Raw genomic sequence first — 57,671 nt, 5'->3', positions numbered from 1 at the left:
CTTCTGCAAGTAGTGAGTAATATCTGTTTTACTTATTATTCCGGAAATATGCCTTCGACTTCCTACTTTCTGTAAGCAAGTGCATTCCAACGCAGTTCGTTCTTTAACTGGCGGATGGTTGTATCTTTGTCAATGTAAACAGTTTCAATACCCATAGCATCTGCCCAGTCTCCCATCTGCTCTGCTGTCAGATCGTAAGAGAATGCAGTATGATGCGCACCACCTGCGAGGATCCATGCTTCCGCACCTGTGATCAGATTCGGCTGCGGCGTCCAGAATGCAGTTGCAACCGGAAGCTTCGGCATCGGTTTTTCTGTTTTCTTGCAGTCCACATCGTTGATGAGCAGGCGGAAACGATCGCCCAGGTCAATCAGGGAAGTCGCAATACCCGGACCAGTCTTTGCCGTAAATACCAGACGGGCAGGATCTTCTCTGTCACCCATGGAAAGTGGCTGCTCCTTGATGCTGATCGGACCATCTGCAATACTTGGGCAGACCTCCAGCATATGTGCTTCCAGTATGCCTTCTTTTCCCGGAACCAGATTATAAGTATAATCTTCCATAAAGGAAGTTCCTTTTGCATCTTTCATGCCCTGAGTCATAATCTTCATGACACGGACCATTGCGGCTGTCTTCCAGTCACCTTCTCCGCCAAATCCGTATCCTTTTTCCATCAGACGCTGGATAGCCAGTCCCGGCAGCTGTTTTAATGCACCCAGATCTCCGAAATGCGTAACGATGGCCTGATAGTTTTTCTCCTCCAGGAAACGTTCAAATCCAATCTCAATGCCAGCCTGTACTTCTACATGTTTACGGAATTCTTTCTCATCTCTTCCTTCTAACAGGATCTGATACTTGCTGTAATATTCCTCTACCAGTGTATCGATATCAGCCTGGGAAACTGCTGCAACTGCCTCTGCAATCTCATTTACCGGGTAAGCATCTACTTCCCAGCCGAATTTAATCTGTGCTTCTACTTTGTCACCCTCAGTAACGGCAACATTTCTCATATTATCTGCAATTCTCATTACACGGACATGGCTGCTTTCTACAATACCAACTGCGGTACGCATCCAGGAACCGATTTTTTTCTGAACTGCTTCATCTTCCCAATATCCTACTACGATTTTACGTTCCATACCAAGACGGCTGAAAATATGACCATACTCACGGTCACCGTGTGCAGACTGGTTCTCATTCATGAAATCCATGTCGATCGTATCATATGGAATCTCACGGTTGAACTGTGTGTGCAGGTGAAGCAGCGGTTTTCTGTACTCCTGCAGACCAAGGATCCATGATTTTGCAGGTGAGAATGTATGCATCCACGTGATGACACCGGCACAGTTTTCATCGTTATTTGCCTCGTTAAATGTCTGACGGATCAGTGCGTTTGTGATCAGAGTCGGTTTCCAGACAACTTCATATGGAAGATTTCCGGATGCATTCAGTGCATTTACGATGATTTTTGCATGCTCGGCCACATGCGCGAGACATTCATCTCCGTATAAATCCTGAGAACCGGTACAAAACCAAAACTTATAATTTTTCTGCTGAATCATAATTATATTCCTCCTTGTAAAATGCTTCTACATATTTAAATCCTGTATTTTTCATTCTGAAAATTGTAATTGTTGCATAACAGATCTGCTATATTTTTCACAAATCCTATTTTTCAACATTCCCCTGTCCATAGTAGGCATTTGCACCATGTTTGCGGTAGTAATGCTTGTCCTGCAGTTCCTGCGGCGCCGGCTGATTCTGCGGATTGATCATTTCACAGCGAGCTGCCATCTTTGCCACTTCTTCCAGAACGACTGCATTGTGCACTGCCTCATGAGCATCCTTACCCCAGGTAAACGGACCATGATTCTTGCACAATACCGCCGGAACAGCGGTGTAATCTTTGCCACGACGTTCAAATTCATCTGCGATCAGCACACCCGTATTGTATTCATATGCCTCGTCAATCTCTTTTTGGGTCAGATTGCGGACACATGGAACTTCCCCGTAAATATAATCCGCATGCGTGGTTCCATAACATGGAATATCACGCCCCGCCTGTGCCCAGCTTGTTGCCCAGGAAGAATGGGTATGTACAATACCGCCAATCTCCGGGAAACGATTGTAAAGTACCACATGAGTAGCCGTATCGGAAGAAGGATTATAGCGTCCTTCTACTTTATTACCCTGCAAGTCAACAACAACCATATCCTCCGGTGTCAGCAGATCATATTCTACTCCGCTCGGTTTGATAACAAACAGACCCGATGCACGGTCAATGCCGCTGACATTTCCCCAGGTAAATGTCACAAGGCCATAGTTAGGAAGCATCATATTTGCCTCATAAACCTGTTTCTTTAATTCCTCCAGCATGGTAAAATCCTCCTATCTTCCACTCCTGTGTCTATACAAAATGATCAAAATTTACGATCTGACTTATCGTATTTTTTATCGCAGCTGTTCTACTGCCGCACGCTCAATGGCAAGACCCTTTTTATAATCTGTCATAAACTGTTCAAATCCTTCCACATCGGCTGCATCCGGCTGTATCACACTGCCTTCCTCGCCATGGAATACTTTTGCATTCAGATATTCCGGAAGTGTCTCACCTTCCGCTTTCTGTTGCATATACGATGCAAGAATTGCAATTCCCCATGCACCGCCCTCACCGGCTGTCTCCATTACGAACACCGGTGTCTGCATTGCAGCTGCCATAATTCGCTGTCCTACCCCTTTGGTCAGGAAGAGACCACCATGGCCCAGCATCTTGTCAATCTGCACTTGCTCTTCTTTTACCAGAATATCCATACCCACTTTCAGGGCACCGAGGGAAGTCATCAGATGCACCCGCATAAAGTTTGCCAGGCTGAACTTGCTGTCCGGTCTGCGGACAAACAGCGGACGTCCCTCTTCAAACCCGGTAATACTCTCGCCCGAAAAATAATTGTATGCAAGAAGACCGCCACAGTCTGCATCGCCTTCTAACGCTTTACGGTACAGTGTTCCGTAAAGTGTATCCATATCCGGTTTCACTCCGAAAGCTTCCATGGCTTCCCCAAACAGTCCGACCCATGCATTCAGGTCAGACGTACAGTTGTTGCAATGGACCATTGCCACTGGCTTTCCGTCCGGTGTGGTCACCATATCAATCTCTTCATAATATTTAGAAAGTGCCTGTTCCAGAACAACCATAGCAAATACACTGGTACCTGCAGATACGTTTCCGGTACGGACTGCCACACTGTTGGTCGCTGTCATTCCAGTGCCTGCATCTCCTTCCGGCGGACAAAACGGAATACCTGCTTCCAGATCACCGGACGGATCCAACCATGCCGCACCTGTTTCCGTAAGAATGCCTGCCTGCTCGCCCGCTACCAGTACCTCAGGGAAGATTTCCCGCAGTTTCAATGCCACGCCCTGTTCCTGTAATAATGCATCAAATTTATCGACCATGCTCTGATCATAGTCATTCTGCGTGGAATCAATCGGGAACATACCGGATGCTTCTCCGACACCTACGACTTTTTCTCCGGTCAGCATCCAGTGGATATAACCAGCCAGCGTCGTCACATACTGGATTTCAGCCACATGTGGCTCTTTATTTAAAATTGCCTGATACAGATGTGCCACGCTCCAGCGCTGCGGGATATTAAAAGAAAGCAGTTCCGACAGTTCTTTTGCCGCATCCTCTGTCATCGTATTTCTCCATGTACGGAACGGTACCAGAAGTTCATTGTCTTTATCAAATGCCATGTATCCATGCATCATACCACTGAAACCCATGGCAGCAAGCTGTGTCAGTGTCTCGCCATATTTTTCCTTTACATCCTGTTTCAGTCCCGCATAACAGTCCTGCAATCCTTCCCGGATATCCTTCAGACTGTAGGTCCAAATCTGATTTTCAAGGCGGTTCTCCCAACCGTGACTGCCGGATGCGATTGGATTGCCCTCCGGATCTACCAGAACTGCTTTGATCCTGGTGGAGCCAAATTCCATACCAAGTACTGCCTTTCCGGATCGGATCACCTCTGCAATTTTTTCACGTTCCATCTGTTTCCCCCTCCATCACTATGTTTTCGTATCATTTTCTTATGTTCTTATCATAAAACATTTCTGTCAAAAGCAAAAGAAAATTATTATCCAATTTATAGACATTTATTATCTTGTCAGTTACAATAATAGTAATTTACAAAAACAGATCTGCCAAAACAGGTATAAATGTCCTCGGCATTCATGCCACGGGATGCGTATCATGCAACACACAACATACACTTTTGCGCATTTTGGCTAATCTACGAAAAAATGTATTCGGAGGAAAATCGTATCGATGCTTGCAAATTTTGAGAAAAGAGCTTACAACGGAACAGAACGGGTCTGGACCGGCCGCTATCGCAATCTGCACAATCTTCCACACTGGCATCTGGAGAACGAACTGATCTGTGTGGAGCAGGGGCAAGCCACCGTCTCCCATAACCATCAGGAATATCTGCTGACCGAAGGCGATGCCATCTTTCTTGGCAGTGGTGAAATCCACTATATTAAAAGTGATCCGGATAGTATCACCGCCATCACATTATTTGATGCCGCACTCACTGCAAGTCTGACCAACTGCTGCCAGCTCTGTTGTGCAAAATTATCCACTGACTATGATATTCTGCACGTGTTCTCGCAGATTCAGGAAGAACTGCAGCAACGCAGACCGTTTTTCGAACAGCAGACCTGTCTGCTGATCCTCCAGCTTATGATCAGGATCTTCCGGGAAGAGGCAACCGTACCTATGACCGCCCAGCCGGAACATTCTTCCATCTCCAATTATAAAAATCTGCTGGCAGAAATCGAAAAAGATTACTGTTACATCACTTTTTCGGATGCGGCTTCTTTCATGGGACTTTCCGAACCTTATTTTTCGAGGTTTTTCCGTAAGATTTCCGGCATGACATTTTCCAGATATCTGAACACGGTACGGCTGGAACATGCCATCGCCATGTTGCAGGATCCCACACTGAAACTGTCTGTCACTGAAGTGGCCTCCCGATGTGGCTTTGACACAATCCGTCACTTTAACCGGGTATTCCGTGACATCACAGGCATGACGCCAAGGGAACTTCCCCAGAATTATGTACCGGACTTCAAACCGATCTGCCGGATCGAGGACGCATTTAATCCCACATTGCAAAGTTCGGAACTCTTGACGCAACCGCTGGAATAAGCTAAGCTATGTTTATGCAAAAGAAATAGAAATGGAGAATTTACGATATGAAAAAATTAAAACAGATCACCGCTCTCATCGGTGTCATTGCCCTGGCCGGACTCTATGTATCCACGCTGGTACTGGCACTCATCGGCAGTGAGCAGTGCATCAATCTGCTGAAAGCAGCTGTCTATGCAACCATCGTTCTTCCGGTGCTGCTCTGGGCATATTCCTTTATCTACCGTTTAATCAGAAAAGATACGAAGTATCATATGACATCAGACGAACCCCATCCTGCTGATACAGATACAAAGAAACCAGCGGATAAATAACACAAAAAAACAATAAAAAGGGACAGGAAACAAAACAAACTTTGAGGAAACACCTCATCATCTATTTTGCTTCCTGTCTCTTTTTTGTATCCGGGAAATCCTGTTTTCTACTTTTGAGATTTCATATTCCTCTTTATTTCCTGTCCTTACTACTCAACACCATCTACGGATATATCAGAACCATCACTGCTATTTTCACTGGTGTCATCACTTTGTACATCTGTCTGATCACCCGTCGTATTTTCTGTAGTATCTGTTGCATCTTCCGTTTCATCTACGGTCAAATCATCCACACTCTTATTCAGTGTTGTATTGACATAACTGCTTCCGACGAGATACACATTGGCATCATCACTGATCTGTACATATGTTCCGCCAATGATTGCATTTGTGCTGCCGAAAGTAAGTGTTTTTTCACTTCCATCAGCAAACGTAAGAATTGCCTGCATGGATGGCTCATCCAACCCGTACTGTGCGATATCTGCCGGGCTTTCTACGGTATTGTCCGCTGTCATACTTCCAAGAGAGGACAGCATTGTTTTCATTTTATCGCTGTCTATGGATGCTGCGGTATCTGTCTCACAGCTCCAGGTATCATCATTTTTCGTAAATGCCAGCCACTCACCATCTTTTTCGTAAGCGATTCCGGTAACATCATCTGAAGAAAACTGCAATGCATAAACTTTCTCCGCCGCTTCCTTCTGTGCTGCTTTTTGGTCCTGATTCTTCTGATATCCTTTCATGCCGGCAGTGGCCGCCACAAAGGCAGCCAAAACCACCAACAAAAGGATCCATTGTTTTTTTCTCATAAAACAGTCCGTTCCTTTCCTATTATGCACGCCGTCTGCGATACCAGATTACAATGCCTGCTACGATCAATACGATTGGAAGCACCATAACCAGCAATGTTTCACTCATGATCGCAACGGACTGGTTTACAGACAGATTCGAATAGGTATACTGTTTTGCATCAATAGAAACTGCGGATTCTGCAGCGGATGTACCACTGAAAATGCCTTTGAACAGTGCAAGATTCTGTCCGGCAACGACGGAATCCGCATCCTGGGTGAATACCAGAGAAGATCCCACAATGGTAATATCTGCTCCTGTCTCATTATCAGTCACGTTCGCTGCCAATGTAAACTGACCACTCTGATCTGTTGCTTCTTTTTCAACGGAACGGATATTTGCCACGTCCGTTTTGATATAGGCACTGTCAGAAGATGTCAGCAAATCTGTCCACTCCAAGGTATCCGGATGCTCTCCGGTATTGCTCAATGCCTGTGCATAGGGCAGAAATACATACTTGTCAACTTTTGAAGTCTGTGTCGCACTCTTGACATCCGGCAGCAGATAGAACGGATACTGGTAATAATGTGTATTGTCAGAATCCATTACCATTCCGCTTGTTACACTGATATCATAAGCAGCCAGAACACTGTCAAAATTCGGTGTGTCTGCGGTTTTATTATAAGCTGTCGTAATCAGTGCTTTACCGCCTCCAGCCAGATAAGTGCTGATTTTTGCTGCATCATCTGCGGAAAAATCAGCTGTCGGTCCGTTGATAATGATTGCTTCTGCATCATCCGGAACTGCATCCTGCTGTAATAATGTCAATTCTTCCACCGAAATATTCATTTTTTCCAGAGCAGACTGGAAACTGCTGTCCAGCGAAGACTCCCCGTGACCGGTGATCACATACACCTTCGGTTGATTATCACTTGTGACATAACTGATGGCACTCGTCAGCTGACCTTCTCCATCGTAAGCAGATTTTGTCTGCGTGTAAGTAGAATAATCTACGGAATACTCATACAGATCGCTGGCGTCTATTACCTTCGATTTTTCTCCGCTGACTGCAATGATACTTCCATCTGATGGTGCGGCATCTGTATAAGAAGAGTAGAAATTCGGAGAAACCGCAGGATCTACATACTCCACTTTAATATGGGAAGATTCATCTTCATAGTTTTCCAATGTACGAACCACGGTATCATCCGCACTGTTCTCTGCTGAAAGTACATACAGTGTCACATCCTGTTTCAGATTGTTTATCAGTTTTACACTGTCATCCGTCAGTGTATACAGATTCTGTGTGGTCAGATCCACACTTTTTACTTTTTCCGGAAGCTGTCCGGCAAATACATTTACTACTACTGCGATGGCAATTCCGATCACCACAAAACTGGAATTAAATACACCACGACGGATCTTCTTTGCACTGACAGACCAGCGATGCTTCTGTACCACCTGACAGGTCAGGAACAGAAACAGCAACGTACCACTGACATAGTAAATAATTCCGGCCACATCCAGCATACCGTTACTGAAATTATTCAGTGCACTGGAAGTAGACAGACAGTTCAGCACTTTCGTCAGTGTATTTCCACTGGAGGAAATAATGCTTGTGATTCCCTCCATCATATAGCCGATAAACAGTAACGCAAAAGATAATACTGCTGCAATCACCTGACTCTCTGTCAAAGAAGAGACAAAGACACAGATGGAGATGGACAGGCAGCCGTACAGCCACAGACCGAGGATGGCAGCATAGCTCTCCGCCATCGGTATGCTGCCAAACCGAGACAGCAGCAACGGGCACAGACAGATAGCTCCGACTACGATGGAAAACACCAGTACCAGCGCCAGAAACTTACCGAGAATTACTTTCGGAACAGAAACCGGTGATGTATACAGCAACTGATCTGTTTTCGTCCTGCGGTCATCTGACATGCTGCGCATTGCCAGGATTGGAATAATGATCAGCAATACAAATGCCACATTATTCAGGGAATAGGAAAGATACGGTGTTCCGTAAATCAAATTGTTAGCTACAAAATATAAATTAAACACAAAGAAAAATGCTGCCATGAAAATCCATCCGATCACGGATGTAAAGTATGCCTTCAGCTCTCTTTTTAATATTGCGATCATGCCTCACGCACCTCCTCATTTCCAGTCAGCTCCAGGAATACATCTTCCAGTGTCTTCGTATTAACTTTTTGTTCCAACAATACCACATCATGTTCCACGCAATAACGGAATACCGTCTCGCGCAGATCACAGTTTTCTCCGGCAATAAGGGAAAGATGAAATTCTGTTGCTTCGTCGTTCCTTTCTCCGGCATCAGAATCCGAGGTTTCTGCCGCATCTGTCAGATCATTTTCCGAAGACTCCGCAGATTCCTCCGGAAGTTCCCGGACAATCCTACACTCCTGCACACCATCCAGTGTATGAAGTTCTTCCAGCTGTTCTTTCGTGCCACGCACTACCACGTCCAGCTGCTGGGCACCGCTCATACGGCTTTCCAGATGTTCCATAGAATCGCTGGCAACCAAGGCTCCTTTTGAAATAATAAACACATGATCGCACACGGCACTGATTTCCTGCAAAATATGGGAACTCAGAATTACAGTATGTTTTTCTTTCAAAGAGCGGATCAGATCGCGAATCTCAATAATCTGCTTCGGATCCAGTCCCACCGTCGGCTCATCCAAAATAATGATCTCAGGCATGCCGAGTAATGCCTGTGCTAACCCCACACGCTGACGGTATCCTTTGGACAGATTCCGGATCAGACGGTCTTTCATTTCATGCAGTTTTGTCAGATCCATCACCTGCCTGATATCTGCATTGCGGGTATGTGAATCCAGTTTTTTCAGTTCTGCCACAAATTTCAGATATTCCAGAACCTTCATATCTCCGTATACCGGTGGAATCTCCGGCAGATAACCGATACATTTTTTTGCCTCCTCCGGGTTTTTATTAATGTCATATCCGTTGATTTTTACCTCACCGGACGATGCGCCAATGTAACCGGTAATGATATTCATGGTTGTGGACTTTCCAGCCCCGTTTGGTCCGAGAAAACCGTAGATATTCCCCGGTTCCAACGTCAGACTCAGATCATTTACCGCCACATTGGCGCCATATTTTTTTGTAAGATGACTGATTTCAATCAAAACACTTCCTCCTTCCATCCAAAATCACTTATGGAGTAAGTGTACAGAAAAAATGTGTTGAATATTCGTAAAAAATGTGACTAATATGTGTTTTTCTTACGCTTCTTCTTTTTTCACTTTTTTCTTTTTCTTCCAGATAACAAAACCGATCACACCGGCTGCTGCCGCGCAGCATACAAGAATGACACCGTAGAATAACGGTTTGTTTGCGAAGAAAATAATCATTTTACTGGTAGATACCGTTACATTGTCAAATGTTTGATTATATGTATTGGTACTTCCATCTTCTTTTACCGCATGATCACTGCAGGAAACAGTTACCTGCTGTTCCAATCCTTCCGGGATTTCAAAGCTGATCCTTCCATCATGCTCTGCCAGATATGTTTCCAACTCGTCTCCTTCCAATGTAATCAGCGTTTCTTTCTGTTCGCTTTTTTTATCCGTCACTACTGCCTGGAACGTTTTTAATTTTCCGCCGTCGTCCGTCGGGACAGCCGTTACCGTCTGTTCCTGTGCCTCGTAACGTCCACCGCTCTCCAGTCCGCTGAATACAACTACCGGAGCCGTCTGATCTACCACAAAGGCCAGCTTCAGATTTTTTACGTCGCTGTAAGCAGCAGTATCTGTCTTGTCCACAGATTCAACCACCAGATGATATTCTCCTTCCTCAGCAAACAGTTCCTTCTTCACAGAGTAGGTTCTGACACTCCATGTACCATCTGCCGATGTCACGCTTGTGGTATAATCAGGCCCCTCTGTCAGCACTTTTCCGTTCATTTTTACTGCATAATGTTCAATCGGATCTGTATTGATCTCCTCGATCACAACATCCTGCGGAACCTGATAGACATAATACTGATCCAGTAAATCGGCAGTATCTTCATCTACCCGGAATGTGGAACCGTTTCTGTTTACAGAAAATGTCACCGTCTCGTATTCCTGTCCATCTTCCAGTGTCATCCGATCATATTCCTGATCCGCCATATCTTTTGCTTTACAGGACAACGTGTAGATACCATCGGCTTCCAGATTTTCTACCTGAATCTGATAAGACTGCTGATTCTCTGTCATTTCCGGAGCCGGAAGTTCTACTTCCTGTGTTGTATATTTTCCACTCTCATCACAGGTTACAGCTGTCAGAACCGGGACAATATCGCCTGCCAGCAGATTGTCTGCACTGTCGCTGACCGTCAGTGTAAATCCATACGGTTCTTCTTTATTTGCTGAATCTGCCTGCAGTCCGGATACATAAATACCCGGATGCTGTGTGTCGATGGTCAGCTGTCCGGATGTATAAGTCTCCATGCGGTTTCCGGACCGGTCTGTATAATTTACCGTGATCAGATAATCACCCTCCTCGCTCAGGCGGAAGGTTCCGGTATGGACATCTGCGCTGTTCTCTGTCCAGTTTGCATTGATACCATATCCACTCTGACCGTCTTTTTCTACTGAGATCTGAACATCTTCCGCATAGAAATTTGCCTCATGGATTTCAACCGTTGCATCGATATCGCCTGCATAATATGCAATTCCATTTACTTCCCGGACCGGATCATTATAAGTGACGGATACTGTCGGAACGAGATTATCCACGACAATACGCTCACTGTCATTCAGCCCGGACTTATTATCGGAATAGTCATAGGCTTCAAAATCCACGGTTCCGTTAAACTGATTTCTTCCCTGTAAGACATATTTTGGTATTGTAAATCTGGCTGTAAAAAGTCTGCCATTCTGTATAACTTCTGCTTTTTCGATCGCAGCCTCCAGCAACTGTGCATTGACAGCACTGACACCACTTGCATTTCGATAATTATATACAAAATGTTCGATACCGGACGTTGCATCCTCACCGGCGATCGTAACCGTCATCATCTGATTATAATAACGGAATGGTGTCACGCCTACCCGTTGTTGCTGCACACCTTCGCTGTATGAAATACTCAGATTATCCGGTACTGTCTGATCTACGGTAAACAGATCCGGTGTATAATCTGCCGCTTCATTCAATGCGAGATCATGGTAGGAGATATCAAATGTATAATTTGCATCCACCGGATACGTGATGGTTGCTGTATAAACATCGCCGTCCTTCTTCCAGTTACCACGATTGGATAAATATGCCGCATAGTCTGCCACGGCAACGTTTCTGCCGGTTACATCAACAGCCGTCACTTCTGCTGCCACATCGTCTGCCCGGAAGTTATGCTCTGTAATTTGAATCGTTGCTGTCTGTGTACGGTCAAAATACAGGCGTGATCCTTCTGTTCTTTTCACATCCTGATTGCCATAAGTCACATGGATGACAGGTGCTGTTGTGTCAATGACAATTTTTTCAGACTGATAGGAATGCATCTTATTATCGGAGCGATCCGTATCATCCATGGTCACATAATAATCGCCATCTCCGCTCAATGTCATGGTTCCTGTCCATACATCCCCATTCTGGATCCACTGATCCGGTACCCGTTTTTCTCCATTCACGGCAATAATGACATCTTCTGCATAAAAATTGGCTTCCTCGATCCGGAAGGTCACAGTCACATCTCCATCATAATATAATACAGAATCTGTTCCTTCCTGTTCATACTGATAAGACGTTTTCTGCAATCCGGTTGCAGCATCAACCACCTGTTTTGCAGGTGAATAAGATACCGTACGCTCCGGAGAGATATTATCTACGATATTGATTCTCTGCGCATCCGCTTTTATCTCGCTGGTATTACCGGCCATATCTGTTGCAGTGAAAGAAACGGCACCACGGAACTGCTCTGCATCTGTGGCTTTTAATGTAAAGCCTGCAACCGCCTGTTTTCCCCGTTTGCTGTAAGTAATCTGATCACTGGTAATTATCTCCGTCCGCTCACTCACATTTTTTGTCGTACTTGCACCATTTTCCCGTTTATAAGTCCAGGTAATATAGTCAATGCCGGACATTTCATCTTCCGAGGTCAGCGTAACCGTTACCTGATCTTTATAACTGAAATATCCAAAAGTAATTGCCTGTACGACTTTCTGCCAGGTATGAAGTTCCTCACTGTAAGTAATCTTCATTTTTTCCAGCGGTGCTTTTGTTGTATCAACGACAAATGCATCTGCATAATCCTCTTTCAATGCATGGCCTGCAAGATCCCGGCAGGCAAATGATACGTTGTAGAACGCATCCTGCTCAAAAGGAATCTTGGCATACCATACAGAAGGATCTTGCGGATCCTGTGTCCAGTCTGACCAGTTTTTCAACTCAGAATATGTATCATCAACTACATTTGCATTTCCATTTTCCACAGTTTTCGGATCGATCACAGAATCTCCGTCTTTTGCAGTGATCTTCCAGTCCGTTTCAGACGGACGGAAATTGCGGTCTGTCACCTTAATGGTGGCCACTCTGCCTGCATTGTAATAATGCTGGTTCACGACGGTATTATTATCATAGGATACTTCTACCTCCGGATTTGTGGTGTCAATCGTAATAATATTTGACTGATAAACCGCTTCTCCTTCTTTCTGTTCATACTCACCAGAAACATAATGCATCTTGTTGTCTGACCGGTCTTTATAGGAAATTCCAATCTGATAATCGCCATCTGTCAGCAGCTGAATAGCAAGAGATTCTTTATCATTTTCCTTATTTACGGTCCATTCAGAAATTTCACAGTCATTTGCTATCTTCTGTGCCTCTGCAACTGCACCATTCCAGATTTCTGTGCCATCTTTCCAAACCGTAAGAACGACATCTTCTGCCTCAAAGTTTGCTTCTGTCATATCTACGGAAGCAGTAACTGCACCATCATAGATAAATCTGGTATTTTCATCCACCTGTTCTTCCGGTACATCTGCACGTTCCTGTGACTCTTCTGTATCTTTCGTCACTTTTGCAACCAGACAACTGTCTCCCTGCGCTGTATAGGAAATGATAGCCTGCGGATTGCGATTATCTGCCACAACGGTCCTGTCATCCCAGTATTCCGTCACACGATTTGCCTGATCTACTGCTTTAAAAGACACATTTCCCCGGAATTGCGCCGGAATACGGAACACATAACTTATGGAACTGTCTTCGTTATCTACTTTTTCGACTTTGTCTGATTCCAGATCCACCTTTGTCCAGTCTTTTCCCTGCCTGGAAGTGCTGATCACATTTGACTTGTACTGATAATATAATCCCTTCAGACCGGACATAGTGTCTTTTGCTGTAAGTCTGACAGCAATTTCGTCTTTTCCATACAGCACGGAATCTTTCCATGCAGCAGGTGCCTCTTCTGTCAGGTATTCCACCTGAAGATCTGTCGGATTTCCCTGATCGATCTTCAGATCGTAAATTGTGAGAACATCTGTAATACCGCCACTCTTTCTGTTTCTCAGATAATAAGATATCTCATTGTGGCCTTCTTCTGTACAGGAAATAGATGCTGACCAGTTCCGGCTCGATAAAGAATTTGTTCTGCTGATCAGATATCCATCCGGTGCCTGAATCGTTACCGTATCTGTAAACCATGCAGCCGTAGAATCACCATGATAGGAAAATGGTAATGCGGTTCCATCTTCATTCACAGAATTCTGCGGTCCCTGCAGCCGGTATGTAACATCCGGTGCTTGCATATATGTAATCACAATTGTGTAGCTCGCCTCACATTCGTTGTAGCACTCATCTGCCTCTTTTTTTGCCGTGACTGTAACACTTCCAGTCTTTCCATCAGAAAATGTCAGTGTTCCACTCTTTTCATTGATCTGTGCACCCAGAACATTATCTGTCAACCGATAAGTAACTGCTCCTGTTCCATATCCTTTTCCATCTGCCGCATCTTGGTTTTCCACAGCATTTGCTACCTGTCCATACGCTGTGGCACCATATTCCAGTTTTACCGTTTCTTCTGAAAATGCCAGACTCTGATCTGCTTTCAGCGTTTCGCTTTCATAAATTCCATCCGGCTCATCACCCGCAACTTCCACAGTACAGCAGTCCTCATATTCATCCGATGCCGCCAGTACCTGTGACAAACTTCCCGGCAACAGTCCTGCAAACAGCATTACACTCAAAACAACAGCCAGAAGCCTTTGTTTTCTTTGCAAATTTTTCTTTTTCATGGTATCCCTTTCCCTTTTATCCAATTGTTTCCTTTGTATGGATAAAACAAATTTCTTCTATGACAAAATTGTCATCCATATCAACGTCATTCAGCACCATTGTTTCTGCACATTTCGGTGTTGGAAGAAACATTGTCTCGGAAGTTTTCAGCTTTTCCCCTGTTTCCGATGTCGCAATTTTCTGTGTTATACCTCCTGTATTCACAGCTTCTCCAAACCGGTGTATATTTCCTGATTCTGTCATACCGCCTGCAATGCTTCCAAAATTCTGATTTTCTGCACAGCTCTTATAACATCTGCCTCTGGTCTGAATATTCTTTTTCCAAATATCTGCAATTCCTTTCCGAGCTGTCCTTCCACTCAGCTGCCCTATCACTTTCGGAATTTTTAAAATCACAAACAGCAGTACATCACCAACTGCAAAAATAATTGTCAAAACACCTGCATGCCAAAAGATAGTCTGATACATTTCATATGTCATGATGTCCCTGCCTCCTTCTGAACACTGTCGATTTTTTGCACTGTTTCAATTATTTTTTGCTGTAAGTTTTTAATTTCCTGTACAATAACAGATTTATGTATCGCATCAGATTCTTTCAGGATATCATTCAGCAGATTTTTTATTTCATTCACTTGAGTCACTTCCAGGAACGGTACCACCTGTGCATTCAACATATCATTTATTTCCGTCCAAAGCTGAAGCTTTACATCAACATCTCCAAATCGATCTGCAGTACTTTTCAGTTCCTGTATCTTTTCCCAAAGTTGACGATAAACATCATACATTTTATCTGTCTGCTTTACTTTTGCATTATCGTACTGATTGATCAGTTCCAGACAATCTGCGATATCACAGTAAATCTGAGCAAGCGGATATTGATCCACAGCCTCCTGAAACCATTTCTTTGCGCTGATATATCGGTCACGGTCAACATTTACATCATAAAAAAACAGAAATGAAGTTCCAATCTCATAGCATACTTCCGGATAGCCTTCAGGATTACAATTCTTTAGTTCAGCCAGAACATCCTGCTTTTTTGAAAAACCGTTACTGTCCTTTTCATCCAGACCAATTTGCAGCTGCAACAACTGCTGACCTTCCTCTTTTGTCAGGATCAGATCTGACGTCAATGCATCATTCAGTTTCTCATACGCTTCTTTCCTTGTTGGATCTATCAGAATTGCCTGATAATAATCCTGATAATCTAATGCACCTTTCAAAATTTCATCATAATTTTCACTTTTTTTCTGTTCACTACCAAAATATCCCCACAGACATATCCCTGCACAAGCCGCTGTCAGAAACAGACTAACCAGAAACACTACCAGTTTTTTCTTCTGCTTCTTTTGATATACCTCATCAATTTCGTCATAATGCTTCAATGCATACATCAGTTCAGCGCAGGACTGGTAACGGTCCTCCGGATTCCGCCGGGTACATTTCCGGATAATTCGCTCCAATCCATCGGATAATGCAGGATTGATCTGTCGGATCGGACCTATCTCATAAGGTGGTGCACTGGGATCCTGCCCTGTCACCAGGTGGTATAGCGTAGCTCCCAGACAATAAATATCTGTTCTGGCATCCGTCTGTCCCATTCTGCCGAACTGTTCCGGTGCCGCATATCCAATCGTTCCCAGACAAACAGTATCTGCCAGATTCTTTTCCTTAAATTCCCTGGCTGTTCCAAAATCAATCAAGGTAAGATTTCCGTCCGGTTTCAACATAATATTGGATGGTTTCATATCACGATAAATAATCGGCGGAGATTGTGCATGGAGATAACCAAGCACATCACAGAGCTGTATTGCCCAGGCAATCACCTGATTCTGAGGCTGTGCACCAGATTCTTCCAGTGCACTGCTGAGCGGATTTCCCTCAATATAATCCATGACGATCAGAAACGAATCTTTATCATCAATGACATCAATAATGCTTGGCAGACTGGGATGACGTAATTTTTTCAAAAGATCCGTCTCAACGATCAATCCCTGCTTTACAACTTCAAAATTTTGTCTGCCGTCCTTACGGACTTCTTTCACAGCCCACTGCTTATTCGCCTTTTCATTCATGGCCAGATATACAACGCTCATTCCACCACGACCAACTTCATTTAAAATCTTGTATCTCCCGTCAATCACACTTCCTATTTCAAGCATTCATCTCTCCTTGTATTAGCTTTATAGATTTCTTTCGAGAGGCTATAAGCTTTTATAAAACACGAACCAATGCCGCCGTTATATTATCCCGCTCCCCACGCTGCTTGAGTAATTCGATCAGACTTGTTGTCGTTTCATCCATTGCCTGCTTTTTTATCAACACAGACGGTTTCAGTGCCTGAATCATTTCATCGGAAGAAATTTCATGACGAAATCCGTCCGAGCAAAGCAGATATACCGATTCCGATACCGGTGTTCCGAATAAAAATTCCGGATAAACAGCTTCCGATGCACCTACGCACTGCAGCAATACATTTCTGCGCCTATCCTTTCGTGCATCCTCCGGTGTCATCCGTCCCATCGCCATTTCCCTGCCCACAAAAGTATGATCTGTCGTTAATTGCCTCAATGCTGTGTCCGTCAATTCATAAAGCCTGGAATCGCCCACATTCAATGCAAAATACCGTATCTGTGTAATCAGAAACACTACAACCGTTGTTCCCAGACAAATTCCCTGCTGTTTTCCATATTCAGCGATCTCACGATTCATTTCTTTGATAATTAATTCCCAATCCGTACGGATTTTTCTCTCTTCCAGCACCTGTCCGCACATCAGCGGCAATTCCGTATTTACCCACTGTTCAAAAGCTCTGACCACCGCTGCACTTGCCACTTCTCCTTTTTCCAGTCCTCCCATACCGTCACACAGCACAGCAAACACCATTTCCCCCTGACAAGTATGTATCTTTTTTATCAGCACGCTGTCCTGATTCGTCTTTTTCAGCGTTCCTATATCTGTATTGGCAGAAATCAAAAAATTCACATTTTCTCCCCTCTCTCCATTAAATTTTTTTCCAAATTTGTAATACTTTGCTCTGAATCAGAGCGTTAGAAAATCTCATTGCACATGTAAAGCGGACATTCGCAATCCGCTTTCGCTACTTGCTCATGAACGCAGAATAAAGAATCTTTTATAAGAATGTGTTTTCACACCTAGAATGTATTCCAAGTATACGAACCACGTTCCCACCTGTCAACACTTCTTTTTGCCGGAAAATCTGTCCTGTACAACTTGCACAAAAGCCGACTTTTCCTGCAGATCCGCATAAATACTGACACAGAAAAAGAGACCCCGGAAAATTTTTCCTTTCCGAAGTCTCTTTTTCTCTTCATTTTTATGCAACTTTTTTCTGCCGTTTTAGTATATGAAAAGCAATCAGACAGATAACAACCGATGTCAGGGATCCCGCAACCGTAGCCAGTCCCATCGGAAACAGCGTATCCGGGAACAACTTTGAAGTCAGATATACCCCCGGCACGCGCACCAGCACGATGGCTGTGATATTATGGATAAAGGACAGTTCCGATCTGCCGATCGCACAGAAATAACCGCTGAAACTGAAATGGATGCCCGCAAAAATGCAATCCCAGATGTATCCTCTGATATACTGGGTTCCAAGCACAACCACTGCAGCATCTGCCGTAAACAGTCCCACCACCGGTGTAGCTACAAACTGTATGATAATAGATATGATCACACCGAAACCGACGGTAATCCCGATGGAATAGTACAGTGTCCGCACGGCGCGCTCCGGTTTTCCGGCTCCGATATTCTGTGCACCGAGGGCAGATACCGCAGACAGCATGGAGGATGGCACAAGGAACAAAAAACTGATGATCTTTTCTACAATTCCTACTGCAGCTGCATCACTGAGTCCACGTCGGTTTGCAATGATGGTAATGATGATAAATGCCACCTGGATCAGTCCGTCCTGTAATGCAATCGGCAGACCGATGCGCACGATCTGTCCTGTTGCTTCCCTACGCGGCCGGAAATCCTGCCTGGATACGGAGATTCCCATCTTCTTTTTCAAGATCACCGTCAACGCAATGACCACACTCAGAGCCTGCGCCAGCGTCGTTCCCAGGGCAGCCCCCGCCGGTCCCAGATGCAATGCCCCCATAAAAATATAATCAAAAGCAATGTTTGCACCACAGGCGATTGCAATAAAGTACATCGGGCTTTTGGAATCACCCATGCCACGAAAAATGGAACTGATGACGTTATATGCTGTGATACACGGAATACCAACAAAACAAATCGTCAGATACGCTACCGTTCCCTCCACTGCTTCTGCCGGCGTGGACATCACAGCCACGATTGGCCGCACCATGCAAAGGAAAAATGCCATCATCGCCACAGAGACAATGCAGAATAAGATCACCGTATTGCCGATGGTCTGTGAGATTTTTTTCCTGTTTTTCGCTCCCACTGCCTGTCCAATGGTAACGGTTGTCCCCATAGCCAGTCCCACGATCATAACGGTAAGCATATGCATAACCTGGCTTCCCACTGAAACCGCCGTAGTACTTGCCACACCGTCAAACTGTCCGACAATGAACAGATCCGCCATACCATACAATGTCTGCAGAAAATAAGATAACAGGTACGGAAGGGAAAAGAACATCAGGTTCTTCATAACACTTCCGGTTGTAAGATTTCGTTCCATAAAAAATTCTCCTAGTCGTAATATCTTATATTTTATACAATCTATTTACTAGTAAACCCCACAACCAAAAGAAAGTCAATGTTTTTTCATTTCTCACTAAGAACAAAGCGGACAAGTCCGCTTCAAACTCCCTGAATCCCTCAATCTTTGAGGGACTTGTTACGCTTTGCGCGCCAGATGCAGTCTGCTTTAGCAGACATATTCCACATGCATCTGGTCGCATCCTCGCAGAGCGTTTTTTGTTTGAGAGGAAATTCATCGCAATTTCCTCTCAAACAAGAAAGTGTGATATGTCGTTTTTTATACATATCACACCATTCTTTCATCCATTTTTACATTTTCATGTCCAAATCCATTGGCTTACACTTTTAAATTTTTCTAACAAAAGCTTCTGATACAGGTATAGCGCGCAGTGCTTCTGAGAAGAATATGTCAGCTTTCGCTGATCAGAATCACGCATCAAGTCTCACATGCGTTCGACTTGAAAATAGCTTATACAACCTGATGTTTTGCAATATAGATTGGGAAAGAATCCGCTCCCTTCAGTTCCTTTCCGGATGTGATCACCGCATTTTTATCCGTAATGATATACTCTGCCTTCACACCAGACTCTACAACCGTATCCTGCATCAGTACACAGTTTTTCACAACCGCTCCTTTTCCGATTTTCACCCCGCGGAAAAGAATACAATTTTCTACAGTACCCTCAATGACACAACCGTCTGCTGCCATGGTATTTTTTACAGCAGCACCGTTGATGTATCGTGTCGGGTTGTCATCGCGCAGTTTTGTATAGATCGGTCCGCCTGCAAACAGACCTTCCAGGTTCTCATCTTCCAATAATTTCATATTTTCCTGGAAATAGCTCTTCATATCGCAGATACGAGAACAATAACCTATGTACTTATGACCGTAAATTTTTATCTTATCCACTTCTTTTGCCAGAATATCTCGCTCAAGATAAATATTTCCACGAATAAACGCATCGTCGATCAGATTGATCAGATACTCACGGTTGAAGCAATAAATGTTCATACCGAGATTATGTACACCTTTTTCCTTTGTATTGATGTGCCATTTGCTCACACGGCCGCTCTCATCAAAATCAAATGTATAATACATGCCCCGCTTTGCATTCTCAGCCTTCAGGGAACCTTCCGGAATCTCCTCTACTGTATACGCAACTGTTACATCCGCATCGTTTGCCTCATGAGTGGCAACCAGTTTTCTAAAATCAAAATTTACGGCAACATTTGTATCTGCCATAATAACATATTTTTCTTTCTGTTTTCTCAGATAATCCAGTGTATGATCCAACGCCTCGATACGTCCACCGTACAGATTCATTCCTTTCTCCGCATACGGCGGCCAGATGGTCAGTCCACCGTTCTTACGAACCAGATCCCACTCACGACCGGAACCAAGGTGATCCATCAGAGAATGATATTTTTCACGCACCAGTACGGATACGCTATTGATGCCGCTGTTTACCATGCTGGAGAGCACAAAGTCGATCAGACGGTAACGGCTTGCAAAAGGAATAGATCCCATCAGCCGCTCATTAACCAGTTCCGGGACAAGAGAATCATAGTAATTCGGGAAAATAATTCCCAGTGCATTTATATTTGACTTTACCATTCTTCCTCACCATCCTTTACATTTTCTCGAACCATAGCATTAGAACCCACTGTTGCTCCGTCACCTACATAGACTCCCGGTCCAATGGTGGCAACTCCTTTGTCCTCGCCTTCTTTTTCCACACCGATTTTTGCATTTTCACCAATCACGGCATTTTCACCAATAATACAGTGTTCTACCACTGCACCCGGTTTGATCACGGTACCCCCCATGACAACTGCGTCTTTGACAACAGCTCCCGGTGCTACTTTGACACCGGCAAACAGAACAGAATGTTCTACCTCACCGTCAATCCGGCATCCATCTGTGATCATGGAGTTTTTAATCACTGCATCACTGCCAATCTTGTGACCGGTCATACCACTGTTGCGACTGTAAATCTTCCAGTCTTCATCGAAAAGATCAATACCGCTGTTCTTCGGATCGAGAACCTCCATATTTGCTTCCCAAAGGGATGAAATAGTTCCAACATCTTTCCAGTAACCACTGAAATGATATGCATACATATCCCTGCCGTCACGCAGCAGATTCGGGATAATATTATTACCGAAATCATTCTCGGATTCCGGATCTTCCTCATCTTCTATCAGATACTTACGCAGGACATCCCAGTTAAAAATGTAGATACCCATAGATGCCAGGTTTGATTTCGGATTTGCCGGCTTTTCCTGAAACTCTGTGATCTTGTCATTCTCATCTGCTACCATCAAGCCAAAACGAGAAGCTTCCGCCCACGGTACTTCCATAACAGCCACGCTGAATTCAGCACCTTTCTGCTTATGGAACTCCAGAAAATCACTGTAATCCTGTTTGCAGATCTGGTCACCGGATAAAATGATGACATATTTCGGATTGTATCGTTCAATAAATGCAATATTCTGGTAAATTGCATTCGCCGTACCTTTGTACCAGTCGGAACCAGATGCTTTCTGATATGGCGGAAGTACATGTACACCTCCATGCAGACGGTCAAGATCCCATGGTTGTCCATTTCCGATGTATTCATTCAGGACTAATGGCTGGTACTGTGTCAAAATACCAACCGTATCAATACCGGAATTTATACAATTGGATAACGGAAAATCAATGATACGGTATTTCCCTCCAAATGGAACTGCAGGTTTTGCCAGCTTCTGTGTCAATGCATACAACCGTGAACCCTGTCCACCGGCAAGCAGCATAGCAATAATTTCTTTTTCCACTTCATGTCCCCCTTGAAATTAGTATTTCTTCCCATAACATCCAGGATAGATGTCCGGGTAATGATCATATTATACAACATTTTTACCAGTTTTTAAAGTCTATCTTGTATTTTTCTCAACATTTTTTACAATTACTTTTAAATATTTTTACATTCTTTCATGATTTTATACAAAATAGAAACAATTTTCTTGTGTTTTATTCCTATTGTAAAAATAGGCTTTACACACAACTTCTTAATAAAAAAAGAACAGCTGAATTTTCCAGCTGTTCTTTTTCCTTATTGCTTATTCTGATTACCGCCGTTTCAGAGACATGCCCCACTGCGATACTGACCGATACAGATTATCTGTAAATAATATCATCTCTTCCCGGTCCATTCGAAACCATGGTGATCGGGAATCCAATCTGCTCTTCGATGAACTCCACATATTTACGGCAGTTCTCCGGAAGATCCTCGTAATTCTTGATTCCACGGATATCACATTTCCATCCCGGTAATGTCTTTAATACCGGTTTTGCTTTTTCCAGTTTTGCAGTGGTCGGGAACTCGGTTGTTACCTCACCATCAATCTCATAGCCTACACATACCGGAATCTCATCCAGATATCCCAATACATCCAGTACTGTAAATGCTACATCAGTGGCACCCTGCAAACGGCATCCGTATTTACTTGCCACACAATCAAACCATCCCATACGTCTCGGTCTTCCTGTTGTTGCTCCAAATTCGCCGCCATCACCGCCACGTCTTCTCAGTTCATCAGCCTCATCACCGAAAATCTCGCTGACAAATGCACCTGCTCCTACTGCACTTGAATATGCTTTGCAGACAGTGATGATCTTCTTGATCTCGTATGGCGGAATACCTGCACCGATTGCACCATAGGCCGCCAGTGTGGAAGAAGAGGTAACCATCGGATAAATTCCGTGATCCGGATCTTTTAATGTACCAAGCTGACCCTCTAACAGAATCTCTTTGCCCTCTTTGATTGCATTCCACAGATAGGTAGATACATCGCATACATACGGCTCTACCATCTCTTTGTACTGGTGCAGAGTCTCTAATAACTCATCCGGATTCAACAGTGGTTTGTGATACAGATGCTCTAATGTAACATTCTTTGTCTCACATACGCGGACAACTTTCTCTTTTAAAAGTTCCTCATCAAATAACTCACTTACCTGAAAACCGATTTTTGCATATTTATCTGAGTAGAATGGTGCAATACCGGATTTTGTAGAACCGAATGATTTACCACCCAGTCGCTCTTCTTCGTACTGATCGAATAACACATGATATGGCATAACCATCTGTGCACGGTCAGATACAAGAATTTTTGGCATTGGCACACCTTTTGCAACAATGTCCTGGATTTCCTTGAACAGTACCGGAATATTTAATGCAACACCGTTACCAATGATACTTGTTGTATGTCCATAAAAACATCCTGACGGAAGTGTATGAAGTGCAAATTTACCATAATTGTTCACGATTGTATGGCCTGCATTTGCGCCACCCTGGAAACGAACAATAATATCTGCCTCTTTTGCCAACATGTCGGTGATTTTGCCTTTTCCTTCATCACCCCAGTTTGCTCCTACTACAGCTTTTACCATAATTACAGATTCCTCCTTCGGCATTATAAAAGACAGGTGTAAAACCTGCCTTTTTTATTTTCCGTTTTACTTTATGATTATACACGATAATATACAAGATGTAAAATCTTTTTTCTAATATATCGCCTTTATTTATAAACAAAACTTATAAATGTTTCTTTTTTGGATCTGAGAATGCTTATTCTGCGGTAAAGCGGACATTCGCAATCCGCTTTCGCTACTTGCTCATGAACGCAGTCGCTTTGCGTTCATAAAATCATCTGCATTAATTTTATCCAGATAAAAAAACGTCATCGTTGCCTTGGCAATCTCGCGGTCGTTCTCGTCGGTGATCATCACATCATACACACACATTTTTTTGCCAACCTTGATCTCACGGGATTCCCCGATCAGTTTTTTACAGTTCATGGCAGGACGCAGATAATTAATATTTCCTGACACAGTGGTCACATATCTGCCACGGCTGGTAGCTGCCGCTCCGCCCACAGTATCTACCAGGGTAAACAGTACACCTCCATGAGTGGAACCGATAGGATTTGCATGACGCTCATCCAGTATAATTTCACATTTTGCATAACCTTCCCGGAGTTCTACTGTCCGAATCCCGGTATGCTTAATATATCCCATGTTTCTGATTTCTTTTAACTTCTCGTAATCAATCATTATGCATCTACCTCAATTGCTTTTGTGGCAGTCACGGCCAGTGCTCCCGGTCCGATATGGCAGGCAATGCTCAGTGAAAGCGGATTCAACACGATCTCATGATTCGGAAATGCTGCCTGTACTTCTTTTTTGAACTCTTCCGCTGCTTCCAGGTCATGGGTATACGCCATAGAAATATGTATACCGGTACCATCAGCAGAACCAAAACGGCGCTCACAGTCATCTTTGATCTGTTTGATCATAATGTTCTTCGCCTGTTTGACTGTTCTTGCTTTCGCAAAAGCATCCAGCTTTTCACCCTGGATCTGAAGAACCGGTTTTAATTTCAACAAGGTACCAAGGGCTGCTGCCGCCGGTGTGATACGTCCGCCTTTTTTCAGATAATATAAGGTATCCAGCATGATATAGATACTGGATTCCATTTTATTCTCCATGAGTTTGTCATAAATCTCCTGACCGGATTTTCCTGCTGCCGCAAGTTCCATGGCATCCATCACAGACTGGCGCTGTGTCACGGAAATACGCTGATTGTCTACGACAAATACCTTTCCTTCATAATCCTGCGCCAGCATTGCCGCAGTAGAACAGGTACTGGAAAGTCCGCTGGACATCGGAATATGTACAATCTCATCGTACTCCTCCAGCAGTTCATCCCAAAGTTCTGTAAAATCAGTTAAAATAGGGGTGGATGTATGAATATCCGCACCTTCTGTCAATCTCTCATAAAACTGTTCCTGGGTCAGGTCAATATCCTCCAGAAGCATTTCTTCATTAATATAAAACGGCATCGGCATGACGCGAATTCCAAGTTCTTTTGCCTGTGCCTGAGTAATTCCACTGTTACTGTCTGTCACAATCGCTACTTTACTCAAATTTTCATTCCTCCGTTTTTTCTCGCTTAACTCTCACACATAATTTTTATCAGCATTACAAATAGTAACATACCCCTGATCAAAAAACAACCGTTCGCCCAAAAGTATATATACAAAAAAGAGCTTTAAACGAACCAGGCATGCCAAGATACGCTCAAAACTCTTTTTTTGCTTCGATTATTATTTTAATTTTCAAAAATTTCTTTCAGATTTTTTCAAAACGTACGCAAGTTTTTTGTTTCATTCCGTTTCTACTGAAATAACTCGTCTCCACTTTTGAAACCGAAAGCCGGATGATAATCAAATTTTACAGCTCCTACCGGAATCTCCGGTCCTACTGCTTTTTTAATCCGTGCGATTCCTTCATTGCCAAAACCTGCGCATAACTCAATGGCGCCACATCCGTTTGCAACCAGTTCCTTTGCTGCTGTTTCTGCCTGATCGTAAGTGGAGCATCCTACCACATGTAATGTCAAAGTATCAGAAGGAATCACTGCCTTCTGTTCCTGTGGGTTCTGTCCTGGTGCTACATAAATAAAAGCTGCATTAATCATGATGTTTCTCCTCTCTCATGCTTCTTCTGATCCATTCCGCGTTTTCTGCATCTATACGAATGTATCCTGCATTTTTCCGGAACAGTTTTATTTTAATACCGGCATCAGAACTTGTAAAGTCTTTCTCAGCCTATCTTTCACACAATTTCTGCTCCGGTGACGACTTCTCTCCCTATGCATTTTGGCAGATTTCCTGCAGATTCAGACCGTATCGCGCCGCAATATCTCTTGCATAGCTCAGTCCGTCCGGTGTCGTTCTCTGAATTCGGTAACTGCGCACACCGCCTTCCACATCTTCCATTTGCGCCACCAGATTATCGATTTTGCTGCGGTTGCCCGGATACGCATTATACTCTGATACTTTCATAGGCAGATCATGAATATGAGTCACAAACAAACCACAGCATCCTATGACACCGATCCCCGTCAGCACTTCCGATGCAATATAGCCCGCCTCCAGCCCACTGGTACTGGAAAATGATTCATCCATCAAAAGCATGTCTGTCTCTGACAGCTGACTCAAAATCTCGCTCAACCGGGCACACTCACTCTCCAGACGGCCTTTTCCATAATTATTTTCATCTGAAACCGGAAAATGTGTAAAAATACCGGTTACCGGACTCATTTTTGCCTGATATGCGGGCACAAAAAGTCCAAGCTGGCACAATGCCTGCGCCATTCCTACAGAGTAGGCGAAAATAGACTTTCCGCCGTGGTTCGGTCCTGTTACCAGATAGAACCGTCCCTTTTCATCCAACACAAACTCATTGGAAACAACGGTTTTTTCCACGCCCCGCATCGCCAGCATCGGATTGTACACCTGCTTTAATTCACATACCTTATCCTCCACCGGACAGATTTGGGGGCGACACATCTCAAATCCACGGTCACGCATATCCAGAATAAATTTCACTCCGGCGGTCAGAAACCGGATATCATCCAGCAACGCTGCAAACATCGCTGTATTTGCTTTATAATAATTCTGGATCAGAGGTTCGAAAGAGCGCAACGGTTTTTCAAAAATTGTCTGTAATGCACTTCCCATGGCATAATTCAAGGCTTTCTGTTCTTCCCCATGCAGCCCCTTTTGCAGCGGGTAAAGCGGTGTCATCATCACCTGCCGGTCATTCAGCCGGTGTTTCATCAGCTTGTCTATGATACTTCCCGCAGAAAACGCCTTCTCATTGACCGAAATGATCCCCGCTTCCTTTGGCCGCAGATTGTCATCCAGGTTAATGCCGATGGTCACGCTCTTCAAATATCCAAAATTTTTACCGGTAGCAGCCATCTCCCGTTTCAGATTCTGATATTCCTCGCTGTGGGACACTTCATAGATAAGTTTCCGGAATCCTTTCATTCCCTCTGACCGGATGTCAGAAGTCACATCCTGTTCCAGCTTTGTAAACACATCGGAAAACAGATCCACTAATTCCTCATACATTTCCAGATATCGCACAGCACTTAGTGCTGAATCCACGGAAAAATCACTGCTCAGCACTTTTCGCAGATCTGTCACATTCTGAATTGCTGCCACCGACTGACAGAATGCATCATATAGCATCGGATGTTCTACAAGATCTTCCACAATCGCCTGCCGATACTGCAACACATTCGGATCCGTTGAAAAAAATTTTTCCAGTGTCAGATCCGAATATCCCCGATATCGGTCATTTTGTAATACCACCATATCATCAATCTGCAATGCCTGAATAAAATCAAACGATTTCATCCGTACTTCCTGTGCCGGATCACACTCCGGCGGATACAAAAAACGAAACCCTGTCATTTACTTTTTCTCCTCCTAACACGTTTTCCTCGCATAGTTCTGCTGTGCATCACAAGCATCACAATCAGACTCAACACCAGTGCACCACTGCTGTCAATCAGTACATCTGTAAATCTGCCTGCACGACCCGGTACAAACAACTGATGAAATTCATCCGTACATGCATAGCCGAATGTCAGCACAAAAGATGCGATATTGCGCCCTTTTCCACGAATCCCGGATACCCAGAACGCGGTCAGAAAAGAAATACACAAAATAATATATTCTGTTACATGTGCCCCTTTCCTCACCAGCATGGAAAAAAGATGTAACAGACTGACATCTGTGACCTGTGGGAACACCCCCAGCTTTTCCCGTACCTGTAAAAGTATCTGCACAAAAATATTACTCAAATGGGAAGATTCTTCTGCATGCTGACTGGAAAACAAAAATATCATCCCTGCCACAACCGCCGGGAACAACCACACAAGATACTTTTTGCTATATTGTCTCTTCATTTACAAACCCCAAAAAGTCCCCTGCTGATTGCTCTACACAATCAAAACAGGGGACTTCGCTCATTTAATCAAAATAATTAATCTGCATTGCAGCACGTACGTCATGTAATGTCTCTGCCGCTTTCTTCTCAGCAACTTCTGTACCGGCTTTCAGAATGTCATATACATCCGGAATCCGCTGCTCCCACATTTTACGTCTCTCGCGGATTGGTGCCAGTTCCTCCTGAAGTACATTGTTCAGGAATTTCTTCACTTTGACATCACCAAGACCGCCGCGGGTATAATGTGCTTTCAGCTCGTCCAGATTCTGATAATCAGGAAGATACTCTGCAAAATGCTCTGGTTTGCTGAAAGCATCCAGGTAAATAAATACCGGATTGCCTTCTACTTTACCCGGATCTTCCACACGCAAATGATTCGGATCTGTGAACATGGACATTACTTTTTTCTTAATTTCATCTGACTCATCGGACAAATAAATACAGTTTCCGAGAGATTTACTCATTTTTGCCTTACCATCAATACCTGGCAGACGCAGGCAGGCCTGATTGGTCGGAAGTACGATTTCCGGCTCTGTCAGTGTCTCACCATACACACTGTTAAATTTGTGAACGATTTCTTTACACTGCTCGATCATCGGCATCTGATCCTCGCCAGCCGGAACAGTCGTGGCACGGAATGCAGTGATATCTGCTGCCTGGCTGATCGGATAACAGAAGAAACCTACCGGAATGCTGGATTCAAACTTTTTCTGCTGAATCTCCGCTTTTACAGTTGGATTTCTCTGAACTCTGGATACTGTAACCAGATTCATATAATAAAACGTCAGTTCCGTCAGTTCCGGAATCATGGATTGGATAAAAATGGTTGCTTTCTCCGGATCGATACCGCATGCCAGATAATCCAGCGCTACCTGAATAATGTTCTGACGAACTTTCTCCGGATGCTCCGCATTATCAGTCAGTGCCTGAGCATCTGCTATCATAATATAAACTTCATCATACAGTCCGGAATTCTGCAGACGAACTCTTTCTTTCAATGATCCCACATAATGTCCGACATGAAGACGGCCTGTCGGGCGATCACCTGTCAAAATAATTTTACTCATTTTTGCTACTCCTTTACATATCTTGTATTATATGACACCAAAGCTTTATCGTCAACAGAGGGAACGTTTTTTATTCTTTTACATATGATGAGTGAACTGTAACCATACATATGGTAAATAAACATTTTACCAACTCTGTATGTTTCTTTTTTCTGCCCGTTTATGTTATAATACAGATGTGAAAACAGGATACTCAACATCACAGGAAGAAGGTGTTACTATGAAACAGACAATTATCACAATCAGCCGTGAATTTGGCAGTGGTGGCCATTTTATTGGGGAAGAAGTATCAAAACGGCTGGGCATACCGTTCTATGATAAAAATATCATTCAACAGATTGCTGAAAAAACCGGATTTTCCGAGGATTTTGTCAAAGAACAGTCCGAATATGCTCCATCTAAAAATATGTTTGCCTACGCTTTTGTGGGACGGGATCATACAGGAAGTTCTCTGTCCGATCAGGTCTATGCCGCCCAGACACAGGTTATCCGCAATCTTGCCGAAAAAGGATCCTGCATCATCATCGGCCGCTGCGCTGACTATATTTTAAAAGACCGGCCGGATACTTATCACATTTTCGTATATGGGGACGAATATGAAAAAATATCGCGTACACAGCAGCTTTTCAACTTATCCGAGAAGGATGCACGCGCGATGAACCGTGATATGGACAAAAAAAGACGTCTCCACTACGAATACTATACCGATCGTAAATGGGGTGATCCACAAAACCATTGTATGTGCCTGAATACCAGCGCACTTGATATGGAACGCTGCATCCGGTACATTTTGGATCTGTTTGAATAAATGGAAGAAACATCTGTTATTTAACCTCAAAACGGAATGGGATCAAAGCAAGATCCCATTCCGAAGTGTAGCGTGCAGTGATTCTGCGAAGAATTTGTCAGCTTTCGCTGACCAGAATCACGCACCAAGTCTCACATGCGTTCGACTTGATTCTGTCATTATAATTACCGGTACATCGTTCATTTCGAAAACGCTGTACTAGTCCCTTGACTCGATTACAAGCAAAATACCGTTCTCACAGGTAATGCTCGCAGTCTCCGCTTCCAGTTCATTGCTCACACCACGGGCAATCCCACTCACCAGTGTAAAATTCTCCACCTCATAAGCAAATCCCTTTAATGTAATACCTGTAACTTCCGGAGTAAAAGGAATCAGTGACACGAACTTTCCAAACTGATCAGATTTTTGCAACATTATCTGCCCATCCACCATCCGAATCCGGTTGTGGGCATCTACAATCTGGCAGGAAACACCTCTGTCCAGTGCCAGCTTCAACATCTGGATATTCCCCAGCAGATGATCTATACGGGTTCCGGTAGCTCCGATCATTGTAACTGCATCTGCTCCAGCCGCAATTGCACGAAGCAACGCCAGCTCCGTATCTGTCTCGTCCTTATGTGTTGGAAATTGTTCCATCCGCTCCGGACACGTTTTCTTAAAATAAGTATAGGATGCATCATCCACAGAATCGAAATCTCCAAGGATCAGATCTGGCTGTATTCCGGCTGTATGACAGAATTTCATACCTGCATCCGCACATACAACGTAATCCCATGTATACTTTTTTAAATACTCGCATGCAAACTTATAATCAATACTTCCACCTGTCACAATCAACGTATTCATATCGCTTCGCCTCTCCCATCATTAGAAACTTCTCGATCACAAGCAACCGCAACGGTCTCTCAAACGAACTATTATTTTTCCATAATATTCAGGAAACTCTCCACATTTTCCCTGATATCACCTTTAAACACTGCGGTTCCTGCAACAATAATATTTGCTCCGGCATCCAGCACTTCCTGCACATTGTTCAGTGATACACCTCCGTCTACTTCGATATCAGCCTGACAATGTTTCTCTTCCATCATCTTTTTCAGATCACGGATTTTCTGTGTGGTGTACGGAATATATTTCTGTCCGCCAAATCCCGGATTGACGCTCATCAGAAGTACCATATCACACTCCGGAAGGATATAATCCAGAACAGATAACGACGTCGCCGGATTTAATGCCACACCTGCCAGTACGCCACGATCTTTGATGGCATGCAAAGTACGATCCAGATGTTTGCACGCTTCGGCATGTACTGTGATCAGATCTGCTCCGGCATCTACGAACTCATCGATATAACGTACCGGCTCATCAATCATCAGATGCACGTCAAAAATACGATCCGTACATTTGCGGATGGATTTGATCACCGGAAGTCCGAAAGAAATACTCGGCACAAAACTTCCGTCCATTACATCGATATGCACATACTGTGCACCTGCCTCATCCAGCATTTTTACCTGTTCGCCCAGAATTGAAAAATCTGATGCAAGCAGTGAAGGTGATAAACAATTCATTTTCTATACTCCTTTTATTTCTAATATTTTCTCTTGTCTTTCAGTTCATTATAGATCTGTACATAATTATTATATCGGCTCTGACTGATCTTCCCCTCCGCCAGTGCTTCTTTCACGCCGCAGACCGGTTCACCGATATGGCTGCACCCGGTAAAACGGCAGTTCTGCTCATACTCCACAAATTCCGGGAACAACGTTCCCAATGTCTCTTTTTCGAAGAAGTCCACCGCCAGAGAACTGAAGCCCGGCGTATCAAAAATATAAGTCTGTTCATTCAATAAGATCAACTGCGAATGGCGGGTCGTATGCTTGCCGCGCTGAATTTTCTCACTGATCTCCCCGGTCTCCATCTGTACCTCCGGCGCCAGCAGATTGATCAGCGTAGATTTTCCCACACCGGAAGGTCCTGCCACAGTAGTTGTTTTTCCTTCCAGTGCTGCCCGCAACGGTTCAATGCCCTCCTGCTGTCTGGCACTGACAAAAAACAATGGATATCCGCAGGTTCCATAAGCATCCCGCAGTTCCTGAATTTCTGCCTCCGAAGCCAGATCTTCTTTATTAAAACAGATCAGCGTCGGCACGTTCTGTTGTTCCATCATCAGTAAAAAACGATCCAGCAGATTCAGATTCGGCTTTGGCGAAGTTCCTGCGAAAATCACAAGTGCCTGATCCACATTGGCAACAGCCGGACGAACCAGTGCATTTTTGCGGGGCAGAATTTCTACTACGTTTCCTTTTTTCTCTTCTTCATCAATAATATCAATGGACACGTTATCTCCCACCAGAGGTTTCATCTTTTTCTGACGGAATGCACCCTTTGCTTTACATTCATAGATACCGGATCCTGCTACTGACACGTAGTAGAATCCGGCAATCCCTTTTACAATCTTTCCCTGTTTCATCTTGCACATTACTCTTTTATGCTGTCTTTATTTTGTGATTATCTGATATCTTTACTCTTTAATGAAAGAAATCTCTTTTTTCTGTGTGGAAGTTCCTGCATTTCCACTTGCATCGGTATAATACCATGTGATTACAACGGTTCCCTTTGGCACATCAATGCCATGTGCTTCAATGGTATAAGGGAAAGAGGTGACACCATTCCAGCTCTGTATCAATTCGTCACTTTCGGATTTATACAACTCGATATCCGCAGAAGTGACTGTCACATCCTTTATGCCGTCTGTCCTCACCTTGGAATTAATATAGTAAGTTACTTTTTCAGGACCCGCGCTGATAACGATCGTAATAGCAGCACCTTTATCTGCATACTGTCCCGCATCAATGCTCTGACTGATAACATTTCCGGAAGCAACCGAATCACTGTGTTCTGTTGTGGTTGTCACTGCAAATTCAGACAACGCTGCTTTTGCATCTGCCTCTGATTTACCGCGTACATCCGGCACTTTCACTGACTCACTTCCCTGGCTGACATAAATCGTCACTTTTGTTCCTTCTTTTACTGTGCTTCCGGATTTTGGATCCTGACGGATAACCTGGCCCGCGGGAACATCATTACTGAATTCGAACTCACGACTGACCGTCAGATTCTTGTCTTCCAATGTAGCCATCGCTGCATCGGAGGTCTTTCCTGTCACATCAGGTACATCCACTTCCTTGGCATTTTCCTCTTCTGAGCCGGCAGATACCGTAACTTTGATCGTCGTTCCGGCCTTTACTGTCTCGCCCTCCGACACATCCTGATCAATGATCTCACCTTTTTCATAAGTATCAGAAACTTCCGTTCCGGCTTCCGTCACTTTCAGTCCCAGTTCTTTTAAATCTTTCTCTGCCTCGGAAAGTGTTTTTCCCTTCAGATCGATCATAACAACCGTTTCTTTTTCTTCCTGCGTAATCTGTGTATCGTCTTTTTTATTGTTTTTATTTCCCGGACCGAAATGGAAAATATCAAAGAAACTTCCTATCAGATAGATCACAATGATTGCAATGATAACCGCTACCACAATTCTCATAATGCCAACGATTTTTTCCATCTTGGAATTCAGAAAACGTCCCTCTTCTTCGTCGTCATCCTCGTCATATTCACTCATATCATAATCTTCATCATCTTCTTCCGGAACTTCCTGTGCCATAGTTTTCTTTTCCGGCTCCGGATTCACAGTTTCTGCCTGCTTTCTGATCTGGTTGACCTCATCATCAGTCAGCACACGGGTCTTGGTCTTATCCTGGTTAAACGGAACCAATGTCACGAAATCTTCATTTGGATTCAACAGTGCTTTCCGTAGATCGATCAGCAGACTCTCCATGGAATCGTACCGGCGATCCGGACTTTTCTGGGTACATTTCTGAATGATCTTCTCCAGACTGATGGGCAGGTTCGGTGCATAGGTACTTGGCGGAACCATTTCATCCTGCAGATGCTGGATCGCCACTGCCACGGTACTGTCACCATCAAAAGGCACGCGGCCGGTCACCATCTCATACATGACAATTCCCAGGGAATAGATATCACTCCGGTTACTGACATAACCGTTTCTCGCCTGTTCCGGGGATGCATAATGCACAGATCCCATAACATCGGAATGGATTGTATGCTCGGATACTGCACGGGCAATTCCAAAATCCGTTACTTTTACTTTACCATCCGTAGAGATAATAATATTCTGCGGTTTGATATCACGATGAATGATATGTTTTGCATGGGCAGCCTGAATTCCTCTGCTCACCTGAATTGCAATGCTCAGTGCTTCTTTATAGTTCAACTGACCTTTTTTTTCAATATAGGTCTTGAGGGTAATACCTTCCACATATTCCATGACAATATAATGAATGCCATTCTCGCTGCCGACATCATAAATATTGACGATATTCGGATGTTCCAAACCTGCTGCCGCCTGTGCTTCGCTGCGGAACTTCGTCACAAAATTAGTATCTTCGCTGAATTCTTCCTTCAGTACTTTGATTGCCACATATCTGCCAAGGGTGTGATCCTTCGCCTTATAGACGTCAGACATGCCACCAGTTCCAATCTGACCTACGACTTCGTAGCGATCGGCAATATACGTTCCATTTTTTAACATTCTGCCACCTCATCTGAATTAGGTTCTATTATGATAACGGTGATATTATCCTTTCCACCGTTTTTGTTTGCCAGTTCAATCAGACGCTCCGCCTTATCAGACAGGCTGCCTGCACCGTGTAATATCTGAAGAATCACGGAATCTTCCACCATATTGGTCAGTCCGTCAGAGCACAGGATAATATACTCCCCTGCCCGAAGCTGCCGTTCAAAAATATCAATTTTTACCTTTTCGGACACCCCCACTGCCCGGGTAATGATATTTTTATCCGGATGATTCTTTGCACTCTGCGGATCCATCTGTCCCAGACGCACCATCTCCTGTACCAGCGAATGATCCTGTGTTACCTGTGTGATCTCGTCTCCGACAATATACAGCCGGCTGTCACCGACATTTGCCACAAGCAATGTCCTTCCCTGAATCACTGCCGCCACAATCGTGGTTCCCATTCCACGCATCTGCTGATGTGCATCCGCATATTCTTTTAATTTGCGATTCGCTGTCTCGATACTTTCTGACAGAATTCCAACCGCTTCCTCCTCTTTGCTCCCTTTGATGGATCTTACAATATGTTCCACCACATACCGGGATGCAAATTCGCCTGCTTTATGTCCCCCCATACCATCTGCTACCAAAAACAGATTGGGCAGTTTTCCTACAGACTCTTCTGAGGAATAGAGATAGTCCTGATTCATTTCTCTTGTGTTTCCAATATCTGTAAGAGAACTTATCTTCATCTTCTAAGAGTCCTGCCTTTCTGAGAACCGTTTGCGCAACTGTCCGCATGCGCCATCTATATCACGGCCCATTTCTCTTCTAATAGTAACATTAATTCTGCATTTTTCAAGTTTATTTTTAAATTCCTGCACTGATTTTCCGTCAGGTTGCACAAAATCTCGCTCTTTAATTGGGTTTACAGGTATCAAATTGACATGACAATTGATGCCATGGATCAGTTCTGCCAGTTCCCTTGCATCTTCCTCAGTATCATTTACACCAGCAACCAAACTATACTCAAACGTAACTCTGCGCCCTGTTTCTTCAAAATAATCCTGCATTGCATCCACTGCTTCGTGAATGTCATAGGATTTTGCCACCGGCATCAGTTCCAGACGTTTCTCCTGATTGGATGCGTGCAATGACAGTGCCAGTGTGATCTGCAGCCCTTCCTTCGCCAGATCACGGATCCGCGGTACCAGACCGCAGGTGGAAACCGTGAGATTCCGCTGACTGATATGTAAGCCGTTTTCATCCGTGAGCATCCGGATAAATGTCAGAAGATTGTCATAATTATCTAATGGTTCTCCAGTTCCCATGACCACCACATTCGACACACGCTCTCCGGTGTCTGCGCTGATCCGGTAAATCTGCTCCAGCATCTCCGCCGGTGTCAGATTACGCACCAGACCGTCCAGGGTCGATGCACAGAATCGACATCCCATGCGGCACCCCACCTGTGAGGAAATACACACGGAATTACCATGTTTATAACGCATCAGTACACTTTCCACCATGTTGTGATCTTCCAGTTCAAACAGGTATTTGCGGGTTCCGTCCAGGGCAGATTCCTGCATCGTCACCTGTTTCAATACTGTAAAAGTGCAGTTTTCCCGGATTTTCTGCCGGAAAGCTGCAGACAGATTGCTCATCTGCTCCGGATCATCCACCAGTTTCACATGCATCCACTGATAAAGCTGTTTTGCCCGGAATTTTTTTTCTCCATGTTCTACTGCCCACTGTTCTAACTGTTCCAGCGGCAATGATTTTATATCTGTTTTTCCCATTCTGATTCTCTATACTCCATTATCTGCGGTGCATCTTTGCCATGAAAAATCCGTCGCATCCCTCATACGGAAAATACTGACGCATCTGCTCCAGTTCAAAACCGGCATGCGTCTCCAGAAATTTCTGTACGTTATCTTCGTTTTCTTCCCTTGTCATGGTACAGGTGCTATACAACAGCGTCCCATCCGGTTTGACATAGCCGCACACCACATGCAGGATTTCCTGCTGCAACGCTGCGAGTTCCGCAATTTTCTCCTCAGAAGCATTGTACTTAATATCTGTCTTGGTTCCGATGACACCCAGTCCGGAACAGGGCAGATCCGCAATGACCACATCTGCTTTTTCTCTGGCAACTTCATCAAACACTCTGGCATCCCACACTTTCGCCGTCATGTTGGAAAGCCGGCACCTGTCAATATTTTCCTCGATCATTTCTACTTTATATTCCGTCAGATCTCTGGCTTCCACATGTCCCTGTTCACCGATCATACGTGCCGCATAAACACTCTTTCCGCCCGGTGCCGCACAGACATCGATCACATGGTCTCCCTGCTTTGGTGCTGCCAGTTCCACTGCCAGCATAGACGCGGTATCCTGTACATACAACAGACCGTTTTCAAATTCTTCGATTTCATCCAGTGCTTCATATCCGGATAAAAACAGGGCTCTTTCCACCTGTTCATTCCGTCTCACTGTAATTCCCTGTTGTTCCAGGGAAGCAATGATTTCTTCCACGGAACTCCGATCTGTATCCACCTGCACTGAGGTCGGATGCGGCATGAGATAAGCTGCCAGGCTCCGCTCACAGGCTTCTGCCCCGTACTGCTCTGTAAAACGCTGCACCAGCCATTCCGGTATAGAATATTTGACAGACAGATACCGCACCGGTTCTTTTTCCGCATCCGGATAACGAATCTGGTCCATGTTTCGCGCAATCGTCCGCATCACACCGTTTACAAATCCCTTCAGTCCGCCAAACCCGCGTTTTACTGTCAGCTTTACGGCTTCGTTGCAGGCTGCGGAATCCGGCACGGAATCCATATATTTCAACTGATAGACTCCGCTGCGCAAAATTGCTGCGATCACCGGCTTCATCTTTTTTACTTTTGTTTTAGAAAACTGGTTAATAATGGCATCCAGCTCAATCATCCGTTCGATCGTCCCCTGGGACAAACGTGTGATAAATGCACGATCCTGTTTCGGCAGATACCGGTATTTGTCCAGCACATCCCGAATGGCGATATGGGAAAATGCTCCGTCCCTGGTAACAGCCAGCAGGATATCCACCACCAGATTTCTCGTATTTACATTGTCACTTCTACTGTTAGTTATCATCCCTGCTTCTTCCTCCGAATAAAATGATCAACCGCAGAAGCTGCAGGATCATGGATGCGGCACTTGCCACATAAGTCATGGCAGCCGCTGTCAGAACTTTTCTCGTATCTTTCAGTTCGGCACTTCCCAGAATCCCTGTATGCTCCAGTTCCTGCATCGCCCGGTGGGAAGCGTTGAATTCCACCGGCAGCGTGATCAGCTGAAACAGTACCGCCAGGGAAAACATGATAATTCCCGCCTGGATCAGCACACTGCTCATCGACCCCCGGAAGATCAGACCAATGATGATCAATGGCCATGCCAGGTTGGAACCAATATTTGCGATTGGTACAAAAGCGCCACGGACACGCAGCGGCACATAGCCTTTTGCATGCTGGATCGCATGCCCGCATTCATGGGCAGCAACACCTACCGCAGCCACCGACGTGGAATTATATACACTGTCTGACAGACTTAACGTCTTATTCATTGGATTGTAATGATCCGTCAGATTTCCCTGAATATGCTGTACCTGTACATCATGAATACCTGCATCCCGCAGAATCCGCTCTGCTGCCATAGCACCGGTCATTCCCGACATGCTGCGCACACGCTGATAGCGGCTGAAGGTGCTGTTCATTCCGGCAGATGCGATCAGGCAGATCACAGCTCCGATAATCACAAATATATACGTATAGTCCATCCAGTAAAAACCATAATATCCATAAGGCATATCATTCACTTCTTTCTACTGTGTTCCGCACAATTTTTTGACCTGAATGTTACAACTCACGCCTCTGACTGTACACAACGCAGCTTCTGTTACTTATTTCAGGAGATACTATTCTCCCAGTTTCATTCCTTCACTCAAGGCATTACCGCGCAAGAACGCATCCGCACTCATCCGCTTCTTGCCTTCCAGTTGTACTTCCTCCAGCATCAGAATACCATCGCCGGTCTGCACACCCACGCTGTGTTTCGTCACTTCTGTCAGTTCACCCGGTTCTTTATCGGATGTCTCATCCTTTACTGCTGCCGCCCAGATTTTCAATGTCTTGCCATTAAGATAAGTATATGCACTCGGCCATGGATTTAAACCGCGGATCAGACATTCAATCTCTGCTGCCGGTTTGTTCCAGTCGATGATACCAAACTGCTTTTTGATCAATGTTGTCTTTGTAGCCGCTGCATGATCCTGCTTTGTATAAATCGCGGTACCATCCTCAATAGCTTCCAGCGTGCGGACACAAAGCTTTGCACCAACTCCGCTCAGTCGGTCAAACAGACTTCCGCCGGTTTCTTTTTCATCCAGCACAACTTCTTCTTTCAGGATCATGTCACCGGTATCCAGTCCCTCATCCATCCGCATGGTTGTGACACCGGACACTTTCTCACCGTTGATAACTGCCCACTGAATTGGCGCAGCACCACGGTATTTCGGCAGCAGGGAAGCGTGCACGTTCACACATCCATATTTTGGCATTTCCAGAATCTCTTTCGGCAGAATCTGGCCAAATGCCACTACCACAATGATATCTGCATCAAATGACCGCAGATATTCCACGCACTCCGGTTCCCGGACGCGGCGTGGCTGATATACTTCAATGCCGTGCTCCAGTGCCGCTTCTTTCACCGGTGGAAACTGCATGGACTTACCTCTGCCCTTCGGCTTGTCCGGCTGTGTCACCGCCAGTACCACTTCATGTCCCGCATCGATCAGTGCCTGTAATGTTCCCACGGAAAAATCCGGGGTTCCCATAAAAATCACTCGCATATTCTATCCTCCTGTTCCTGTCATTCACAGGTTTTCCGGTTCCTGTATGTAAAGCAGACATTCGCAATCCGCTTTCACTGCTTGCGCATGAACGCAGCCGCTTTGCGACCTGTCAGCGGGAGCTTTTAATTCCCACTGACATAACTATGCTTCTTCGTCGATTTCTTCCCAGTCTTCCTCATCTTCCGGATCCGCATACTGTACATCGTGGATCTCACCTTCCACTTTTTCCACATACATATGACCATCAAGATGATCCAGTTCATGGCAGATCGCCCGTGCCAGCAGCCCTTCCCCTTCAATCTCATATTCTTCCAGATTCTCATCAAAAGCTCTTGCTTTTACATAATTCGGGCGTGTTACCTGACCCGCTTTTCCGGGAAGACTTAAACATCCCTCATCACCGGTCTGGCTTCCTGCTGTCTCAAGGATCACCGGATTGATCATAACGATCGGACCTTCGCCCACATCGATGACTACGATCCGGCGCAGCACGCCAACCTGTGGTGCTGCCAGTCCAACACCGCACGCATCATACATAGTCTCCAGCATATCATCGATGAGATTGGAAATACGCGGGGTCACTTTTGTTACCTCACGACATGTTTTTGTCAATACCTCATCACCCATAATTCTGATTGTTCTAAGTGCCATTGTTTTCTCCTCATTTTCTTTCGTTTTCAGATATTCCGGTCTTTGACCGTTTTGCCAACATGATTCCATGTTTTTTCTAAAACCCGTTCATCGGGTCAAAATCAAATTGAATCGTTACTGCCCGAAATGCCGGATCCTTTCTAATCTCCTGCTCCAGCATATTTTTTGCATGAACCAGCAACTGATAATCTTCCGCTTTTACATACAGTACCTTGCGAAAAATATCATTGATCCGGGAAACAGCTGCATCGGCAGGTCCGATGATCTGCAGATGTTCCTTTTCTTTTTCCATTTTAGTCAGTAACTTATATTTTAACATATCTTGTGCCTGTTTGACCAGCATTTCCTTTTCAGACGCTGCATGAACCACCAGCATATGCCATTTTGGCGGATAATGCAGCATCTCCCGGAAAAAGATTTCCTGCTGGAAAAATGCCTCATAATCCTGTGCAGCTGCCGTAACGATGCTGTAATGTTCCGGCTGATAAGTCTGAATAACGACTTCGCCCTGCCGGCATCCCCGGCCTGCACGGCCAGCTGCCTGGGTCAGCAGCTGAAACGTCCGCTCCGGCGCTCGATAATCACTGATGTGCAGCGACAGATCCGCCGCCAGAATCCCCACCAGCGTCACGTTCGGAAAATCATGCCCTTTCACGATCATCTGGGTGCCGATCAGGATATCCGCCTCCTGATTGGAAAATGCTGACAGAATCGACTCATATCCGCCTTTTTTTCGTGTTGTATCCAGATCCATCCGCAGCACCCGGGCAGATGGAAACTGCTGCCGGACATACTGCTCGATCTTCTGGGTTCCTGCTTTGAACCCTCCTACATACGAAGAACCGCAGGACGGACATTTTTTTACCATAGGTTGCTGATACCCACAATAGTGACACACCAGATTTCCATCATTATGCAGGTTCAGTGACACATCACAATGCGGACATTTGATCACCTCACCGCAGGAACGGCAGGATACAAAACCGGCCACACCCCTGCGGTTCAAAAACAGCATGATCTGTTCCTTTTTCTCCAACCGGTCCGTCATCAGTTTCCGCAGCCTGTCGCTGAGGATCGACCGGTTTCCATTCCTTAATTCTTCCCGCAGATCCACTGTATATACCGTCGGTAACGGTCGGGCACTGACCCGCTCCTTCATCTCAAACAGCCGGTACTGCCCCTGTTGTGCCCGGTCATAACTTTCCACAGAAGGAGTTGCCGATCCAAGCACTACATGTGCCCCGCACAGCATTCCTCTTGCGATTGCAGTCTCCCTGGCATGGTACCTGGGCACTGTCTCACTTTTGTAAGCTGCTTCATGTTCCTCATCAATGATGATAACACCTAAATTTGGAAAAGGTGTGAACAATGCAGATCTCGGTCCGATCATGACATCCAAAAGTCCTCGTTTTGCCCGTTCAAACTGGTCTGACCGCTCCCCCGGAGACATTCTGGAATTCAGGATTGACACCCGCTCCCCGAAATGATTGTAAAACCGCAGCACAGTCTGAAAAGTCAGTGCAATCTCCGGAATCAGCACAATCGCCTGTTTTCCCTCCCGGAGTACAGACTTGATCAGTTCCATATATACTTCTGTCTTGCCGCTTCCCGTAACACCATGGATCAGACATGGACGCTCATCCCCTGACTGCCATCCGTTTTCAATTCCGGTCACAATCTGCTGCTGTGCCGGATTAAGAGTCACCACTGTTTCCTGCTTTTTCATCTGATCCAGCGGATTGCGCCAGCTGCGGATGCTCTCCACCCGGATCAGTTCCCGTTCCTGCATGGCCCGGATCACAGAAGCCGTAATATTCAGTTTCTGCGTCACTGTTTCATACGGAAGAGGCGACTGTTCCAGCAGTGCTTCCAAAAGCCTCGCCCGGGCAGTCTGGTGCTTGCGCTGCAATTCTCCCAGCAAAGACTTCGCTGTTGTCGGATCCGGTTTCAGCCAGATCAGACGTTGTTCCTTCTCCGTCGTCTTTTGTTTTACCGGAAGCACGGTTTTTAATGCCTGATTCATAGTTCCGCCAAAATTCTCCCGCATCCATGCCGCCAGAGCGATCAGCTGTCCCTCAATGGGAATACCCTCCCGGATAACGTGGCTCACCGGCTTGATCCGCTCCGGAGCAAACTCCGGCTCTTCGGTAACTTCCACTACATAACCTCTGATTTTGCGGTTGCTGCGGCCAAAAGGAATCTCTACCGGCGTTCCCGGGTGAATCTGATCCAACAGGTTCTCCGGAATCCGGTATTGAAAAGTCCGATCCAGCTTTTCATGGGAAATATCTATTATAATGTTTGCATACAATGTTTTTTTATCCATCCTGTCATCATTTCATTCATAATTCTGCTATTCGTAAAGCGGACATTCGCAATCCGCTTTCGCTGCCTGCTCATGAATTGCATTTTACCAGACCTTACACTTCATGGCAAGTTGCCGGTCATCCATCGGAAACTTCTGCCCGCAGATTTCCTGATATTTCTCATGCCCTTTTCCGGCAATCACCACAATATCTCCCGGTTTTGCATGGGAGATTCCATAGGCAATAGCATCTCCACGATCCGGAATCCTGCCATATTTTCCTTTCGTTGCGTCCAGACCCCTACAGATCTCATCCGCAATTTTCTCCGGATCTTCATCCCTTGGATTATCCGTGGTCACCACCACAAGATCCGCCAGTCTTCCTGCCACTTCTCCCATCTGAAACCGTCGTTCTGCCGAACGGTTACCGCCGCATCCGAAGATGCAGATGATCCGGCCCGGATGATAGTCCTGCAGCGTAGTCAGCAATGCCTCCAGTGCCATGGCATTATGGGCATAATCAACCAATACAATAAAACGCGGTGACACAGAGAGCATTTCTATTCTGCCTGGCACCTGCAAAGTGTGCAGTACCTGCTCCATCACGTTCCACGGCACCTGGTAATGCTCCGCCACTGCAATGGCTGCCAGGGAATTATAAACAGAAAATCTGCCCGGTGCATTGACCACGATGCGTTTCTTCTGTTCTTCCGGCTTTTTCTCTGTCACACCTTCTCCTGACTCTGTAAATGACGTTCCCTTTGTCATTCCCGCCTGCCCCGCATCATGTACCGTCAGCTCATACCGCACCCCCAGCCGGCTGCTGCCCCGTAAAAGCTGGGGAGCCAAAGCGCAATAGTCCGACTGACCGGAAAATCCATAAGTCACAGCCTGACAGCCACTTTCCCGCCACATTTCCTGCCAGTAAGCGTCATCCTGATTGAATACTCCGCACCGGCACCGGCGAAACAGCTGCCGCTTGCAATCCATATATTCTGCAAAATCTGCATGTTCCCCTGCACCGATATGATCTGCCCGCAGATTGGTAAATACTGCTGTATCAAACACGATTCCTTCCACTCGGTGCAGTTTCAATGCCTGGGAAGACACTTCCATCACCACATATTTGCAGCCGCCATCCGCCATTTTCCGCAAAATCTCATACAGTTCATAAGATTCCGGTGTTGTATACTCGCTCTCCTGCTGCCAGGAACTATAACATACTTCAATGGTTCCGATCAATCCTGCCTCATAACCGGCGGCAACCAGCATTTTCCAGATCATCCAGACTGTGGTAGTCTTTCCTTTTGTCCCGGTAACCCCAAGGATGCACAGCTCTTTCTGCGGGTTATCAAACCACTGCCTGGAAATAGCTGCAAGTGCAATTCTGGTATCCGGAGTTTCCAGTACGCAGACCTCCTGCATATCCGGAATCTCCCTCAGATTTTCATCCAAACAGCTGACACATTCTTTCCGCCTAACTGTTTTTCTCTCCCCACTTTCCACTGTGTATGATTCTTGTTTAAAATCTGTCGCTGCCTCCGTCAGGATCACGGAAGCACCCCGCCGCACAGACTCCCGGATAAACTGATGACCGTCCTGTCTGCTTCCCCGGATGCATACAAAAATACCTCCCGGCTCTACGTTTCTGCTATCGTAAGCCACCTGTGTAACTTCCCTTGGGAGTTTCCCACGGACGCATCGATATGTAAGTCCCTGCAGTAATTTTTCTGTCTGCTTCATACTAGACTCAGCCCCTGCTATTCCGTTGTATTTAGCATATGCCGGTTTTTTCAAATTGTCACACAACTGAGGTGACTGAATGTTCAAATTCCCACATTACCAGAGCCAACTCCCTATTGAATTTTAGGGTCTCATAGTATATGATATGTAAGAGAAAAATCGTCAAACGATAAATACATAATCATTAAGGAGGAGACCTATGAGACATTTAATGAGCCCTTTAGATTTATCCGTACAAGAAACAGATAAATTGCTCAATCTCGCGAACGATATTGAAAAAAATCCGGAAAAATATGCACACGCATGTGCCGGCAAAAAGCTTGCTACCTGCTTCTATGAGCCAAGTACCAGAACACGACTCAGTTTCGAAGCAGCTATGTTAAATCTTGGTGGATCTGTACTTGGTTTTTCCAGTGCGGACAGTTCTTCCGCCGCAAAAGGAGAAAGTGTTTCTGATACCATCCGTGTCATCTCCTGCTATGCCGATATCTGTGCAATGCGTCACCCGAAAGAAGGTGCTCCGCTGGTTGCCTCTGAAAAATCTGCAATTCCAGTGATCAATGCAGGTGATGGGGGACATCAGCATCCGACACAGACACTTACCGATCTTCTTACGATCCACAGTCTCAAAGGTCATCTCGACAATCTGACTATCGGTTTATGCGGTGACCTGAAATTCGGTCGTACTGTTCACTCACTGATTCATGCTCTGATTCGTTACCCGAATGTAAAATTTGTCCTGATTTCTCCGGAAGAACTGCGCGTACCAAGCTATATCCGCGAAGATGTCCTTGCACAGAACAACGTTCCGTTCAAAGAAGTAGTCCGTCTCGAAGACGCTCTGCCGGAACTTGACATCCTTTACATGACCCGTGTACAGAAAGAGCGTTTCTTCAATGAAGAAGATTACATCCGCATGAAAGATTTCTATATTCTGGACAAAGCAAAAATGGAGCTTGCTCCGAAAGATATGCTGGTACTTCATCCACTGCCTCGTGTAAACGAGATTTCTACAGAAGTAGATGATGATCCGAGAGCAGTATATTTCAAACAGGTTCAGTACGGCGTTTACGTTCGTATGGCCCTGATTCTTACATTATTAGGAATGGAGGTATAAGCAATGTTAAACGTAGGTGCAATCAAAGAAGGTTTTGTATTAGATCATATCAAAGCAGGCATGAGCCTTTCCATCTATCACGATCTGAAACTGGACGAGCTTGACTGCTGTGTTGCTATCATCAAAAATGCAAAAAGCAACAAAATGGGAAAAAAAGATATCCTGAAAGTTGAATGCAACATCGACAATCTGGATCTTGATATCCTCGGTTTTATTGATCACAATATTACAGTAAACATCATCAAAGATCAGCGCATTGTGGAAAAACGTGCATTAAAACTTCCGACATCCGTAACAAATGTCATCAAATGTAAAAACCCACGTTGTATCACATCCATCGAGCAGGAACTGGATCAGATTTTCCTTCTGACTGATCCGGAGCATGAAGTATATCGATGCAAATACTGTGAAGCAAAGTACAAGAAATAAATATATCATTAAGAACAGACCACATACCTTGCTATGTGGTCTGTTTTTTTATATAATAAACACTGATGAGGATTTCGTTTTACTCATTATTTCAAGGAAAAAATCATTTTCATGAGGAGGGTTTTTACATGATCATTCCAAAGTATTTTGAAGACAATCATATCTTTGGTGTCAACGATGAGCCAATGCGTGCTTATTACATTCCGACATCACCGGCACAGGATCCGGACTGGAAAATCCGCACGGAAACGGATCGTTTCTTATTACTGAACGGCGATTGGAAATTCCGTTATTTCGACAGCATCTATGATTGTCAGGAAGCTTTTTATGATGAAGGGTATGACACGAATCACTTCGACACACTTCCGGTTCCGTCCAACTGGCAGGATCACGGCTACGATATCCATCAGTATACCAATACACGCTATCCGTTTCCGTTTGATCCTCCATATGTACCGCACGAAAATCCATGCGGTGCTTATGTGCACAGCTTCACATACAAAAAACCGAAAGGAACCGCAACTTACCATCTGAATTTCGAAGGTGTGGACTCCTGCTACTATGTATGGTTAAACGGCATATTTATCGGATATCATCAGGTTTCTCATTCCACCGGTGAATTTGATATTACGAGTGCTCTGCGTGAGGGTGAAAACACACTTGCCGTTCTCGTTTTAAAATGGTGCGATGGCAGTTATCTGGAGGATCAGGACAAATTCCGTAATTCCGGTATTTTCCGTGATGTTTATGTATTGGCCAGACCTCAAAACTATATCCGCGATTTTTTTGTCCAGACGCAGTTAAAAGACAACTATACCGCTGCTGATGTAACAATCCCGCTGACCTTTGCCGGTGAATCCATCCCGGTTTCTTATAAACTGACTTCTGCCTGCGGCTGCGTCGTTGCTAAAGGTATTTCCAGCGGAGACAGCATTGCATTTTCAGCTTCTGATCTCACACTCTGGAATGCAGAACATCCTTACCTGTATACACTGACGCTGTCCACTGACTGTGAAACCATCCGTCAGCGCATCGGTTTCCGTGAGATCAGCATCAAAGATGCCATTGTATACCTGAACGGTCAGAAAGTCCGTTTCCGCGGAGCCAACCGTCATGACAGTGATCCTTATGTGGGTTCTGCTGTTACACTGGAGCATATCCGCAAAGATATGAGCCTGATGAAGCAGCACAATTTCAATGCCATCCGCACCAGCCATTATCCGAATGCACCGGAGTTTTATGAGTTGTGTGACGAATATGGTTTCTATGTCATCGACGAATCCGACATAGAGATCCACGGTGTTGTAAATCTGTACAACCTGAATATCTGGAAAGAAGGAAAGAAAAACCCGTTCCCACCGTTTTTATCTGACAACGAAGACTGGACAGACAGCGTTGTAGACCGTGTCCGGAAAAATGTAATGCGTGATAAAAACCGTACCAGCGTGCTGATCTGGTCCATGGGAAATGAAGCCGGCTACGGATGTACCTTTGAAGATGCCCTTGCCTGGACAAAATCTTACGATCCAACCAGACTGACCCACTATGAGAGTTCCATGCACCATCCGCGCAATCCAAAACGCGGAAAAACCGATTTCTCCAATATCGATCTGCGCAGCCGTATGTACGCTGCAATCCCGGAAATGCATGCATATCTGGGCAATAACCCGGATAAACCGTTTATTCAGTGCGAATTTGTCCATGCTATGGGAAACGGACCGGGAGACATCGAGGACTACTATCAGTTAGAGGAACAATATGACACGTTCGTGGGCGGTTTCGTCTGGGAATGGTGTGATCACGGTGTTTATATGGGAACCACAGATGATGGACGCAAAAAATTCTACTACGGTGGTGATTCCGGTGAATATCCGCACGATGGCAACTTCTGTATGGACGGACTTGTTTACCCGGATCGCACACCAAGCACTGGTTTAAAAGAATATAAAAATGTGCATCGTCCGGTTCGTGTACATCTGGTGGATGCTGCTTCCGGTACTTACATTCTGCAGAACAATCTGGATTTTACAAACTTAAAAGAAGAAGTCTATCTGACCTATGAAATCCTGCAAAATGGTATGGCAGTTGCTTCCGGTGAAATCAGAGATACTGAGCTGTTAGATGTTGCTCCAAGAAGTAAAAAGACTGTTCAGCTGCCGATCAAGCCATTAGAAAACGGTGCCTGCTCTGTCATCATCAGTTCTCATCAGTTACATGAAAAGCCATTTACACCGGCTGATTTCAAACTTGGTTTTGACCAGATCATGTTGAATGAAAACTGCACGGATACATTAACCGCTCTGCTGAATGCGGAAAAAGCATCTGCAGATTCCTGCTCTTGCGCTGCAAATGGCACTGCTTCTGCTATTACTTATACAGAAAACGATCGTGTCATTACGATCAACGGTGCTGATTTTGTCTATGTATACAACAAACTCACCGGTATGTTTGACAGCATGATCTACAAAAATCACAGCTTCTTAAAACGTCCGATGGAAATGAATATCTGGCGTGCACCGACAGATAATGATCGCGTGGTCAAGAGACTGTGGTATGAAGCAGGTTATGATAAAATGACACAGCGAGCTTATAATACAACTGTAGAAGCACAGGAAGATGGTTCCCTGAAACTGCACACAACATCTTCCATGGCCCCCATCTTCCGGCAGCGTTTCCTGGAGATTGATGCAGAATGGATCATCACACCGGATGGAATCGTCAGATCCAGCATGGAGATTGAGCGGGATGCGATCATGCGTGGCATGTACAGCGAATACTTCGAAGATGTGACAGAAAATGACAATCCATTCCAGCCAAATGAGGCATTTCTCCCTCGACTTGGTATCCGCCTGTTCCTGTCAAAACGTATGAATCAGGCAGAATACTTTGGATACGGACCTCATGAGAGCTATATTGATAAACGCCGGGCAAGCTATCTTGGCAAATTTACTTCCCGTGTCTGTGATCTGCATGAAGATTACATGCGTCCGCAGGAAAACGGAAGCCACTATCATTGCGAATATGTCAGTGTTGCTGATGACAGCCGGAAACTGACCGTATATAACGAGCAGCCGATTTCCTTTAATCTGTCCGAGTATACAGAAGAAGAACTGACCACGAAAGGTCATAATTATGAACTGGAAAAATCCGGATACACCGTATTCTGTATCGATTACAGACAGAGTGGTATCGGTTCCGGAAGCTGTGGTCCTCAGCTGGCAAAAGAATATCGTCTGGACGATACTCATTATACGTTCTCTTTCCACTTGAAACCGGAAATTTTGTAATTTCTTATCAAACACAAAAACATAAGACACATTCGATGCCGTAGAATGTGTCTTATGTTTTCTTTCTTATTACTTCGCACTTATAGAAGTGAGAGCCCATTACACATCTATCTTACCAGGCTCCGCTATATCCCAGTGTCACGCTGCTGTTTTTTGCTCCCTGTTCCATGCTTTCCTGTAATGATTTTCCCTGTAGGATACCATATAAAAAGCCTGCAATGAAGCTGTCACCGGCTCCCATCGTATCCACGACATCGCATGGAATAATCCCAAACTCCGTATAACTTGTGCCGTCATAAGCAATACTTCCTTTTGTGCCTCTGGTAACGATGACTGTCTTTGCTCCTTTTTTCTGCATTTCTTCCATGAAGTTTCGCATCCATTCTTCATCTTCTCCATCATAGGCAAAAAATGCATAATCCACAAATGGAATCGCGATATCAATCACCGGGCTTTCATATTTCGTTGCAAAGTCAAAAGCAATCCTCGTGCCACAAGCCTTGATTTTCTCAAGATCATTCTCTATCATCCCCCAGATTCCGGATACGACCAGATCATGGCTTCCAAGAAATTCAATATCTTCTTCGCTCAGCTTGAAATCTGCCATAACGCCTTCCTCATAATCTCCGAGAATACGCTCTCCGTCTATGATTTCCACGTGTGTCACAGCCGTACTGCCAGGCATCACTTTCAAATGAGAAACATCCACCCCTTTTTTTGCAATTGAGTCCTTCATTAATTTCCCATATGCATCGTCTCCAACGACACCGGTATAAGACGCTTCCCCGCCAAGACGGACTGTATATACGGCAACATTCACCGGATTTCCTCCCGGAAATGCCTCACCTGTCTGATCATAAGCATCCACGCAATTGTCTCCTACAGCTGCAACTTTAATCTTTTTCTCCATGTTTAACATCCTCCCTTTCCTTCCAACATCATTTGCCGTACTCTGTCATGTGCCCGTTTTGCATACACATATGGTTCCCGGATATAAGCCGTTACCAACTCAATGGTAGCTGTGTCATGATAACCGAAATGCTGTATTTCCTCCAGAAGTTCCGGAAGAGGGAGTTCACCATCCCCCGGGATCACATGTGTCTCACTGTTGCCATCACAATCCACCAGATGGAGATGTCTGCAACGATCACCCAGTTTCATAAAATAATCCATCACACTTTCGCCTTCAATGGATGGCACTACCACATCACACATTCCGTATAAATATGGGGAATCCACCATCTCAAGTACTTCCTGCAGATCATTTGCGGTAGTACATACATTTGTTTCAAAATGAGTCAGTGTCTCCAGCAAAACCGGTTCCTGGATCTGTTGTGCATATTCTGCCAGTTCCCTCAGCGTTTCGACCAGTCGCTCCTGGATTTGTCTGCGGCTTATGGTATTTTCCGCATGACCGGTAGAAATAAGTGTGTATTCTGCTCCCATTTCTTTTCCCATTTCAATTGCTGTCTTGAGATAATCTACTGCCTCCTTACGCTGGCTGGAATCTCCGATCATATAATTGTAAGGATATGCATTGTGCTCCGGTGTATACACATGAACCGGCATTTCATAGACTTCAATCAATTTCTTTACCTGTTCTATCCCGCCCCGTTTCAGATCCAGTGGAAATGCATGGGGACGCCCTCCCCAGAGTTCTATATAATCATAGCCGATTCTTTTCGCATCCTGAAACGCAGCTTCCAGTGGATAATACTGATAGCCACTGGTAAACATTCCCAATTTCATACATTCCCTCCTCATTGCACAAATACGAGAACTGCCGAAAACATAACATTGATTTTCAGCAGTCCTCTTGTCACTTCATCCTTGTTCGTCTTTCAGCACGCAGAATCATTATTTATCTTTTCGCTCACATTCATTAATAATCAAACTGGCGATAATATCTTCTGATTTCCATTGGATGGCAATTGATCTGCTCCATATGCGCATCAATACGCTGTGTTACAGCATGCGTTACCAGATGAGACAGATTTCCACGGAATTCCTCGCTGATTCCTTTCAACTCATAGTCTTTGGAATCAATTACTGTGTAATTTGCACAAACACGCGGCAGGAATTTTACTACTCGTTCACTCAGAGAACGCTGTGCATCTTCACCTACAAATACAGTGACCGGTGTATCACGGTCTACAATTTCCAGCATTCCATGGAAAAATTCTGCACTGTGGATAGATTTTGTACGGATCCAATGCTGCTCTTCCCAGTAGCACATTGCATAAGAATATGTGGAACCATACTGATTACCTGCTCCTACAAAATAATGGATACTGTCATTGCAATGTTTCTTTGCAAATGCCTCTCCAAATGCATCCGCTGCTTTCTCAACTTCTACCAGATCTACAGCCAGATTTTCATCCAGTTCTTTGTAATACCGATCATATTCCGGGAATTCACCTGCATTGTACATAAAACGGTCTGCAACCATAAAAAACTTCAGCTGTTCATTGCCCGGATATGCAATTTCATAATCTACGATCTGTGCCAGTTCTGCAGTATCCACATCAATAAATCCAAGCACCTTTGCTCCCGCTGCAGAAGCTTTTTTGACACCTTCCACCATCTCGATGGTACTTCCGGTTACGGATGAAACCACAACAATCGTATCTGCTCCAACTTTTTTATTTCCAGTTGTCAGATATTCTGCTGCATTTTCCACGAAAAAGTCAAGTCCTGATTTTTCTTTCATATGAACTTCTGCCTGTAAGCAGGAAGCATAAGTGCCTCCTATGCCAAGCCAGCAGATATTTTTAAATCCATCTTTACAGATCTGGTCTACAATTTCTTCGATTTTCCCGCGCAATGCAAGTGCACCTTTTACACTGTCAATCTGTTTCTGCTCATCAAATTTCAACATGATATTTTGATATCCTCCTTTAATTCCTTTTCCTTTTTTGTAACCACTTTATATGAATTACTATACCACATTTTTTTAAATAGTCAACATCTTTTTTTAAAATGTTATTCTAAGCATTTAATAACTATATGTTTTTTTGCGATTATATCTTGTGTTTTATTCATTATCATTCATTTTTTGGCATATTTGCATAACCGACTGATTTAGACCACTAATCCGTTTTTTTATACCAATAATATTTGACGAACAGATTGCATCTGTTATATGATAGAAACAAGCAACTATTCGGTAGCATGAATGTAAAAGATGTTCTATAATAATCTTTTCATATAGTTATTTTTAAAATTGGAAGTAAAAGGAGCGTATTTTTAAAATTTATGAGAAAAAATTTACTGACAATGGATGTCATTCTTGCAAAAGAGATCATATACATGTTGAAAAATGAAGGCTATCACCCCGGAGACCGTCTTCCTTCTGAGCGTTTTCTTGCGGAACATTTTCATGTGCAGCGGCCTACTATCCGGAATGCCCTGGCACAGCTTGTGCGTGAGCATTACCTTTTTTCCCAGGAAAGACTTGGATATTTTGTTGCTCCGGATAGAATCAAAATATCTACTCACACCTGTACTGATAATTTTGATCCCGGAGAAAGATGTCCGAATATTCGCTGGCAGCCTTATTCTTTTGAAGAAATTTTAGTAGATAAACGTCTCTCCGGCAAAATGCTGATCCCGGAACAAACACCAGTTTATAAAATCCTTTTCATTTATTATGAAAACGACACCCCGCTGTGCCTGGATTATTCTTATACTCCAATCGATATCTATCCTGGTCTGACTGCTGAAATTCTGGGTTCACGCCCGATTTTGAATGTATTGCAGACAGATCTTCAGATACCGATTTTGAAATCCAATCAGCGTGTGACACTCATTTACACAAATGAGGAAGAATCCAGTCTGCTCCAAACTGCACCGGGTAGTCCCATGATGAAATACAAAGGTCTGGTATATGACGACACCGGCAGACTGATTCACTTTTTTGAAGACATTATGAAAATAGATGATTTTGCATTTATCAGAGATGCGGAAATGGAGGAATCATGGAACAATTAAATCATGTAGCAGCACAGGTGCGCGATATTATTGTAAGCAGGATTGAAAGCCATGAATATCTTCCCGGAGAAATGATCCCTAGCGAACGAGTCCTGGCAGAAATGTATGGTGTAAGCCGACCTACTATCCGCACAGCCATCGATGAACTTGTAAATGAGCATTATCTCGTGCGTCGACAGGGAAAAGGTACCTTTGTCAAGAAACCGGAATATAACAAAGTCGCTTTCGGTGTATTAAACGAATCCAAAAATGCCAGTTTCACTTCCCTTGTCCGCAATTTTGGAATCGAGATATCCAACAAATTACTGTGCACCGGTACCATCCAGGGACGTTATTATTATGCTGATAAACTTGGTCTTGCATTTGAAGAACCAATTTATGGAATCCACCGTATCCGCCAGGGTAACAAAGAGCCACTGGCTATTGAGTACACTTACGTTCCACTGAAATTTTTCCCGGATATCGATAATTATAACTTTGAACAGATTTCTCTGTATGACTACATGTCCACCAGAGATCACCTGCCCGTTGTTTTCCAGGAATCTCTGACCATGGTAGAAGCCGGAGATAAAATCCGTTCCTATCTGCATCTGGAAGATGAAATGATCGTCAATCACCTGGAACTGATTGGCTATGACCGACACGGTAACCTTGTAGAATATACAGAAAGTTATTCCCGCCCAGACAAACTGGAAGTACGTTTTGTATCAAATAATACAGATCAGAAACGCTGTCTGTAAAAAAATAAGTCGAGCGCACATGAAATTTGTGCGTTCGACTTATTTCTTCTTTATTCACTTTACCAGGTAGTTTTATGTTCATCAACAACCTGCAGGGTATCCGGATCAACAAGATAAAAATCTACCAGTTCCGTACTGTAGCTTCCACCCGGATAAAATTTTTCCAGTACGATTTCTGTACAGGTTTTTCCTTCATCGTTTGTTTTTTCCCCATTAAAATTAATGTACAGACGATATTCCACATCCACCATGCGGGTTCCTGCCTGCTCCTGACCGGCACTGATAAGTCCATAGGTTTCTCCCTTTGCATTTGCATCGAAGCTCAATTCTGCGTCTGTAAACTGTCCTTCGTTTTGCAAATACTCAAACACTGCTGTTATCTCGTTTTCAAGCAGCTGATACTGTTCGAGTTCACTCGAATAAGAGTCAGAATCAGAAATGCCGTTATCTGTTGCGGATTCTCCGGCAGTTTCATCTGATGCGCTATTGGATGCGCCATTTGTTGAATTGTCTGTTATATCCTGATTGGCATCGGATGAATCAGTACTATCCTCTGACCAGTTTGAATCTGCTGACGGCAGACAGCTATTTATTCTTTGCATAACAAACGGATTATTTGTCCGATACAGTGTCGTTGTCACGTTATATGCGCGCTCAGAATACGCCTTCAGATAGGTATACTTTTCATCCTGCGATATCACTTCTTCCTTCCATTCCAGTCCCAAATAGATTATGACACTGTTTTCTGCCATGCAAAGCAGAAAGATTGCACATATAATAACAAAGCAGACCTTGTTAACGGAGCTTCTTCTCGAGAATGTTTCATTGCCAAACAGCCGGATATTCAGCCAGATGACCAGAACCAGCAGTCCAAGGAATGTCACCAGGATGGAGATCGTTGCAAACATATAACGAAGCACATATCCGCTGTCTGTATTGATTCCAAGTGCTGCCGCATAAAACAAAATGCAGTACGCAAGGAAAATGCTGATACATCCAATACGAAGCGGATGCTCCTTTTTCACCACAACACTCTGCTTCATGACTTCTGTTAAAGTTTCTGCATCTCTGTGATCCACACATTCTCTGACAATATCAGTAGCTGGAAATCCTTTTGATCTGACTTCAATGCCATTGTAACAAATGAATGTTTCCTGCATTTTCTCCTCATCATCAATGGCAAGCGCAATGATCAATCGCAGCAGCCAGATCTGTTTCAGCTGATCTGCCTTACATTTTTCCATGACAATCTGATCCAGCGCCTGTTCCGCCAGTTCGTATTTTCGCTGACAAACATCTGCCTGCGCGCATATCACCAGATAAAAGTTACCGAGCACAGTATTCTTTCTTCCATGTCTGTGATAAAAATACAGCGCATAATCATGCTTTTCATCCGATGACATTTTTCGTGTCTGTTTTCTGCTACCTGCATTCAATGCCAGGCGAAGCCCGAATGCCAGAATAACCATTGCCGCTCCATAGCCCCACAATGTCTGCGTAACAAAAGCATGTGTGACGAACAGAAAATACCCTAATAATCCATACAGAGCAAATATAAGCGCCACACCAACGCCAAGTTTTATAAAATAATTCCCTGCCCGCCTTTTTGCCACAGGATTCCAGGAGTATTCATTTTTTTGAAACTGGTCAATATTATATATATTCATAAATGCTCCATTAGAATGCCATTAAAATTTTCTGAGTCCAATACTTCCGTCATCTTCGGTGTTTTCAATGGCACGGATTTCTACATAATAACCGGCATTTGCATTGATCTCCACGTAAACACGGTCTCCGACTTTATGACCAAGAATGGCTTTTCCGATTGGAGATTCCGTAGAAATCCAGCCTTTCAGGGAGTTTCCGCGCACGGTTGTCACCAGTGTATACACTTCTTCTTCGTCATCATCTTCAAAATATAAAGTAACTTTATTGTTGATTCCAACTTCATCGGATTTTGACTCATCGGATACAACTACCGCTGTTTTGATCATGCGCTCCAGATAACGGATACGGCTTTCGTTGGCATTTTTATCTTTTTTTGCTGCGTGGTACTCAAAATTTTCACTGAGATCGCCATGCGCTCTTGCCTCTTTTACAGCTTCCAATGCTTCTTTACGAACTACCAGTTTCCGATATTCGATTTCCTCTTTCATTCGTTCAATGTCTTTTTCTGTCACTTCATCATGCATAATATCGATACCTTCTTTCCAAAAATAAAGATAACAAAAGGAATGTCATTTTCTCGCATTTTGTGTATTACATAGTGAAGAATCCGAACTGTGCCATTGAATAAGTGATCAGGATGATCACCAACATTACCGGTGCAATGTATTTTATCATCACATTGTACAGTTTTTCACGATTCATTTTTTCACCATTTCGTTTTACTTCATCTGTAACAGTCTTTGCTCCTGCCGCCCATCCGATCAGAATACAGGTGCACAGTGCTACGATCGGCATTAATACACTATTGCTGATATAATCAAAGAAAGTCAAAAAGTCCATCCCAAGAATCTTGATATGTGCCCATGCACCATTGCCCAGAGAGGATGGGATTCCCATTATAATACTGATAATGATGCAGACCGCAACGCTTTTCTTACGGCTGATACCGAATCGATCCATAAAGGAAGATACGATAGCTTCCATAATCGAAATGGAGCTGGTCAACGCAGCTAAGAATACAAGCACAAAGAACAAAATTCCGATGATCGTGCCACCTCTCATTTGCTCAAACACTTTCGGAAGCGTCACAAACATCAATCCTGCTCCGCTTGCTTTTGTTCCTGCTTCACCGCTGAATACATAAACTGCCGGAACGACCATAAATCCGGCCAGCAGAGCAACGACTGTATCAAAAATCTCAATCTGATTTACAGATTTTGTCAGGCTTGTCTCATTTTTTGTATAAGAGCCATAAGTAACCATGATTCCCATAGCCAGACTCATAGAATAAAACATCTGTCCCATGGCTGCACACACTGTTTTCAGTGAAAACTTCGTAAAATCAGGCAGGAGATAGTACTTAATACCGGCATTTGCTCCCGGTAATGTAAAAATATAAATGGAAATGATCACAGAAATAATCAGCAATAACGGCATCAGGAATTTACTGATTTTTTCAATTCCTTTATTGACGCCAAGCAGGATAACTGCTGCAGTCAGTCCCAGATAAACAGCGAAATAAATCATCGGTGAGATCGAATTTCCGACAAAATTTCCAAAAAAACTATCTGCTGCTGCATCCAGTCCATGACCGGACACAAACGTCACCATATATTTAACAACCCAGCCGCCGATCACACAATAATACGGCAGAATGATCACCGGAACGATCGGTGCCAGCACGCCTAAAAATCCAAATTTTTTATTGATGGCTTTGTATGCAGTACCCGGACTCTGTTTTGTCTTGCGTCCGATTGCAATCTCGGTAGTCATCAATGTGAAACCGAAGGTCAGTGCCAGAATGATATATACCAGAATAAAAATACCTCCGCCATACTGCGCGGCAAGATAAGGAAAACGCCACAGATTACCAAGTCCCACTGCGCTTCCTGCTGCTGCAAGCACAAAACCGATTCCGCCAGAGAAACTACTGCGCTCCTTTTTGTTATGTTCCATATTAAATCCTCTTTCTCTCATTATTTCTTCTGTTCCGATTTTTTATCGGCGTATCTTTCATTATATCATTGGCGCTCATATATTTCAACAAATATACGGTTCAAATCACTTTGAAACTTTATACATGTCTTTTAATCCGAGGAAATAATCAAGACCATTCATCTACATTGTGATTCAAAAATATTGCAGAATATACAGAAGCGATGCAGAAAACGCAGAATCCTGTCCTGACAGGATTCTGCGTTTTCTTTCAAAATATTAAATTTTTAAAGCCAAAGAAGCATTATTTTTTAAACCGGATAAGCTCC

Annotated in this window: 47 protein-coding genes (1 of these 47 cut by a window edge); 8 read left to right on the top strand and 39 right to left on the bottom strand. The window is 44.3% G+C overall.

Features of this window, described 5'->3' with window-relative positions; all coding sequences use genetic code 11:
* Positions 1–62 precede the first annotated feature (62 nt).
* From araA to ACIRUQ_RS03455, 3 genes are all read right to left on the bottom strand, one after another.
* Positions 63–1,562: an L-arabinose isomerase gene (gene araA / locus ACIRUQ_RS03465; RefSeq protein ID WP_022036532.1), complete on the bottom strand. Its 1,500-nt coding sequence runs from the start codon at positions 1,560–1,562 to the stop codon at positions 63–65.
* Positions 1,563–1,668: 106 nt separating this feature from the next.
* A complete protein-coding gene (locus ACIRUQ_RS03460) occupies positions 1,669–2,376 on the bottom strand; it encodes an L-ribulose-5-phosphate 4-epimerase (protein ID WP_055289716.1) in 708 nt (235 codons plus the stop codon).
* Positions 2,377–2,451: 75 nt separating this feature from the next.
* Positions 2,452–4,053 carry a xylulokinase gene (locus ACIRUQ_RS03455; RefSeq protein WP_055289714.1) on the bottom strand — a complete coding sequence of 534 codons (1,602 nt, stop codon included), beginning with the start codon at positions 4,051–4,053 and terminating at the stop codon, positions 2,452–2,454.
* A gap of 277 nt (positions 4,054–4,330) precedes the next feature.
* On the opposite strand from ACIRUQ_RS03455, the gene ACIRUQ_RS03450 reads away from it, so the two are divergent.
* Both ACIRUQ_RS03450 and ACIRUQ_RS03445 read left to right on the top strand, forming a co-directional pair.
* Positions 4,331–5,212: an AraC family transcriptional regulator gene (locus ACIRUQ_RS03450; RefSeq protein WP_055289712.1), complete on the top strand. Its 882-nt coding sequence runs from the start codon at positions 4,331–4,333 to the stop codon at positions 5,210–5,212.
* Positions 5,213–5,259: 47 nt separating this feature from the next.
* Positions 5,260–5,526 (top strand): hypothetical protein, encoded by a 267-nt coding sequence (locus ACIRUQ_RS03445; RefSeq protein WP_021737954.1) that lies wholly within the window; start codon positions 5,260–5,262, stop codon positions 5,524–5,526.
* Between the two features lie 149 nt (positions 5,527–5,675).
* Here the strand turns inward: ACIRUQ_RS03445 and ACIRUQ_RS03440 are convergent, their stop codons facing one another.
* The 17 genes from ACIRUQ_RS03440 to trpS form a co-directional block, all read right to left on the bottom strand.
* On the bottom strand, positions 5,676–6,335 hold the full coding sequence (locus tag ACIRUQ_RS03440; protein WP_055289710.1) for a DUF4340 domain-containing protein: 660 nt from the start codon (positions 6,333–6,335) through the stop codon (positions 5,676–5,678).
* A gap of 22 nt (positions 6,336–6,357) precedes the next feature.
* The gene (locus tag ACIRUQ_RS03435; RefSeq protein WP_055289708.1) at positions 6,358–8,460 is read right to left on the bottom strand and encodes a Gldg family protein; all 2,103 of its coding nucleotides are present in this window, start codon (positions 8,458–8,460) and stop codon (positions 6,358–6,360) included.
* Complete coding sequence (locus ACIRUQ_RS03430; RefSeq protein WP_055289706.1) at positions 8,457–9,488, bottom strand: ABC transporter ATP-binding protein; 1,032 nt, start codon at positions 9,486–9,488, stop codon at positions 8,457–8,459. Before ACIRUQ_RS03430 ends, ACIRUQ_RS03435 begins: the two co-directional genes overlap by 4 nt.
* A gap of 96 nt (positions 9,489–9,584) precedes the next feature.
* A complete protein-coding gene (locus tag ACIRUQ_RS03425; RefSeq protein WP_055289704.1) occupies positions 9,585–14,573 on the bottom strand; it encodes a hypothetical protein in 4,989 nt (1,662 codons plus the stop codon).
* A 16-nt stretch (positions 14,574–14,589) separates the two neighbouring features.
* Positions 14,590–15,054 (bottom strand): hypothetical protein, encoded by a 465-nt coding sequence (locus ACIRUQ_RS03420; RefSeq protein ID WP_055289702.1) that lies wholly within the window; start codon positions 15,052–15,054, stop codon positions 14,590–14,592.
* Complete coding sequence (locus ACIRUQ_RS03415) at positions 15,051–16,733, bottom strand: serine/threonine-protein kinase (protein WP_055289700.1); 1,683 nt, start codon at positions 16,731–16,733, stop codon at positions 15,051–15,053. Before ACIRUQ_RS03415 ends, ACIRUQ_RS03420 begins: the two co-directional genes overlap by 4 nt.
* Positions 16,734–16,785: 52 nt before the next feature.
* Positions 16,786–17,556 carry a PP2C family serine/threonine-protein phosphatase gene (locus ACIRUQ_RS03410; protein ID WP_021737961.1) on the bottom strand — a complete coding sequence of 257 codons (771 nt, stop codon included), beginning with the start codon at positions 17,554–17,556 and terminating at the stop codon, positions 16,786–16,788.
* Positions 17,557–17,908: 352 nt separating this feature from the next.
* Positions 17,909–19,243, bottom strand: a complete 1,335-nt coding sequence (locus ACIRUQ_RS03405; protein WP_055289698.1) for an MATE family efflux transporter — start codon at positions 19,241–19,243, stop codon at positions 17,909–17,911.
* A gap of 492 nt (positions 19,244–19,735) precedes the next feature.
* Positions 19,736–20,881 (bottom strand): glucose-1-phosphate adenylyltransferase subunit GlgD, encoded by a 1,146-nt coding sequence (glgD, locus tag ACIRUQ_RS03400; RefSeq protein ID WP_022036519.1) that lies wholly within the window; start codon positions 20,879–20,881, stop codon positions 19,736–19,738.
* On the bottom strand, positions 20,875–22,083 hold the full coding sequence (locus ACIRUQ_RS03395; RefSeq protein WP_021737967.1) for a glucose-1-phosphate adenylyltransferase: 1,209 nt from the start codon (positions 22,081–22,083) through the stop codon (positions 20,875–20,877). The genes glgD and ACIRUQ_RS03395 overlap by 7 nt, the downstream gene beginning before the upstream one ends.
* Before the next feature lie 343 nt (positions 22,084–22,426).
* On the bottom strand, positions 22,427–23,701 hold the full coding sequence (locus ACIRUQ_RS03390; RefSeq protein WP_022036511.1) for an adenylosuccinate synthase: 1,275 nt from the start codon (positions 23,699–23,701) through the stop codon (positions 22,427–22,429).
* A 225-nt stretch (positions 23,702–23,926) separates the two neighbouring features.
* Positions 23,927–24,364: a PaaI family thioesterase gene (locus ACIRUQ_RS03385; protein WP_055289694.1), complete on the bottom strand. Its 438-nt coding sequence runs from the start codon at positions 24,362–24,364 to the stop codon at positions 23,927–23,929.
* Positions 24,364–25,236, bottom strand: a complete 873-nt coding sequence (locus ACIRUQ_RS03380) for a DegV family protein (protein WP_055289692.1) — start codon at positions 25,234–25,236, stop codon at positions 24,364–24,366. The genes ACIRUQ_RS03385 and ACIRUQ_RS03380 overlap by 1 nt, the downstream gene beginning before the upstream one ends.
* 251 nt (positions 25,237–25,487) lie before the next feature.
* Positions 25,488–25,790 carry a DUF6506 family protein gene (locus ACIRUQ_RS03375; RefSeq protein ID WP_022036508.1) on the bottom strand — a complete coding sequence of 101 codons (303 nt, stop codon included), beginning with the start codon at positions 25,788–25,790 and terminating at the stop codon, positions 25,488–25,490.
* Between the two features lie 172 nt (positions 25,791–25,962).
* Positions 25,963–27,576 (bottom strand): MutS-related protein, encoded by a 1,614-nt coding sequence (locus tag ACIRUQ_RS03370; RefSeq protein WP_055289690.1) that lies wholly within the window; start codon positions 27,574–27,576, stop codon positions 25,963–25,965.
* Positions 27,573–28,073: a VanZ family protein gene (locus ACIRUQ_RS03365; RefSeq protein WP_055289688.1), complete on the bottom strand. Its 501-nt coding sequence runs from the start codon at positions 28,071–28,073 to the stop codon at positions 27,573–27,575. The genes ACIRUQ_RS03370 and ACIRUQ_RS03365 overlap by 4 nt, the downstream gene beginning before the upstream one ends.
* A 64-nt stretch (positions 28,074–28,137) precedes the next feature.
* Complete coding sequence (gene trpS, locus ACIRUQ_RS03360) at positions 28,138–29,181, bottom strand: tryptophan--tRNA ligase (protein ID WP_022036505.1); 1,044 nt, start codon at positions 29,179–29,181, stop codon at positions 28,138–28,140.
* 220 nt (positions 29,182–29,401) lie between these two features.
* On the opposite strand from trpS, the gene ACIRUQ_RS03355 reads away from it, so the two are divergent.
* On the top strand, positions 29,402–29,989 hold the full coding sequence (locus tag ACIRUQ_RS03355; RefSeq protein WP_055289686.1) for an AAA family ATPase: 588 nt from the start codon (positions 29,402–29,404) through the stop codon (positions 29,987–29,989).
* 198 nt (positions 29,990–30,187) lie between these two features.
* Here the strand turns inward: ACIRUQ_RS03355 and ACIRUQ_RS03350 are convergent, their stop codons facing one another.
* The 12 genes from ACIRUQ_RS03350 to ACIRUQ_RS03295 form a co-directional block, all read right to left on the bottom strand.
* On the bottom strand, positions 30,188–30,835 hold the full coding sequence (locus ACIRUQ_RS03350; protein ID WP_055289684.1) for a thiamine diphosphokinase: 648 nt from the start codon (positions 30,833–30,835) through the stop codon (positions 30,188–30,190).
* 71 nt (positions 30,836–30,906) lie between these two features.
* Complete coding sequence (gene rpe, locus ACIRUQ_RS03345) at positions 30,907–31,560, bottom strand: ribulose-phosphate 3-epimerase (protein WP_055289681.1); 654 nt, start codon at positions 31,558–31,560, stop codon at positions 30,907–30,909.
* 20 nt (positions 31,561–31,580) lie between these two features.
* On the bottom strand, positions 31,581–32,462 hold the full coding sequence (gene rsgA / locus ACIRUQ_RS03340; protein ID WP_022036504.1) for a ribosome small subunit-dependent GTPase A: 882 nt from the start codon (positions 32,460–32,462) through the stop codon (positions 31,581–31,583).
* A gap of 51 nt (positions 32,463–32,513) precedes the next feature.
* Complete coding sequence (gene pknB, locus ACIRUQ_RS03335; RefSeq protein WP_055289679.1) at positions 32,514–34,601, bottom strand: Stk1 family PASTA domain-containing Ser/Thr kinase; 2,088 nt, start codon at positions 34,599–34,601, stop codon at positions 32,514–32,516.
* Positions 34,595–35,338, bottom strand: coding sequence for a Stp1/IreP family PP2C-type Ser/Thr phosphatase (locus tag ACIRUQ_RS03330; protein ID WP_021739477.1), 744 nt, complete (start codon positions 35,336–35,338; stop codon positions 34,595–34,597). The genes pknB and ACIRUQ_RS03330 overlap by 7 nt, the downstream gene beginning before the upstream one ends.
* Positions 35,339–35,341: 3 nt before the next feature.
* Entirely contained in the window at positions 35,342–36,385 is a 1,044-nt protein-coding gene (gene rlmN, locus ACIRUQ_RS03325; protein ID WP_022036501.1) for a 23S rRNA (adenine(2503)-C(2))-methyltransferase RlmN, read from the bottom strand.
* A gap of 19 nt (positions 36,386–36,404) precedes the next feature.
* The gene (gene rsmB, locus ACIRUQ_RS03320; protein WP_055289677.1) at positions 36,405–37,721 is read right to left on the bottom strand and encodes a 16S rRNA (cytosine(967)-C(5))-methyltransferase RsmB; all 1,317 of its coding nucleotides are present in this window, start codon (positions 37,719–37,721) and stop codon (positions 36,405–36,407) included.
* Positions 37,711–38,433, bottom strand: a complete 723-nt coding sequence (locus tag ACIRUQ_RS03315) for a zinc metallopeptidase (RefSeq protein ID WP_022036498.1) — start codon at positions 38,431–38,433, stop codon at positions 37,711–37,713. The genes rsmB and ACIRUQ_RS03315 overlap by 11 nt, the downstream gene beginning before the upstream one ends.
* A gap of 108 nt (positions 38,434–38,541) precedes the next feature.
* Positions 38,542–39,474, bottom strand: a complete 933-nt coding sequence (gene fmt, locus ACIRUQ_RS03310; RefSeq protein ID WP_022036497.1) for a methionyl-tRNA formyltransferase — start codon at positions 39,472–39,474, stop codon at positions 38,542–38,544.
* 144 nt (positions 39,475–39,618) lie between these two features.
* Positions 39,619–40,128, bottom strand: a complete 510-nt coding sequence (def, locus tag ACIRUQ_RS03305; RefSeq protein ID WP_022036496.1) for a peptide deformylase — start codon at positions 40,126–40,128, stop codon at positions 39,619–39,621.
* 76 nt (positions 40,129–40,204) lie between these two features.
* Positions 40,205–42,454: a primosomal protein N' gene (gene priA / locus ACIRUQ_RS03300; RefSeq protein WP_242853579.1), complete on the bottom strand. Its 2,250-nt coding sequence runs from the start codon at positions 42,452–42,454 to the stop codon at positions 40,205–40,207.
* An 84-nt stretch (positions 42,455–42,538) separates the two neighbouring features.
* Positions 42,539–44,176 carry a UDP-N-acetylmuramoyl-L-alanyl-D-glutamate--2,6-diaminopimelate ligase gene (locus tag ACIRUQ_RS03295; RefSeq protein WP_022036494.1) on the bottom strand — a complete coding sequence of 546 codons (1,638 nt, stop codon included), beginning with the start codon at positions 44,174–44,176 and terminating at the stop codon, positions 42,539–42,541.
* Between the two features lie 199 nt (positions 44,177–44,375).
* Between ACIRUQ_RS03295 and pyrB the strand changes: the two genes are divergently transcribed.
* The 3 genes from pyrB (at position 44,376) to ACIRUQ_RS03280 (ending at position 49,009) form a co-directional block, all read left to right on the top strand.
* Positions 44,376–45,293 (top strand): aspartate carbamoyltransferase, encoded by a 918-nt coding sequence (pyrB, locus tag ACIRUQ_RS03290; RefSeq protein ID WP_022036493.1) that lies wholly within the window; start codon positions 44,376–44,378, stop codon positions 45,291–45,293.
* A 3-nt stretch (positions 45,294–45,296) separates the two neighbouring features.
* Positions 45,297–45,722: an aspartate carbamoyltransferase regulatory subunit gene (locus ACIRUQ_RS03285; protein WP_022036492.1), complete on the top strand. Its 426-nt coding sequence runs from the start codon at positions 45,297–45,299 to the stop codon at positions 45,720–45,722.
* 128 nt (positions 45,723–45,850) lie between these two features.
* Complete coding sequence (locus tag ACIRUQ_RS03280; RefSeq protein ID WP_055289675.1) at positions 45,851–49,009, top strand: glycoside hydrolase family 2 TIM barrel-domain containing protein; 3,159 nt, start codon at positions 45,851–45,853, stop codon at positions 49,007–49,009.
* A 112-nt stretch (positions 49,010–49,121) separates the two neighbouring features.
* Here ACIRUQ_RS03280 and frlD read toward each other — a convergent pair whose 3' ends face one another.
* From frlD to ACIRUQ_RS03265, 3 genes are all read right to left on the bottom strand, one after another.
* Positions 49,122–49,919 carry a fructoselysine 6-kinase gene (gene frlD, locus ACIRUQ_RS03275; RefSeq protein WP_022036490.1) on the bottom strand — a complete coding sequence of 266 codons (798 nt, stop codon included), beginning with the start codon at positions 49,917–49,919 and terminating at the stop codon, positions 49,122–49,124.
* Between the two features lie 2 nt (positions 49,920–49,921).
* A complete protein-coding gene (gene frlC / locus ACIRUQ_RS03270; RefSeq protein WP_055289673.1) occupies positions 49,922–50,758 on the bottom strand; it encodes a fructoselysine 3-epimerase in 837 nt (278 codons plus the stop codon).
* Positions 50,759–50,891: 133 nt separating this feature from the next.
* The gene (locus ACIRUQ_RS03265) at positions 50,892–51,887 is read right to left on the bottom strand and encodes an SIS domain-containing protein (protein WP_055289671.1); all 996 of its coding nucleotides are present in this window, start codon (positions 51,885–51,887) and stop codon (positions 50,892–50,894) included.
* A 377-nt stretch (positions 51,888–52,264) separates the two neighbouring features.
* Here ACIRUQ_RS03265 and ACIRUQ_RS03260 point away from each other — a divergent pair, with 377 nt between their 5' ends.
* Positions 52,265–52,999: a GntR family transcriptional regulator gene (locus ACIRUQ_RS03260; RefSeq protein ID WP_021739491.1), complete on the top strand. Its 735-nt coding sequence runs from the start codon at positions 52,265–52,267 to the stop codon at positions 52,997–52,999.
* Positions 52,987–53,739, top strand: coding sequence for a GntR family transcriptional regulator (locus ACIRUQ_RS03255; protein ID WP_021739492.1), 753 nt, complete (start codon positions 52,987–52,989; stop codon positions 53,737–53,739). Before ACIRUQ_RS03260 ends, ACIRUQ_RS03255 begins: the two co-directional genes overlap by 13 nt.
* Before the next feature lie 59 nt (positions 53,740–53,798).
* Here the strand turns inward: ACIRUQ_RS03255 and ACIRUQ_RS03250 are convergent, their stop codons facing one another.
* The 4 genes from ACIRUQ_RS03250 to ACIRUQ_RS03235 all read right to left on the bottom strand — a co-directional run.
* Positions 53,799–55,406, bottom strand: coding sequence for a hypothetical protein (locus tag ACIRUQ_RS03250; protein ID WP_022036484.1), 1,608 nt, complete (start codon positions 55,404–55,406; stop codon positions 53,799–53,801).
* Positions 55,407–55,427: 21 nt separating this feature from the next.
* Positions 55,428–55,931 (bottom strand): transcription elongation factor GreA, encoded by a 504-nt coding sequence (greA, locus tag ACIRUQ_RS03245; protein ID WP_021739494.1) that lies wholly within the window; start codon positions 55,929–55,931, stop codon positions 55,428–55,430.
* 67 nt (positions 55,932–55,998) lie between these two features.
* Positions 55,999–57,363, bottom strand: a complete 1,365-nt coding sequence (locus ACIRUQ_RS03240) for a sodium-dependent transporter (RefSeq protein WP_022036482.1) — start codon at positions 57,361–57,363, stop codon at positions 55,999–56,001.
* Between the two features lie 290 nt (positions 57,364–57,653).
* Positions 57,654–57,671 carry the 3' portion of an oxaloacetate decarboxylase subunit alpha gene (locus ACIRUQ_RS03235; protein ID WP_021739496.1) on the bottom strand. The gene runs 1,392 nt beyond the window's last position, so 18 of the gene's 1,410 nt are visible here — the last part of the coding sequence; its start codon lies beyond the right edge, outside the window; its stop codon occupies positions 57,654–57,656.

The sequence above is a fragment of the Eubacterium ramulus genome, from assembly GCF_045002895.1.
GTDB lineage: Bacteria > Bacillota > Clostridia > Lachnospirales > Lachnospiraceae > Eubacterium_I > Eubacterium_I ramulus.
The sequence above is the reverse complement of the archived record's forward strand: the minus strand, read 5'-3'. Positions and strand labels throughout refer to the sequence as shown.

Bases quoted from the DNA above. Each gene is read 5' to 3' on its own strand.
- ACIRUQ_RS03280 (WP_055289675.1), top strand. From the start codon at position 45,851: ATGATCATTCCAAAGTATTTTGAAGACAATCATATCTTTGGTGTCAAC.
- pyrB (WP_022036493.1), top strand. From the start codon at position 44,376: ATGAGACATTTAATGAGCCCTTTAGATTTATCCGTACAAGAAACAGAT.
- ACIRUQ_RS03445 (WP_021737954.1), top strand. From the start codon at position 5,260: ATGAAAAAATTAAAACAGATCACCGCTCTCATCGGTGTCATTGCCCTG.
- ACIRUQ_RS03385 (WP_055289694.1), bottom strand. From the start codon at position 24,364: ATGATTGATTACGAGAAGTTAAAAGAAATCAGAAACATGGGATATATT.
- ACIRUQ_RS03440 (WP_055289710.1), bottom strand. From the start codon at position 6,335: ATGAGAAAAAAACAATGGATCCTTTTGTTGGTGGTTTTGGCTGCCTTT.
- ACIRUQ_RS03435 (WP_055289708.1), bottom strand. From the start codon at position 8,460: ATGATCGCAATATTAAAAAGAGAGCTGAAGGCATACTTTACATCCGTG.
- rlmN (WP_022036501.1), bottom strand. From the start codon at position 36,385: ATGGGAAAAACAGATATAAAATCATTGCCGCTGGAACAGTTAGAACAG.
- rsmB (WP_055289677.1), bottom strand. From the start codon at position 37,721: ATGATAACTAACAGTAGAAGTGACAATGTAAATACGAGAAATCTGGTG.
- trpS (WP_022036505.1), bottom strand. From the start codon at position 29,181: ATGAGTAAAATTATTTTGACAGGTGATCGCCCGACAGGCCGTCTTCAT.
- ACIRUQ_RS03455 (WP_055289714.1), bottom strand. From the start codon at position 4,053: ATGGAACGTGAAAAAATTGCAGAGGTGATCCGATCCGGAAAGGCAGTA.
- araA (WP_022036532.1), bottom strand. From the start codon at position 1,562: ATGATTCAGCAGAAAAATTATAAGTTTTGGTTTTGTACCGGTTCTCAG.
- ACIRUQ_RS03250 (WP_022036484.1), bottom strand. From the start codon at position 55,406: ATGAATATATATAATATTGACCAGTTTCAAAAAAATGAATACTCCTGG.
- ACIRUQ_RS03460 (WP_055289716.1), bottom strand. From the start codon at position 2,376: ATGCTGGAGGAATTAAAGAAACAGGTTTATGAGGCAAATATGATGCTT.
- ACIRUQ_RS03420 (WP_055289702.1), bottom strand. From the start codon at position 15,054: ATGACATATGAAATGTATCAGACTATCTTTTGGCATGCAGGTGTTTTG.
- ACIRUQ_RS03405 (WP_055289698.1), bottom strand. From the start codon at position 19,243: ATGGAACGAAATCTTACAACCGGAAGTGTTATGAAGAACCTGATGTTC.
- rpe (WP_055289681.1), bottom strand. From the start codon at position 31,560: ATGAATTGTTTATCACCTTCACTGCTTGCATCAGATTTTTCAATTCTG.
- priA (WP_242853579.1), bottom strand. From the start codon at position 42,454: ATGGATAAAAAAACATTGTATGCAAACATTATAATAGATATTTCCCAT.
- ACIRUQ_RS03370 (WP_055289690.1), bottom strand. From the start codon at position 27,576: ATGACAGGGTTTCGTTTTTTGTATCCGCCGGAGTGTGATCCGGCACAG.
- ACIRUQ_RS03330 (WP_021739477.1), bottom strand. From the start codon at position 35,338: ATGAAGATAAGTTCTCTTACAGATATTGGAAACACAAGAGAAATGAAT.
- ACIRUQ_RS03450 (WP_055289712.1), top strand. From the start codon at position 4,331: ATGCTTGCAAATTTTGAGAAAAGAGCTTACAACGGAACAGAACGGGTC.
- ACIRUQ_RS03390 (WP_022036511.1), bottom strand. From the start codon at position 23,701: ATGGTAAAAGCTGTAGTAGGAGCAAACTGGGGTGATGAAGGAAAAGGC.
- ACIRUQ_RS03425 (WP_055289704.1), bottom strand. From the start codon at position 14,573: ATGAAAAAGAAAAATTTGCAAAGAAAACAAAGGCTTCTGGCTGTTGTT.
- ACIRUQ_RS03265 (WP_055289671.1), bottom strand. From the start codon at position 51,887: ATGTTGAAATTTGATGAGCAGAAACAGATTGACAGTGTAAAAGGTGCA.
- ACIRUQ_RS03375 (WP_022036508.1), bottom strand. From the start codon at position 25,790: ATGATTAATGCAGCTTTTATTTATGTAGCACCAGGACAGAACCCACAG.
- fmt (WP_022036497.1), bottom strand. From the start codon at position 39,474: ATGCGAGTGATTTTTATGGGAACCCCGGATTTTTCCGTGGGAACATTA.
- ACIRUQ_RS03315 (WP_022036498.1), bottom strand. From the start codon at position 38,433: ATGCCTTATGGATATTATGGTTTTTACTGGATGGACTATACGTATATA.
- ACIRUQ_RS03260 (WP_021739491.1), top strand. From the start codon at position 52,265: ATGAGAAAAAATTTACTGACAATGGATGTCATTCTTGCAAAAGAGATC.
- frlD (WP_022036490.1), bottom strand. From the start codon at position 49,919: ATGGAGAAAAAGATTAAAGTTGCAGCTGTAGGAGACAATTGCGTGGAT.
- ACIRUQ_RS03355 (WP_055289686.1), top strand. From the start codon at position 29,402: ATGAAACAGACAATTATCACAATCAGCCGTGAATTTGGCAGTGGTGGC.
- ACIRUQ_RS03255 (WP_021739492.1), top strand. From the start codon at position 52,987: ATGGAACAATTAAATCATGTAGCAGCACAGGTGCGCGATATTATTGTA.
- def (WP_022036496.1), bottom strand. From the start codon at position 40,128: ATGGCACTTAGAACAATCAGAATTATGGGTGATGAGGTATTGACAAAA.
- ACIRUQ_RS03240 (WP_022036482.1), bottom strand. From the start codon at position 57,363: ATGGAACATAACAAAAAGGAGCGCAGTAGTTTCTCTGGCGGAATCGGT.
- rsgA (WP_022036504.1), bottom strand. From the start codon at position 32,462: ATGAAACAGGGAAAGATTGTAAAAGGGATTGCCGGATTCTACTACGTG.
- pknB (WP_055289679.1), bottom strand. From the start codon at position 34,601: ATGTTAAAAAATGGAACGTATATTGCCGATCGCTACGAAGTCGTAGGT.
- frlC (WP_055289673.1), bottom strand. From the start codon at position 50,758: ATGAAATTGGGAATGTTTACCAGTGGCTATCAGTATTATCCACTGGAA.
- greA (WP_021739494.1), bottom strand. From the start codon at position 55,931: ATGCATGATGAAGTGACAGAAAAAGACATTGAACGAATGAAAGAGGAA.
- glgD (WP_022036519.1), bottom strand. From the start codon at position 20,881: ATGGTAAAGTCAAATATAAATGCACTGGGAATTATTTTCCCGAATTAC.
- ACIRUQ_RS03285 (WP_022036492.1), top strand. From the start codon at position 45,297: ATGTTAAACGTAGGTGCAATCAAAGAAGGTTTTGTATTAGATCATATC.
- ACIRUQ_RS03350 (WP_055289684.1), bottom strand. From the start codon at position 30,835: ATGAATACGTTGATTGTGACAGGTGGAAGTATTGATTATAAGTTTGCA.
- ACIRUQ_RS03365 (WP_055289688.1), bottom strand. From the start codon at position 28,073: ATGAAGAGACAATATAGCAAAAAGTATCTTGTGTGGTTGTTCCCGGCG.
- ACIRUQ_RS03415 (WP_055289700.1), bottom strand. From the start codon at position 16,733: ATGCTTGAAATAGGAAGTGTGATTGACGGGAGATACAAGATTTTAAAT.
- ACIRUQ_RS03295 (WP_022036494.1), bottom strand. From the start codon at position 44,176: ATGAAGCAGACAGAAAAATTACTGCAGGGACTTACATATCGATGCGTC.